Source organism: Streptomyces sp. NPDC059169, assembly GCF_042755225.1.
In the GTDB taxonomy this organism is placed as follows: domain Bacteria; phylum Actinomycetota; class Actinomycetes; order Streptomycetales; family Streptomycetaceae; genus Streptomyces.
Genome location: NZ_JBHZCF010000011.1, coordinates 79001 through 125628 on the forward strand (window position 1 = coordinate 79001; position 46628 = coordinate 125628).

Annotated in this window: 42 protein-coding genes, 1 tRNA gene, 1 pseudogene and 1 riboswitch; of the genes and pseudogenes, 24 read left to right on the forward strand and 20 right to left on the reverse strand. The window is 71.1% G+C overall.

The genetic code is table 11. The annotated features are described in order from the left end of the window. Positions 1-88: 88 nt before the first annotated feature. Complete coding sequence (locus ACFXOM_RS21195; RefSeq protein ID WP_384936807.1) at positions 89-754, reverse strand: DUF461 domain-containing protein; 666 nt, start codon at positions 752-754, stop codon at positions 89-91. Between the two features lie 554 nt (positions 755-1308). Here ACFXOM_RS21195 and ACFXOM_RS21200 point away from each other — a divergent pair. The 7 genes from ACFXOM_RS21200 to ACFXOM_RS21230 all read left to right on the forward strand — a co-directional run bounded on the left by ACFXOM_RS21200 (position 1309) and on the right by ACFXOM_RS21230 (position 8633). Further along, complete coding sequence (locus ACFXOM_RS21200; RefSeq protein ID WP_017945956.1) at positions 1309-1791, forward strand: CarD family transcriptional regulator; 483 nt, start codon at positions 1309-1311, stop codon at positions 1789-1791. Positions 1792-2305: 514 nt separating this feature from the next. Continuing rightward, complete coding sequence (gene ispD / locus ACFXOM_RS21205; RefSeq protein WP_384936810.1) at positions 2306-3076, forward strand: 2-C-methyl-D-erythritol 4-phosphate cytidylyltransferase; 771 nt, start codon at positions 2306-2308, stop codon at positions 3074-3076. Next, positions 3066-3563, forward strand: a complete 498-nt coding sequence (ispF, locus tag ACFXOM_RS21210; RefSeq protein ID WP_384936813.1) for a 2-C-methyl-D-erythritol 2,4-cyclodiphosphate synthase — start codon at positions 3066-3068, stop codon at positions 3561-3563. The genes ispD and ispF overlap by 11 nt, the downstream gene beginning before the upstream one ends. Before the next feature lie 93 nt (positions 3564-3656). Next, a complete protein-coding gene (locus tag ACFXOM_RS21215) occupies positions 3657-4064 on the forward strand; it encodes a PPOX class F420-dependent oxidoreductase (protein ID WP_384936816.1) in 408 nt (135 codons plus the stop codon). Positions 4065-4149: 85 nt separating this feature from the next. Continuing rightward, positions 4150-5550 carry a cysteine--tRNA ligase gene (cysS, locus tag ACFXOM_RS21220; RefSeq protein WP_384936819.1) on the forward strand — a complete coding sequence of 467 codons (1401 nt, stop codon included), beginning with the start codon at positions 4150-4152 and terminating at the stop codon, positions 5548-5550. A 132-nt stretch (positions 5551-5682) separates the two neighbouring features. Beyond that, a complete protein-coding gene (gene rlmB, locus ACFXOM_RS21225; protein ID WP_384936822.1) occupies positions 5683-6633 on the forward strand; it encodes a 23S rRNA (guanosine(2251)-2'-O)-methyltransferase RlmB in 951 nt (316 codons plus the stop codon). 284 nt (positions 6634-6917) lie between these two features. Next, positions 6918-8633, forward strand: a complete 1716-nt coding sequence (locus tag ACFXOM_RS21230) for a DoxX family protein (RefSeq protein WP_384936825.1) — start codon at positions 6918-6920, stop codon at positions 8631-8633. A 456-nt stretch (positions 8634-9089) separates the two neighbouring features. On the opposite strand, the gene ACFXOM_RS21235 is transcribed toward ACFXOM_RS21230, so the two are convergent. The 3 genes from ACFXOM_RS21235 to ACFXOM_RS21245 all read right to left on the reverse strand — a co-directional run bounded on the left by ACFXOM_RS21235 (position 9090) and on the right by ACFXOM_RS21245 (position 11658). Continuing rightward, positions 9090-9806 (reverse strand): NDP-sugar synthase, encoded by a 717-nt coding sequence (locus ACFXOM_RS21235; protein WP_384936828.1) that lies wholly within the window; start codon positions 9804-9806, stop codon positions 9090-9092. A 78-nt stretch (positions 9807-9884) separates the two neighbouring features. After that, a complete protein-coding gene (locus ACFXOM_RS21240) occupies positions 9885-10307 on the reverse strand; it encodes a hypothetical protein (RefSeq protein WP_384936831.1) in 423 nt (140 codons plus the stop codon). Between the two features lie 214 nt (positions 10308-10521). After that, on the reverse strand, positions 10522-11658 hold the full coding sequence (locus ACFXOM_RS21245) for an ABC transporter ATP-binding protein (protein WP_384936833.1): 1137 nt from the start codon (positions 11656-11658) through the stop codon (positions 10522-10524). 220 nt (positions 11659-11878) lie between these two features. Here ACFXOM_RS21245 and ACFXOM_RS21250 point away from each other — a divergent pair. After that, a tRNA-Thr gene (locus ACFXOM_RS21250) sits at positions 11879-11952 on the forward strand. Between the two features lie 92 nt (positions 11953-12044). On the opposite strand, the pseudogene ACFXOM_RS21255 reads toward ACFXOM_RS21250, so the two are convergent. Together ACFXOM_RS21255 and ACFXOM_RS21260 are read right to left on the reverse strand one after the other, a co-directional pair. Then, positions 12045-12819: pseudogene (locus ACFXOM_RS21255) on the reverse strand (integrase); the annotation flags it as partial. A 311-nt stretch (positions 12820-13130) separates the two neighbouring features. Further along, positions 13131-13436: a hypothetical protein gene (locus ACFXOM_RS21260; RefSeq protein WP_384936839.1), complete on the reverse strand. Its 306-nt coding sequence runs from the start codon at positions 13434-13436 to the stop codon at positions 13131-13133. A 409-nt stretch (positions 13437-13845) separates the two neighbouring features. Between ACFXOM_RS21260 and ACFXOM_RS21265 the strand changes: the two genes are divergently transcribed. The 3 genes from ACFXOM_RS21265 (at position 13846) to ACFXOM_RS21275 (ending at position 18010) form a co-directional block, all read left to right on the forward strand. Continuing rightward, positions 13846-14586, forward strand: coding sequence for a hypothetical protein (locus tag ACFXOM_RS21265; RefSeq protein WP_384936841.1), 741 nt, complete (start codon positions 13846-13848; stop codon positions 14584-14586). 276 nt (positions 14587-14862) lie between these two features. Next, entirely contained in the window at positions 14863-16548 is a 1686-nt protein-coding gene (locus ACFXOM_RS21270; protein ID WP_384936844.1) for a TROVE domain-containing protein, read from the forward strand. Between the two features lie 610 nt (positions 16549-17158). After that, positions 17159-18010 carry a serine hydrolase gene (locus ACFXOM_RS21275; RefSeq protein WP_384936846.1) on the forward strand — a complete coding sequence of 284 codons (852 nt, stop codon included), beginning with the start codon at positions 17159-17161 and terminating at the stop codon, positions 18008-18010. A 68-nt stretch (positions 18011-18078) separates the two neighbouring features. Here ACFXOM_RS21275 and ACFXOM_RS21280 read toward each other — a convergent pair whose 3' ends face one another. From ACFXOM_RS21280 to ACFXOM_RS21290, 3 genes are all read right to left on the reverse strand, one after another. After that, entirely contained in the window at positions 18079-19473 is a 1395-nt protein-coding gene (locus ACFXOM_RS21280; RefSeq protein WP_384936849.1) for an NAD(P)/FAD-dependent oxidoreductase, read from the reverse strand. A 195-nt stretch (positions 19474-19668) separates the two neighbouring features. After that, entirely contained in the window at positions 19669-20664 is a 996-nt protein-coding gene (locus ACFXOM_RS21285; protein ID WP_384936852.1) for a zinc-binding dehydrogenase, read from the reverse strand. A 41-nt stretch (positions 20665-20705) separates the two neighbouring features. Then, positions 20706-21875 (reverse strand): FAD-dependent oxidoreductase, encoded by a 1170-nt coding sequence (locus ACFXOM_RS21290; RefSeq protein WP_385038785.1) that lies wholly within the window; start codon positions 21873-21875, stop codon positions 20706-20708. Positions 21876-22002: 127 nt separating this feature from the next. On the opposite strand from ACFXOM_RS21290, the gene ACFXOM_RS21295 reads away from it, so the two are divergent. Then, positions 22003-22695 (forward strand): pentapeptide repeat-containing protein, encoded by a 693-nt coding sequence (locus tag ACFXOM_RS21295; RefSeq protein ID WP_384936857.1) that lies wholly within the window; start codon positions 22003-22005, stop codon positions 22693-22695. Positions 22696-22718: 23 nt separating this feature from the next. Here the strand turns inward: ACFXOM_RS21295 and ACFXOM_RS21300 are convergent, their stop codons facing one another. Beyond that, positions 22719-23219: a hypothetical protein gene (locus ACFXOM_RS21300; protein ID WP_384936860.1), complete on the reverse strand. Its 501-nt coding sequence runs from the start codon at positions 23217-23219 to the stop codon at positions 22719-22721. A gap of 334 nt (positions 23220-23553) precedes the next feature. Then, entirely contained in the window at positions 23554-24123 is a 570-nt protein-coding gene (locus tag ACFXOM_RS21305) for a PadR family transcriptional regulator (protein ID WP_384936863.1), read from the reverse strand. Between the two features lie 70 nt (positions 24124-24193). Here ACFXOM_RS21305 and ACFXOM_RS21310 point away from each other — a divergent pair, with 70 nt between their 5' ends. Beyond that, a complete protein-coding gene (locus ACFXOM_RS21310; protein ID WP_384936992.1) occupies positions 24194-24589 on the forward strand; it encodes a nuclear transport factor 2 family protein in 396 nt (131 codons plus the stop codon). Positions 24590-24670: 81 nt separating this feature from the next. Then, complete coding sequence (locus ACFXOM_RS21315; protein ID WP_384936866.1) at positions 24671-26083, forward strand: M1 family metallopeptidase; 1413 nt, start codon at positions 24671-24673, stop codon at positions 26081-26083. Between the two features lie 107 nt (positions 26084-26190). Here ACFXOM_RS21315 and ACFXOM_RS21320 read toward each other — a convergent pair whose 3' ends face one another. Then, on the reverse strand, positions 26191-26766 hold the full coding sequence (locus ACFXOM_RS21320) for a TerD family protein (protein ID WP_384936869.1): 576 nt from the start codon (positions 26764-26766) through the stop codon (positions 26191-26193). Positions 26767-26962: 196 nt separating this feature from the next. Between ACFXOM_RS21320 and arfB the strand changes: the two genes are divergently transcribed. Further along, positions 26963-27397 (forward strand): alternative ribosome rescue aminoacyl-tRNA hydrolase ArfB, encoded by a 435-nt coding sequence (gene arfB, locus ACFXOM_RS21325; RefSeq protein ID WP_384936872.1) that lies wholly within the window; start codon positions 26963-26965, stop codon positions 27395-27397. Between the two features lie 100 nt (positions 27398-27497). On the opposite strand, the gene ACFXOM_RS21330 is transcribed toward arfB, so the two are convergent. Beyond that, positions 27498-28061, reverse strand: a complete 564-nt coding sequence (locus ACFXOM_RS21330; protein ID WP_384936874.1) for a flavin reductase family protein — start codon at positions 28059-28061, stop codon at positions 27498-27500. Positions 28062-28417: 356 nt separating this feature from the next. Here ACFXOM_RS21330 and cdgB point away from each other — a divergent pair, with 356 nt between their 5' ends. Beyond that, positions 28418-30112, forward strand: a complete 1695-nt coding sequence (gene cdgB, locus ACFXOM_RS21335; protein ID WP_384944486.1) for a diguanylate cyclase CdgB — start codon at positions 28418-28420, stop codon at positions 30110-30112. A 111-nt stretch (positions 30113-30223) separates the two neighbouring features. After that, entirely contained in the window at positions 30224-31183 is a 960-nt protein-coding gene (locus ACFXOM_RS21340) for a CBM35 domain-containing protein (protein ID WP_384936880.1), read from the forward strand. A 125-nt stretch (positions 31184-31308) separates the two neighbouring features. On the opposite strand, the gene ACFXOM_RS21345 is transcribed toward ACFXOM_RS21340, so the two are convergent. The 3 genes from ACFXOM_RS21345 to ACFXOM_RS21355 all read right to left on the reverse strand — a co-directional run bounded on the left by ACFXOM_RS21345 (position 31309) and on the right by ACFXOM_RS21355 (position 34494). Further along, positions 31309-32235, reverse strand: a complete 927-nt coding sequence (locus tag ACFXOM_RS21345) for a 1-phosphofructokinase family hexose kinase (protein ID WP_384936995.1) — start codon at positions 32233-32235, stop codon at positions 31309-31311. A 115-nt stretch (positions 32236-32350) separates the two neighbouring features. Continuing rightward, a complete protein-coding gene (gene nagA / locus ACFXOM_RS21350) occupies positions 32351-33487 on the reverse strand; it encodes an N-acetylglucosamine-6-phosphate deacetylase (RefSeq protein WP_384936883.1) in 1137 nt (378 codons plus the stop codon). Then, positions 33487-34494, reverse strand: a complete 1008-nt coding sequence (locus ACFXOM_RS21355) for an ROK family protein (protein ID WP_384936886.1) — start codon at positions 34492-34494, stop codon at positions 33487-33489. Before ACFXOM_RS21355 ends, nagA begins: the two co-directional genes overlap by 1 nt. Positions 34495-34657: 163 nt before the next feature. Between ACFXOM_RS21355 and ACFXOM_RS21360 the strand changes: the two genes are divergently transcribed. From ACFXOM_RS21360 to otsB, 3 genes are all read left to right on the forward strand, one after another. After that, positions 34658-35938: an extracellular solute-binding protein gene (locus ACFXOM_RS21360; protein WP_384936889.1), complete on the forward strand. Its 1281-nt coding sequence runs from the start codon at positions 34658-34660 to the stop codon at positions 35936-35938. Between the two features lie 76 nt (positions 35939-36014). Further along, a complete protein-coding gene (locus tag ACFXOM_RS21365) occupies positions 36015-36257 on the forward strand; it encodes a DUF3263 domain-containing protein (RefSeq protein WP_384936892.1) in 243 nt (80 codons plus the stop codon). 196 nt (positions 36258-36453) lie between these two features. Next, positions 36454-37305, forward strand: a complete 852-nt coding sequence (gene otsB, locus ACFXOM_RS21370) for a trehalose-phosphatase (RefSeq protein ID WP_384936895.1) — start codon at positions 36454-36456, stop codon at positions 37303-37305. Here otsB and ACFXOM_RS21375 read toward each other — a convergent pair. The 3 genes from ACFXOM_RS21375 to ACFXOM_RS21385 form a co-directional block, all read right to left on the reverse strand. Beyond that, positions 37270-38760 carry a trehalose-6-phosphate synthase gene (locus tag ACFXOM_RS21375; RefSeq protein ID WP_384936897.1) on the reverse strand — a complete coding sequence of 497 codons (1491 nt, stop codon included), beginning with the start codon at positions 38758-38760 and terminating at the stop codon, positions 37270-37272. The two genes, otsB and ACFXOM_RS21375, sit on opposite strands and share 36 nt — an antisense overlap. A gap of 82 nt (positions 38761-38842) precedes the next feature. Next, positions 38843-39427, reverse strand: a complete 585-nt coding sequence (locus tag ACFXOM_RS21380) for a hypothetical protein (protein ID WP_384936900.1) — start codon at positions 39425-39427, stop codon at positions 38843-38845. Positions 39428-39511: 84 nt separating this feature from the next. After that, positions 39512-40453, reverse strand: coding sequence for a glucosyl-3-phosphoglycerate synthase (locus tag ACFXOM_RS21385; protein WP_384936902.1), 942 nt, complete (start codon positions 40451-40453; stop codon positions 39512-39514). Positions 40454-40572: 119 nt separating this feature from the next. Continuing rightward, positions 40573-40727, forward strand: a riboswitch (SAM riboswitch). A 17-nt stretch (positions 40728-40744) separates the two neighbouring features. Between ACFXOM_RS21385 and thrC the strand changes: the two genes are divergently transcribed. The 4 genes from thrC to groL all read left to right on the forward strand — a co-directional run bounded on the left by thrC (position 40745) and on the right by groL (position 45005). After that, complete coding sequence (gene thrC, locus ACFXOM_RS21390) at positions 40745-42034, forward strand: threonine synthase (protein ID WP_384936905.1); 1290 nt, start codon at positions 40745-40747, stop codon at positions 42032-42034. Continuing rightward, positions 42031-42309 carry a MoaD/ThiS family protein gene (locus ACFXOM_RS21395; protein WP_384936908.1) on the forward strand — a complete coding sequence of 93 codons (279 nt, stop codon included), beginning with the start codon at positions 42031-42033 and terminating at the stop codon, positions 42307-42309. Before thrC ends, ACFXOM_RS21395 begins: the two co-directional genes overlap by 4 nt. Before the next feature lie 407 nt (positions 42310-42716). Then, positions 42717-42920, forward strand: coding sequence for a cold-shock protein (locus ACFXOM_RS21400; protein WP_003986833.1), 204 nt, complete (start codon positions 42717-42719; stop codon positions 42918-42920). Between the two features lie 462 nt (positions 42921-43382). After that, positions 43383-45005: a chaperonin GroEL gene (gene groL, locus ACFXOM_RS21405; protein WP_384936912.1), complete on the forward strand. Its 1623-nt coding sequence runs from the start codon at positions 43383-43385 to the stop codon at positions 45003-45005. Between the two features lie 399 nt (positions 45006-45404). On the opposite strand, the gene ACFXOM_RS21410 is transcribed toward groL, so the two are convergent. Further along, the coding region (locus tag ACFXOM_RS21410) for a SpoIIE family protein phosphatase (RefSeq protein ID WP_385038788.1) at positions 45405-46628 on the reverse strand (1224 nt) is incomplete at its 5' end.

The following is a 46628-nucleotide window of genomic DNA, read 5'->3' on the forward strand; positions in this document are numbered from 1 at the left end:
GATCACTTCCGGTGGGGCGCCGCCGTACGCACGGTCCGCCGATCGGCCGGGTCGGTGTCCCGTCCCCGGCCGGTACCGCGTGCTCGGGTCAGTGGCCCGCGTTCTCGGAGGCCGAAGCGGCGTCCGAGGGGCTCGACGAGGCGTTGTCGCCGCCCTGCACGCCCTCCGCGGGCGCCGACGGGCTGCCGCTGGGGGTGCCCGACGGAGCGGCGGCCGACGGCGTGGCGGAAGCCTGGGGCGCCTCCGACGGGCCGTAGTCCTTGAAGTAGCTGGCGGCCGGGACCACGAAGGCGTTGATGGCGACCTCGCCGGTCTGGCTGAACCGGAAGACGACCTTCTGAGAGTCGCCGTTCTTCGCGGCTTCGCGGCCCTTGTCGATGACGGCGGACGCATTGCCCTTGCCGCCGAGGACGAGGGAGCCGCCCGCCGGAACCGTCAACGGTCCCGAGCCGGTGGCCGGGCTGAGCTTCACGGGCGCGCTGGAGCCCGCCAGCGTGATCGACTCGATGGTCTGCTGCTCGGTGCCGTTGTTGAACAGCGTCGCCGTGACGACGGCCGGACCCTCTGCGGTCGGCTCGGGCTGAGTGATCACCGACGCGTTCTGGATCTTGACGTCGCCCACGGACGTGGCGGCGTTGTCCGGCTTGACCTGGAGCGTCTGCGCATCGTTGCCCGCAGCGCATGCGGAGAGCGAGGCGATCGAGATCACAAGGGCAGAGGCGGCGAGGGTGCCGCGTCGAAGGCTGCTGCTCACGGCGGCGGCATCTCCTAAGACGTACGGAGGGGCTAAGGGTCTGTCAGCGGGCTTAGGTTACCGACCGCCCGTCGGGGGCCCGCACCCGACCCGCCCCCGGGGCTCCCCGACTCGGCCGGTGCCGGACCGGGGCACTCCCCGCCGTATGGATTTCGTCTGCCGTTCACATAACCCGGATGATCAATTCCGCAGACCATCGCGCATTCGCCCAGGAAATCCGACGCGCGCCATCGAAGATCAATTCCAGAAATTTTCCGGACGTACCTCCGGATGGGTGAGCGAGCCTCGAACGGAGTACGGGAAGTACACTGCCTGGAATCGGGCAAATCGGGACTTTCGTGCGCTTGAGCAGGGGCTGTGGTGCGTGTAACGTGCGCGTTTCTGTGCGTACGCTTAGCCGCTCCCACCTGCGAATACCCCCCTCCGGAAGGCGCCCGCAGCACGTCCATGTTGCTGTTGTCAAGCCCCGAGATATGCCCTGACCTGCGAAAACGCCATTCAGAAGACGCGGTTCTCGTGTTACCCTGGATAGCCACGGAAGGGGTACCTGTCACATGACGTTCAAGGTTGGCGACACCGTGGTCTATCCCCATCACGGGGCCGCGCTGATCGAGGCCATCGAAACTCGCCAGATCAAAGGCGTGGACAAGACCTACTTGGTGCTCAAGGTCGCCCAGGGCGACTTGACGGTTCGTGTGCCGGCGGACAATGCGGATCTCGTTGGCGTGCGCGATGTGGTCGGTCAGGACGGGCTGGACCGGGTCTTCGACGTGCTGCGTGCGCCGTACGCCGAGGAGCCGACGAACTGGTCCCGTCGCTACAAGGCAAATCTCGAGAAGCTCGCCTCCGGCGATGTCATCAAGGTCGCCGAAGTGGTGCGTGACCTGTGGCGTCGCGAGCGCGAGCGCGGTCTCTCCGCAGGGGAGAAGCGCATGCTGGCCAAGGCTCGCCAGATCCTGGTGAGCGAGCTGGCTCTCGCGGAGAACACCAACGAGGACAAGGCCGAGGCCCTGCTCGACGAGGTCCTCGCGTCCTGACGCACGGTCCTGGTGCATGGCCTGACGCCAGGCAAGCGTCCACGGTGCAGAACTGAATGCCGCGGTGCCCGCTGACCAGCTAGAAGTTGTGTCGCCGGGCACTGCGGCATGTTCACCGGACCCGGAAGGCGCCTCGTATCACGGGGCCGTGCATGACAAGGCCGTGCATCACAAGGCCGTGCATGACAAAGGCCGTGCATCACATGACCGTGCGCCATACGACTGCGCCACACGACCGATGGCGCACGATCCACGCAGGTCCCCGTCCCCCACGACCCCCGTTCTCCCCGCAGGCGTTCTCCCTGAATACCGGGCCCGGGCAGCTGGCTCGACCAGTCGTCACGGAAGGGTCCGGTCAAGGCGGCGCGCCCGGCACCCCCCAACCGTCGGTTGGGGTACGCCCAGGCCATACCCATGTCGGCCGAGGGAACAAACCTGGCCATGCCAAGTCACCCCCGTCGCGCCCCGGTGGGCGGGCCGTGACTCCCCGACTCGATCCCCCGGAGTGGAACCGATGTCAGACCACACGCGCACCGGCCGCACCGCCGTGGTGATCCCCGCGGCAGGCCGGGGCGTACGGCTCGGCCCGGGTGCCCCCAAGGCGCTGCGCACGCTCAACGGCACCCCCATGCTGATCCACGCCGTCCGCGCCATGGCCGCGTCCAGAGCCGTGTCACTCGTCGTGGTGGTCGCCCCGCCCGACGGCGCCCTCGAGGTCAAGAACCTGCTCGACGAGTACGGGCTGCCCGGAGGCACCCCCAGCGGGAGCTGGGGGCGGACCGACTACCTCGTGGTGCCCGGTGGCGAGACCCGCCAGGATTCCGTGCGCCTCGGCCTCGCGGCGCTCCCCGAGACGATCGACATCGTCCTCGTGCACGACGCCGCCCGCCCCCTCGTCCCCGTCGACACCGTCGACGCCGTCGTCGAGGCCGTACGGGACGGCGCCCCTGCCGTCGTGCCCGCCCTGCCGCTCGCCGACACCGTCAAGCAGGTCGAGCCGCGGGAGAAGGGCGAGCCCGAGCCCGTCGTCGCCACCCCCGAGCGGGCCAGGCTGCGAGCCGTCCAGACCCCGCAGGGCTTCGACCGCGCCACGCTCGTGCGCGCCCACGAGACCGTGGCCGTCGCAGGGGACGGCGCCACCGACGACGCCGGAATGGTCGAGCAGCTCGGCGTACCCGTCGTGGTCGTCCCCGGCCACGAAGAGGCGTTCAAGGTCACCCGTCCGCTGGACCTCGTGCTCGCCGAGGCCGTACTCGCCCGCAGGAGGGCCAACGATGGCTTCTGACACCCCCGTGACCGCCATGCCCCGCGTGGGCATCGGCACCGACGTGCACGCCTTCGAGCAGGGCCGGGACCTGTGGTGCGCCGGCCTGCTGTGGCCCGGCGAGGACGGCCTCGCCGGGCACTCCGACGGGGACGTGGCCGCGCACGCGGCCTGCGACGCACTGTTCTCCGCCGCGGGTCTCGGCGACCTCGGGGCCCACTTCGGCACCGACCGACCCGAGTGGTCCGGTGCCTCCGGCGTCACCTTGCTCGCGGAGGCCGCGCGGATCGTCCGCGAGGAGGGCTTCGAGATCGGCAACGTCGCGATCCAGGTCATCGGCGTCCGGCCGAAGGTCGGTCGGCGCCGCGCCGAAGCCCAGAAGGTGCTCGGTGAGGCGGCCGGTGCGCCGGTCTCCGTCTCCGGCACCACCACGGACGGCCTCGGGCTCACCGGCAGGGCCGAAGGGCTGGCAGCGATCGCCACCGCATTGGTATTCCGCGCGTCCTGACCGCACAGGTGCGCCCGCGTGGGGTAGACGCCATGGTGACGCAAGGGGATGATCCCTGCGCACCGCGTGCACCGAGTTCAGGAGGACAGCACCGTGACCGCCTCGCTCAGCGACGAGCTCAAGGAACTGCTCGACAGGCCCGTGTTCGTGAACCTCGCCACCATCCAGCCCGACGGGAGCCCCCAGGTCTCTCCCGTCTGGGTCATGCGGGACGGCGACGACGTCCTGATCTCGACGACCCTCGGCCGCCGGAAGGAACGGAACCTCCGGCGCGACCCGCGGGCCACCGTGCTGGTGCAGCCCTTCGACGCGCCGTACACGTACGGCGAGATCCGCGGCACCGCCAGCCTCACCACCGAGGGGGGGCAGGAGTTGATCGACGAGTTGTCCGTGAAGTACACCGGCAAGCGGTACGCCGAGTTCAACCCGGCGGCCGGTGAGGACGCACCGCGCGTGGTCGTCCGGATCACTCCGCGCAAGGTCGTCGGCGCGCTCGCCTGAGCGGATCAAGCTCCCTGGTCACGATCCCGCCCCGCGTTCCCGGAACGGGCGCGGGGCACTGCCCGGGGCCCACTACTCTTGAGTGGTGACTATTCGGCTGTACGACACCAACGCCCGGCAGATCCGCGACTTCGTCCCGCTTGCGCCGGGCTGTGTCTCGATCTACCTGTGTGGCGCGACCGTGCAGTCCGCCCCGCACATCGGGCACATCAGGTCCGGACTCAACTTCGACATCATGCGCCGCTGGTTCGCCTACCGCGGCTACGACGTCACGTTCGTGCGGAACGTGACGGACATCGACGACAAGATCATCGCCAAGGCCGCCAGCCAGAACCGGCCCTGGTGGGCCATCGGATTCGACAACGAGCGCGCCTTCAACGCCGGCTATGACGCGCTCGGTTGCCTGCCGCCCACCGTCGAACCACGGGCCACCGGACACGTCACGGAGATGGTCGAGATGATGCGCGGCCTCATCGAGCGGGGCCACGCGTACGCGGCCGACGGCAACGTCTACTTCGACGTCCGCTCGTTCCCCGGCTACCTGGAGCTGTCCAACCAGGACCTCGACGACCTGCGGCAGCCGTCCGGCGAGGGCGAGACCGGCAAGCGCGATCCGCGGGACTTCGCCATGTGGAAGGCCGCCAAGCCCGGCGAGCCGTCCTGGGAGACCCCGTGGGGGCGTGGGCGCCCCGGCTGGCATCTGGAGTGCTCGGCGATGGCCCACAAGTACCTGGGCAGCGCCTTCGACATCCACGGCGGCGGAATCGACCTGATCTTCCCGCACCACGAGAACGAGATCGCACAGGCCAAGGCATTCGGTGACGACTTCGCGTCGTACTGGGTGCACAACGCCTGGGTGACCTTGAGTGGCGAGAAGATGTCGAAGTCGCTCGGCAACTCGGTGCTCGTCTCCGAGATGGTCAAGCAGTGGCGTCCCGTCGTGCTGCGCTACTACCTCGGTTCCCCGCACTACCGCTCGATGATCGAGTACAGCGAGGAGGCCTTGCGCGAGGCCGAGTCGGCGTTCGCGCGGATCGAGGGCTTCGTGCAGCGGGTGGTCGAGAAGGCCGGCGGCGTCGTCGAGCCGGCGGCCGAGGTGCCGCCCGGGTTCGCCGAAGCCATGGACGACGACCTGGGGGTGCCGCAGGCGCTCGCGATCGTCCACACCACGGTCCGGCAGGGCAACTCCGCTCTGGCCGCCGACGACAAGGAAGAGGCCGTCGCCCGCCTCGCCGAGGTGCGGGCCATGCTCGGCGTCCTCGGCCTGGACCCGCTCGATCCGCACTGGGCAGGCGAGGCCGACCGCGGCGAGGACCTGTACGGCGTCGTCGACACCCTGGTGCGCATGGTCCTGCAGCAGCGGGAGTCCGCACGGTCCCGCAAGGACTGGGCCACGGCGGACGCCATCCGCGACCAGCTCAACCAGTCCGGCCTCGTCATCGAGGACGGCCCGGACGGCCCCCGCTGGACGCTGGGACCGAGCTGACCCGCGACGCGTGCCGCCCGGCCGCCCGGGCGGCACGTTTTCGCCGGTGCCGCGGCACACTTTGATACAGACACCCGCGTGTGACGCACGCACGCGACCGCAGACTCGGAAGATTCAGGGAAACCGATAGCCATGGCCGGGAACAGCCAGCGCAGGAACCGCCGTACGTCCAACAAGAAGGGCGCGACGGTCGGCAGCGGTGGCAAGCGGCGCCGCAGCCTCGAGGGCAAGGGCCCGACGCCGCCCGCCTCCGCGCGCAAGGGCCATGTGAAGAACCGCATCGCCAACGCCAAGGCCAAGCAGGCACAGCGGCGGCCCGTCGCCCGCCGGGGCGGCAAGGGCTCGTCCGAGATGGTCGTCGGCCGCAACCCGGTCTTCGAGGCGCTGCGCGACGGCGTGCCCGCGACGACGCTCTACGTGCAGCAGTTCATCGACAACGACGAGCGGGTCCGCGAGGCGCTCCAGCTCGCGGGGCAGCGCGGCAACATCAACCTGATGGAGGCCCCGCGAGCCGAACTCGACCGGATGACGAACGGGCTGAACCACCAGGGGCTCGTCCTGCAGGTGCCGCCGTACGAGTACGCGCACCCCGAGGACCTCGCGGCCGCGGCTTTCGACGACGGTGAGGACCCGCTGATCGTCGCCCTCGACGGGGTCACCGACCCGCGCAACCTCGGTGCGGTCGTGCGTTCGGTCGCGGCCTTCGGCGGCCACGGAGTCGTGGTGCCCGAGCGCCGCGCCGCGGGCATGACCGCCGGCGCCTGGAAGACCTCGGCGGGCACTGCGGCCCGCACCCCGGTCGCCCGCGCCACCAATCTGACCCGTGCCCTCGAGGCGTACCAGAAGGCGGGCATCACGGTCGTCGGTCTCGCCGCTGACGGCGAGGTCGAGGTCGGCGAGCTCGAGGCGCTGGACGGCCCGGTCGTCATCGTCGTCGGCAGCGAGGGCAAGGGCCTGTCCCGACTGGTCGGCGAGACCTGTGACTTCCGGGTCCGCATCCCGATGCCCGGCGGTGCCGAGTCGTTGAACGCGGGTGTGGCCGCGGGGGTCGTGCTCTACGAGGCGGCGCGTCGCCGGGGCTGAACCGCAAGGGCCGTGCCCTGTGCCCGCATGCCCGGCACGGCCCGCTTCCTCACCGGGGCCCGTGTCCCCCTGCACCGCGGGCCCCTCCGGGCACGGGAGCCGGCGTCCGGTCGCACGGGTCCCCAGCACGGTGCCGGGCGGTCCTGCACCCGTACTCGGGCGAGCGAGGCACGGTGGTTTCGGCAGGGGGCGGTGAGGCGGCGCGCACACCGTAACGATCTTGACGGGTCTCGGACATTTCGGGGCCGTCAAGGCAGTGTCCTAACGACAAGTCACTCGGTTAGATGAGTGTGGACACCAGAACGCCCCGCCCCGGGTTCGACGAGCACCCTGCCCTGAGCACGGTCAAGGTGAACTGCGATCCCGCGCAGGTCATCGTGAACCACGCCAGCTTCCGGGTGAAGCTCGCCCCGTCCCCGAGCCCGCACACCGCCTGGGCCATGGCGGACACCGCCAGGATCCCGGCCTTCAGCGGCGCCCGCGTGGCGACGCGCCGCCGTGCACCCGTTGTGTGGAGCGGGAAGTCCGCTCCGGGGGACCCGGGGGCGACGGGTCTGCTGCAGGCCGTGCGCAACAGCGGGTCGGTCCGGCACACCGGTGGTTACGACGGCGTGGGCTACGCCGGGGGCGGTCTCGACACCGGCGGCTACGGCGGACACCACGGCGGGGCGGGCGCAGTCCGCCAGGATGCGGGCGCAACCCAGGTCATCCCGCACATCGACCTCACCCCCGACACCCCCGACACCCTGCCCACCCCCGTCGTCAGCCGCCGGCGTCCCCCGCTGCTGCCGCAGATGCGCCAGGCGGAGGGCGCGTACGACGCGTACGAGCCGTACGGGCGGGAGGCCGAGGAGGCGACGGACTTCACGCCCGGGGGCCGCATCGGGGGCCGTGCCGGCGCACGCGCCGCGCGCGCTTCTGCCGTGTCCGGCAACCCGTCCGCCGGAGTGCGGCACGCCTACTACCCGGGCCGCCGCATGAACCTCGGCGTCGTCCTCCTCCCGCTCCGGGTCTTCCTCGGCCTCATCTCCGTGTACGCCGGCATGGGCAAGCTCTGCGATCCCGTCTACTTCGACGGCGGCGAGCGCGGATCCATGGTGAAGTGGCTGACGAAGCTCGATCCGTGGGCCATTGCCGAGCCGCTGCGCGACTTCGCAGTGTCGCACCCGGTCGGTGCCGGCCTCACCGTGGCGTTCCTCGAGGTGGTCGTGGGCGTGCTCACCTGCCTCGGGCTCTGGCAGCGGGTCGCCGCCGTCGTAGGGGCCCTGCTCTCCGCCGCCCTGATCATGACCGTCAGCTGGCGGACCGTCCCGGTGTACGACGCACCCGACATCATGAACCTCGCCGCCTGGTCCCCGTTGATCATCGCCGGTGCTCCGGTCTACTCCGTGGACGCGCGGCTCGCGGGCGAGGCTTGGCGGAAGCTCGGCCCGCGCTCGGAGCTGTGGGAGCTGCGCCGCCGCGTGCTGCGGCGCGGCGGCATCATGGCCGCCGTCGTGGTGGGTCTGACGCTGCTGATCGGTTCCGTCCTCGGTGCCGCCGTGCGCTCCACGGACCTCGTGACCGTACCGGGACCGGACGTGGCGCCGACCAACAACCTCCCGGGCGCTCCGCTGCCCAGCGAGTCCGGCGGGCGCAGCGCGTACCGGGAGCACCAGCGGCGGGCCGACCCGTCCGAGAGCGGCTCCAGCAGCCCTTCTGCGACGCGGACCGGGCCGTCGGAGAAGCCCGGCGGGTCCGAGCGCGTCGGTGGGGCGGGGACGCCCAGTGAGTCCCGGGGCACCGGGCAGCAACCGCGCAGGCAGGAGCCGGCGAACCCGCCGACCGACAGCTCCGGCCCGTCCTCCAACGGCGGTTCCGACGGCGGTGCCTGGGGCGGCGGTACGAGCGGCGGCGGCCGCACGGGTGGCGCCGGTGACGGCGGCTCCAACAGCAGCGGGGGCGGCTCCGGGAGCTCGGGCGGTGGCAACCGCAACCCGATCGGGGGCCTGCTGGGCTGACGCCGTCCCACTCCGGTCCCACGCCCCCGCGGACAGCGGGGGCGTGGACATGTGCGGCAGCGCGGTGCGTTCCAAGCCGGGCTACGGCGCGCCGCATCGGGACGAGGTGACGCCTGGCCTTCGGGGCGCGTTGCGCGGGGATCGAGGGGTTTGGGGTGGCGCTCATGCGTCGTGGCTGGCGGGGAGATGCGGCGCCGGGATCTTCATCGGGCGGGCAACGAGCAGCCCGGACGCATCGGAACGGAGTTCGCCGCGAGCGTGGGGTCCGCGAGGGCAGCGGGAAGGCCCGCACCGGGCGAGGGCGACTTCTCGTCGAGGGCGGCTTCCAGGGGCCGCTTCGACCAGGGGCGGAGGCGGTGGGGCGGTCGCCGCCGGAACTCGCGACGGATCCGGGCCCGTCCCTCACGGGCGATCGCTCACGGCGCGGGACCGTCCCTCACGGTGCGGGGCGATCGCTCACGGCGCCGGGGTGGTGAGCTCCCTCGCCGCCTCGGTGAGGTCCTTCGCCGTGTCGATCGCCCGCCAGTACGCCCCCTGGGGCAACGGGAATCCGGCCAAGGCCCGCTCACGGGCAAGCTTCGGGAACGTGGTGCGCTCGTGGTCGCCGCGGTCGGGCAGTAGGCCCCGGAACGCCGCGGAGAAGACGTACACGCCCGCGTTGATGAGGTAGGGGGACGGCGGCGACTCGATGAAGTCGAGGACGTGGCCGAACTCGTCGGTCTCCACGGCACCCCACGGAATCCGCGGTCGAGCCAGTGCGAGGGTCGCGACGGCGTCGCGTTCCGCGTGGAACTCGGCCATCTCGCGCAGTGAGAAACGCGTCCAGATGTCGCCGTTGGTGGCGTACCAGGGCAGCTCCGGGTCGGGGAGGCTCGCCGCGGCGTACTTGAGGCCACCGCCCCGCCCCAGCGGCTCCGACTCGACGACGGTGGTGACCCGGAGCGGCAGATCGGCGGTCGCCAGCCAGTCCTGCAGCACCTCGGCGAGGTGGCCACAGGAAACCACGGCATCGGTCACGCCCTCGGCGGCCAGCCAGGCGAGCTGATGGCCGATGATCGGGGTCCCGGTTCCGGGGATCTCGACCATCGGCTTGGGGCGGTTGTCGGTGTACGGGCGCAGCCGCGAGCCCTGGCCGCCCGCCAGGACCACGGCCTGCGTCGGATGCATGTGCATACGGGCACGATAAGGGCAGCCCCGTGGGACCCCGCTGCCCGGTCGTCCTACGGTCCTGCGGGTCCGTGTGCGGCTGGATCAGCTGCCCTGAGCCTGCTGGGAGACGCCAGCGGCGAAGGAGGTGTCGCAAACGGGCCGGGAGTACGACTGGGCGCGCGTCGGGCCGTACCTGGCCACCGCGGCGCGGCCGAGGTCCCTCGCGATCGACATGCAGTGCTGGGCGAGCGAGGGGCGGGCCTCGACCTCGCGCTGGAGACGGGTGAGCGCGACGCCGGGGTCCTTCTGCTGCAGCTCGGTGAGCAGCTTCTCGCGCAGAACCTCGTGCGGTGCACGGGACTTCGCACGAACCGAAACGTTCTGCGAGGACGCGGTGAGGATCTGGGACTCGGAGGTGCGCCCTGCCCACGGGACACTGGTGACCGCGAGCGTTCCGGACAGCACCAGGACGACGGGCAGGACGAGAGCGAGGGATCGGCCGATTCGGCGGGCTGAGTGGGTCACGCAGGCGAGCGTAGCGTTCAGTAGTTATACGGCGACATTTGGTCACTCTCGCGGGGGATGGTTCGAGTGAACTTTTCGAATCGACCGTTGACAGCCATGGGTGAATTGCCCGATCTGCCGGGGTATTTATCCCGCGTGTCCGGAGGCCCCCGCGCAAACCTCAGATGCGAGGGGGCCGTTCTCGGGCGTCAGGCCTTCAGGGTCGCGGCGGGACTCAGTCGCTGAGCCGCTCGCCCGTCGAGGTCGAGAAGACGTGCGTCTCGCCCGGACGCGGCACCACGTGCACCTCGGCGCCCTTCTGGGGGACGTTGCGCCCGTTGACCCGGACCACCAGGTCCTTGAGCTCGCCACCGACGTGGGCACTGCCGTAGACGTAGCCGTCCGCACCCAGCTCCTCGACGACGTTGACCGTCACGGCCAGGCCGGCGGGTGCGTCCGTCGCGTCCTTCGAGAGCGAACGCGCCGAAGACCCGTCCAACTCCACCACGTCGAAGTGCTCGGGACGGACGCCGACGGTCACGGTCCTGTCGCCCCGGTCGGCGGCGGCGGACAACGCCTCGCGCGACACCGGCACGACGCTGTTCCCGAACTTCACGCCGCCGTCGGTGATCGGCACCTCGACCAGGTTCATGGCCGGGGAGCCGATGAAGCCGGCCACGAAGAGGTTCGCCGGGCGGTCGTACATGTTGCGCGGGGAGTCGACCTGCTGCAGCAGGCCGTCCTTCAGCACGGCGACCCGGTCGCCCATCGTCATGGCCTCGACCTGGTCGTGGGTCACGTACACCGTGGTGATGCCGAGGCGGCGCTGGAGGCTCGCGATCTGAGTGCGGGTCGACACGCGGAGCTTGGCGTCGAGGTTCGACAGCGGCTCGTCCATCAGGAAGACCTGCGGCTCGCGCACGATGGCGCGCCCCATGGCCACGCGCTGCCGCTGACCGCCGGAGAGCGCCTTCGGCTTGCGGTCCAGGTACTCGGTGAGGTCGAGGATCTTCGCGGCCTCCTCGACCTTCTGCCGGATGGTGGCCTTGTCGACGCCGGCGATCTTGAGCGCGAAGCCCATGTTCGCGGCGACGGTCATGTGGGGGTAGAGCGCGTAGTTCTGGAACACCATGGCGATGTCCCGGTCCTTCGGCGGGAGATGGGTGACGTCGCGGTCACCGATGCGGATGGCTCCGCCGTTGACGTCCTCGAGGCCCGCGAGCATGCGCAGGGAGGTGGACTTGCCGCAGCCGGAGGGGCCGACCAGAACGAGGAATTCGCCGTCCGCGATCTCGATGTCGAGCCCGTCGACCGCGGGCTTGGTGGAGCCCGGGTAGATCCGGGTCGCCTTGTCGAAAGTGACAGTGGCCATGGGTAAGGGGTCCCTTCTACCGGCAGGAACGTGCCGGACGATCCGAGTGGAAGGAAGACATGGGTCCGGCCCATGGAAATGGGCTTCGGGTGACGGTACCCCGGGATGTCCGTTCTGTCAGCAGTGGGGGCTGCGCGGACTCGGTCGCATCTCATGGTCGGGGCAAAGTGCGGCTGTGTAGAGTGGTGAGGCCTTCGCGCACCGCGATCACGTGCGCGGCGCCTCCTTAGCTCAGCTGGCCAGAGCAACGCACTTGTAATGCGTAGGTCGTCGGTTCGAATCCGACAGGGGGCTCTGTGGAAAGGCCCAGCTCCGCATCCCTGAGCTGGGCCTTTTCGTTCAACGGATACGACGGCGACGCCGGGCGGCCGCGTGGCGGGGCCGTCCTGTGGGCAGGGCGCCGGGCCGCCGCGCGTGGAGGTCATGTGCGTCCGGCGCTCCGGCGTACAGGGCTCGAAGCGGTGCAGGCGTGCTCCGCAGGCATGTGGGTCGGTGCAGTGTGCCGCCAGGCGAGGCGCTGGAGCTTCCAGTGCGGATGGAAGCTCTGCGTCCAGGTCCACGTCTTCCACCGCAGCCCCGAGTGCCTCATCCTGCCGGAATCCCATGCCGACACCGATCAGCACCGCATGAGGACGGGGTGCTTCGCCGCGGCGAGCGAGAACGCCTTGGCCTCCTCCGTCGTGAACTTCGCCTCGGTCCCGTCCATGGTCGGCGGGTCCACCAGCGTGGCGACGTTCTCCACGGTCATCCGGAGCCGGTGGGCGATCTTCAGAGCGAGGGACAGCACCCGGTGCACCTTCGCGGGACGGGATCCGGTGCAGCTTGAGGACGTGGGACGGGCCGTGCCCTCCGGGAGCGCGTCGGTCGGCGTACAGCCGCTCCAGGAGTTCGGGCGCGAGCCCGCCGAGGCGGTGTTCCCCGAGCCCGGGAACGATGCCGTTGCGAGCCTTGGACCAGTAGTCGTCCAGCGAGCGCGGCTTGAGCTTCAGGCTGGCGATCGTGGTGAGGCACCGTCGTCCACGCTTTCACCGTCGGCTTGGCGCGGGCAACGGAGCGCTCCTCGCCGCGTTGCTGCTCCAGCTCCTTGATCTTCGCCCGTCGTGGTGCGGACGTATCGCCAGCCCTCGCCGTGGGGTACGTCTCGAAGATCGGGTCCCGGATCGGGCTATTGCGGGCGCATGCGGTTCGTGCTGAGCCTCATCGAGCCTCGCTGCACCGCCGGTCAGGATCGACGGTGCAGCGAGGTGAAGCAGTACGGGCTGATCGCCCGCCAACCATAGGCAACGGATTCCGGTATGGCCCCGATGGGAATTCAGGTCAGGTAGTTCACCTGAATCTGATGCCCGTACCCGTTGCCGAACTCCGGTGACGCGCCGTCAAGGAAAACCACGCGTGCAAACGAGTAACCGGAATCGACGCTCATGTGATCCGGCCGGGTCCCGAGCGGGCCCGCGCCGAGCGCTCCCGGGCTGTCAGCCCAGGAGCCAGCCCAGTCCGAGCAGTCCACCGTGGTGGCCAGAAGCTCCCCAGACGCCACCCGCACTGCTCTGTGTCCGGGAGCTCATGGCCCCGCCAGGGCCCGCCATGGACTCGCCGGCGGAGTAGTAGCTCCCGCCGCCGACCGTCGTTCCGGTGGAAACGTAGCCGGTAGAAGCGCCACCCGGGCCCACACTCGTCATGCGCTGGTCGTACGAGTCGGCACTGGCCCCACCGGCCGTGAGCAGCACTACCGGAGCAACTACCGCAGCAACGGCCGCACCGCGCAGAAACATGCGCATAGGAAATTCTCCAATCCTCGTTCTGCCTCTGCGGGCCCGGTCCGGGCCCGCAATCGTGATTCGACGCCCGCGGCATCCCGGATTGGCAACTTTCCGAACCTCCGTAACTGTTCGAGACAAATGCGCAGACCCGAAGGGGCGAATCGAAAATTACTTCCACCTTTCTGGAGTAGCCGTCCGCATTACTTGGCCGCGACACGACCCACCGGGGACCGACGATCAGTGTGGCGACCCTCGTCGCGGTCCACTTCCGGTCCTCCGCGCTCAGGAGCGTGCCCCGGTCCTCGGTTGGAGAGGCGGCGACGCGTCGGTGTTCTGCCGGGTCTGCGGCGACGGTGGAGCGACATCCTGCGGGGGCGGGCCATATCCTGGACGGAGGTACCGGGCGGCGCCTCGCGAGGTGATCGAGATGCTCGACCTGTCCTCCGAGCTGTCGGACGTCCCCCCGCTCCGGGGGCGGGCACCCTGGGCCGACCACGAGTACGTCAAGGGGTGGGGCGTCTTCGGGCTCCCGTTCGACTCCGGCCATGTGCTCGCCCTGCGCGTCTTCCCGGAGAACTCCTTCGGGCCCTACCGCACCGTGTGGCACCGCGACCCGCTGGGCAACTGGACCATCCACGTCGACGGGGCGCGACTCGACACGGCCTGTCCCCGGTACTACGGCGCCGCGTGTGCCCGCACGGGTCCCGCGCGTATCGAGGTCACGTGGACGGGCCCCGCGTCGCTGCGCGTCACGATGGATGCTCCCCCGCTGGACTGGACCCTCACTGCCTCCTCGACCCCTCTCCTCGGGTTCCTCAACGGCATCGGTGCGGCGCTGCCGCTCGGGACATGGCGTTGCCGTTCGCTGGTGCGGGCGCGGGAGCTGGCCGCCCGCGCGCTGGGGATGGGCCGCCTGCAGATGACCGGGGTGATGCCGAGCGGGCACACCGGCACGCTCATGCCCCGGCGGATGTACTACGTCGACGCGTCAAGGGCCGTGCTCGACGGGGCCGACCTCGGCCGCCCGGTGCGGTTGCGGGAGAACCCGCGCATCGGAGACGTCCCGTTGCCCGCCCGAGGCGTCCTCGCCGTCGGCCAGGCCGTCTGGGAGATCCGGGACCGGGCCGAGTACGACCGCGTCCGTGCCGCTGCCGCGGGTCCCTTCTGACGTCGGGAGGAGCGGTGTGCGCCGGGCGACGACGCCGTTCCGGGGCCCTCGTCAGACGCGTCCGAACAATGCGGATGCGTGTCCGGAGCCGGCCCGGTAGCGTCCGTACGGACGTCTTCCGATGCGCGCGAGCCCCGGTTACTTCCTGACGACATCCCACCGGTGCCCATTTCTGATCTCGGGAGGCGTCTGCTTCCGTGTGCGCCGAGTGGCGCCTCGACCGCGTGTCGACGACCGCGTGACCCTCCCACCGCTACCCGCCAGGGGGACCTCTGCATGACCCAGTTCAACCGCCAGCGGGTCAAGGCCGAAGCCAGGAACGAGATCCAGGCCGAAATACCGGGCCTTACCGCAGGCGGAGCAACGTCCCCCCTTTCCACCCACGGGCGTTGGATCGTCACACCGTCACGAGCGGTACGGCCGAGGGTGGTTGTCCCGTCCCACGGCGGCGTACACCGGGGGACCGCCGGATACCGGCGGAGCCCGAAGTCCGAGCTCTTCCTGCTCGCCGCCGCCAACATGGTCGGACAGTCCACCTTCTACGAGGGCGCGCGTGACCGCGACGACCGCTACGCCCAGTTGATCCGCATGCTCGCGGTCGGCGACCCCGAGTGGACCCTGGGGCTGTTGCGCTGGCTCCGCACCGAAGCCAACATGCGGACGGCGTCGCTGGTGGGAGCGGCCGAGTTCGTCCGTGCCCGGTTGGACGCCCGGGCCGCCGGGTTCTCGCGGCAGGCCGTGGACGCTGTGCTGCAACGTGCCGACGAGCCGGGCCAGTTGCTGGCGTACTGGACCTCCCGGTACGGGCGGCGCCTGCCGCAGCCGGTCAAGCGCGGGATCGCGGACGCGGTGCGCCGGCTCTACACCGGCCGTGCGTTGGTGAAGTACGACACCGGGGCGCGGGGGTTCCGCTTCGGGGACGTCCTGGAGCTGACCCACCCGGCTCCGGCTCCCGACAGGCCGTGGCAGGGCGCGCTGTTCCGGTACGCGGTGGACCGCTGCCACCGCCGGGACAGGGCCGTACCGCCTGCGGGCGAGCCGCTGCTCACCGCCCACCGCACGCTGATGTCGGTTCCCGTCGGGGAGCGGTACGCACGGGTCACCGAACCGGGCGGCGCCGAGCGGCTGGCGGCGGCGGGGATGACCTGGGAGGTGTTGGCGGGCTGGCTGCAGGGCCCGCTGGACGCCGCGGTGTGGGAGGCCGTGATCCCGTCGATGGGAGTGATGGCGCTCGTCCGCAACCTGCGCAACTTCGACCGCGCGGGGGTCGGCGACCGGACGGCTGCCGACGTGGCGCGCCGGATATCCGATCCGGCCGGGGTGCAGCGCTCGCGGCAGTTTCCGTTCCGCTTCCTGGCCGCCCACCGCAACGTGTCGTCATCGCGGTGGGAGCAGCCACTGGAAGCGGCCCTCGGGCACTCGCTCGCGCACGTTCCGGCACTGCCCGGACGGACCCTGGTCCTGGTCGACCGGTCGGCCTCGATGTTCGACGCGGCCGGTGGGCACACCGAGCTCAACCGGGCGGACTCCGCGGCCGTCTTCGGTACCGCGCTGGCGATGCGCGCGGAGCGGGCCGACCTCGTCGAGTTCGGCACCGGCAGCCGGACCGTCGAGCTGGAGCCGGGCGGGACCGTCCTCGAGGCGCTGGGCCGGTTCCACGACCTCGGGGGCACCAACACCGCCGCGGCCGTGAGCCGGCACTACTGCGCACACGACAGGGTGGTCGTCGTCACCGACGAGCAGGCGTACCTGGCCCCCTACGTCGACACGTTCGCCGCCGTCCCCCGAAAAGTCCCCGTCTACACGTGGAACCTGGCCGGCTACGCCACGGGCCACGCGAGTACGGGTCCGCACCGTCACACGTTCGGCGGCCTCAGCGACGCGGCGTTCCGGCTGATCCCGCTCCTGGAATCGGGCCGAACGGCCGAGTGGCCCTGGGAGTGTGCCACGGACGCGCGGTGACCCCCGTTCGTCGTGGGGCCCGCGTCCCGGGCGCGCATCGCCCGGTGGACCGGGCGCGGGCCACGGCGTCTCCAGGTCGTCGTTGCGTTGTGACGGGCCCCACCATCCAAACCGTCCTCCCCGTGCGGCAGTAGCCGGTCGTCGGACCGGGCTCGCGTGGCTGGAACGGACCGTGCACGGTGCGCCGGCAGCTGCGGACGACGTCCCTGCCCCGACCGTCGTCCGGACCGCCGCGTGACGTCCGGTGTGATGTCCGGTGTGGTGTCCTCCTCACCTCATCGGCCGTCAGGGCATCCGTGCCGATACGCCTATCGGATGCACCGGCGGGCCGGGTCCACACCCGGCTTGTAGCGTCGAACCGCGAGCGCTCGCCACACCTGAATTCACCGGGGCCGCTCGTCGTCGAATCGTGCGGCGCGCTCGCGTCGGGACGGAAATGCCGCGGCGCCCGACAGCACGGACCGGGAGACGTAGAGAGGGGAGAGCATTGGCACTCACCAACGTGGCATCGAAGGCGGCTTGGGGATTGGTTCTCGCTGCGGTCTGCCTCTGGCCGGTGGTGCCCGTTCCCACGAAGACCGGTGCTGGTGACGGCGGGAGCACGAAGCTCATGTCGCAGCGGCTTGAAGGCGGGCCGGTCGAGTGCACGTCCGAGAGGCCCGAACTCGCCTATTCGCTCACCCGGGGCATTGCGAATTCGCTGGAGGAGCGTGCCAGTCGGGCTTCGGTGGTGCTGTACGACAGGGTCACGCACACCTACTGCACCTACGGCGCGGACCGGCACTACGACGCGGCGAGCACGGTCAAGCCGATAGTCCTGGGGGCGCTGCTCATGACGAGGGGCGCCCATCTGGCACAGAGGGAGCGTGACCTGGCCAGGAAGATGATCGTGAGTTCGGACAACGAGGCGACGTACGACCTGTGGGACACGGTGGGGCCCACGTCGATCCGGCGGTTCCTGGACCGCGCGGGGATGAAGGACACCACCCTGGACGAGTCGGGTCTCATGGGCCTCACGCAGGTGACGGCGAGGGACCAGGCACGGCTCCTCGAGCTGCTCACCGGTGACGACGACTCGGTCCTGGACGCCGAGGAGCGCTCCTACGTCCTGGGCCTCATGCACGACGTGCGGTCGGACCAGCGGTGGGGCACGCCGGCCGGGGCTCCGCTGGACGCCGCCGTCCAGGTCAAGAACGGCTGGCTCCAACGCTCCTCGACCGAGCTCATGAACCCTTGGGACCGCGGGGATTGGAAGGTCAACAGCATGGGGGCGTTCACCGGCCGCTCCTACGACTACGGCCTCGTGGTCCTCACGGAGAACAACCGGGTGCCTGAAGGGGCGTCGCCCGACGTCGGGTGGGACTACGGCATGGACACGATCGAAGAGGTGGCGAAGGTCGTCCACCGCGATCTGCACCCGGACCGGATGGCGCCCGTCTACCATCCGGCGCGCCCCCTCTGACGGCGTGACCCGGCGCCAGCCCGGCCGGACACCGTGCGGCACACCGGTTCCGGCCCGTGGTGCTTCCCTCAGTGCCGTCCGGAGATCCGGTCCGCGAGTGCGGCGATGCGGTCGGTGTCCGTCGTGGTGGCGGCGAGTTCGCGGTGGTCCGCGGACCGGTAGGCGGCATAGAGGGTGTGCACGCCGAACCAGCGCAGCGGTTCGGGCTCCCACTTGCGGACCTTGTGGTTGACCCACGGCAGGGAGGTGAGGTCGGTGGGTCCCGACTGGCCGGAGTCCTGCTGGACGAGGTCGCGCAGGGTGCGGGCGGCGAGGTTGGTGGTGGCGACCCCGGAGCCGACGTAGCCGCCGGCCCAGCCGAGGCCGGTGGAGCGGTCGAGGGTGACGGTGGCGCACCAGTCGCGGGGCACGCCGAGGACGCCGGACCAGGCGTGGTCGATCCCGGCCCCGGCGAGCTGCGGGAAGAAGCGGACGAGGAGCTCCCGGAGGGCCTCGACGGTGGCCTGCTGGGTGTGCCCGTCGTTGTCGGTGCGCGAGCCGTAGCGGTAGGGGATGCCGCGGCCGCCGATGGCGATGCGGTCGTCGGCGGTGCGCTGGGCGTACATGTACGCGTGGGCCATGTCGCCGAGGGTCTCGCGGCCTTCCCAGCCGATCTCGGTCCAGATGTCCTCGGGGAGGCGTTCCGTGACGATCATGGAGGAGTTCATCGGGAGCCAGGTGCGCTTCTGGCCCTTGAGCGTGGCGGTGAAACCCTCGGTGCAGCGCAGGACGTACGGGGCGCGGACGGTTCCGTAGGGGGTGACGGCGTGCTTGGGCCGGATCTCCGACACCGGGGTGGACTCGTGGATGGTGACGCCCAGTGCCTCGACGGTCGCTGCGAGCCCCTTGAGCAGCTTGACGGGGTGGAGCCGTGCGCCGTGCGGGGTCCAGCTCGAACCGACGGCCCCGGCGACGCGTATGCGGTCCGCGGTTTCGCGCGCGCCGTACAGCTCGCGGTCCTTCTCGCCGAAGGCGATCTCGGCGGCGTGGAGGTTCTTCAGACGGGCGAGCTGCGCCGGGGTGTAGGCGACCTGGAGGACGCCGCCCCGGTGGATGTCGGCGTCGATGTCCTCCTCCGCGGCGATGCGGACGACCTCGTCGACGGTGTCGTTCATGGCCTGCTGGAGGCGTACCGCGGCGTCATGGCCGTGAAGCCGTGCGTAGCGGTCCCGGCCGGCGATCCCGTTGTAGAGCCAGCCTCCGTTGCGTCCCGAGGCGCCGTACCCGCAGAACTTGGCTTCGAGGACGGTGATGTTGAGGAAGGGGACGGCCTTCTTCAGGTAGTACGCCGTCCACAGCCCGGTGTATCCGCCGCCGACGATGCAGACGTCGGCGGCTGCGTCGCCGGGCAGGGGTTCCCGGGGCGCCGGGATGCCGTCGTCCGCGTACCAGAAGGAGATGCCGCCGTTGATCGTGCTGCTCATGAGGCTGTTCGTACACCTGTGGTCATCGGCCTGTCCAGGGCGTTGGCGCAACGGGGGCGGTGGGCCCGGTGCAGCATCGGCATTACGGACGATCCGCCCGCGGTGCGGGCCGGAACGGGGGACCGTGCGCACGACCGTGGTCGGCGGACGCCCGGAACACCGGTGGCCACCGTGCCGCCGTCCCCCGTACGCCCGTCAGGGAACCAGGACGACCTTGCCCATCGTCGCCCGGGTCTCCAGGGCGCGGTGGGCGGCCTCGGCCTCGGCGAGGGAGAAGCGCTGGACGGCAGGTCGGAGGCGACCGGCGGCGGCTTCCGCGAGGGCCCGGACCTCCAGGGTGCGCATACCGCCGGCCTTCGCGAGCATGACGGGACCGAGGACCCGCACGGACGTGATGCCGCGGGAGGCGAGTTCCTCCTCGGTGAAGGCGGGTGCGGAGTCGCCGCCCATACCCTCGCCAGACGAGCCGAAGACGAGGTGCTGGCCGCCCTTGCCGAGGAGGGCGAGGGCGGAGCGGGCGAACTCTCCGCCGACCGAGTCGAACAGGACGGTGGCCCGGCGGTCGCCGAGGTGGGCGCGGATGCGGTCCGGCCAGTCGGGAAGGGTGTAGTCGACCGCCAGGTCGGCGCCGTTCTCCCGGACGCGGGCGACCTTCGCGGGGCCGCCTGCGAGGCCGATGACGGTGGCGCCCTTGTCCTTGGCGTACTGGACGAGCAAGGTGCCGATGCCGCCGGCAGCGGCGGGCACCAGGGCCACCGACTCGGGCCCGAGGTCGGTGAACTGCAGGATCCCCATGGTGGTGCGGCCGGTTCCGATCATGGCGACGGCCTCGGCCTCGTCGAGCGCCCCGTCGATCTCGTGGAGTCCGTCGGCGTCGGCGACGGCGAGTTCGGCGTAGCCGCCGGGGGCCGTTCCGAGGTGGACGACGACGCGTTTGCCGAGCCACCGTCCGGCGGTGCCTTCGCCGAGCCGGTCGACGGTGCCGGCGACTTCGCGGCCGGGGACGGTGGGGAGCTGGGCGGGGGCGGGGAACGGCCCGGGCAGGCCTTCGCGCAGGGCGGTGTCGAGGAGGTGCACGCCTGCCGCGGCGACGGCGATCCGCACCTGGCCGGGGCCGGGCACGGGGTCGTCGACCCTTTCGTAGCTGAGGTTCTCCGCGGGACCGAAGCGGTGCAGGCGGATGGCGTGCATGGTGGGCTCCTTCGCGTCGGGGTCGCCCCCACTCTTCAACCTCAAGCGCACTTGGGGTCAAGCTTGAGGGCCCGGACGGCGAGCGTCGCCGCCTCGAGGGCGCTCGTGAAGGACACCTCCGACAGCACGCCCGGCGCCGCGACCTGGTCGCCCGCCAGGTAGACGCCGTTGCCGCGGTCGATGCGGGGCCGGTCGCGCCAGGTGGTGCCGGGTCGGTCCACCGCTCCCGTGCGCCCGTTGGAGAGGGAGTCGCGCCGCCAGGTGGTCCGCTCGCGCCACCCCGGGAAGCCCAGGTCGAGAAGGTGTTCCGCCCGGGCGGTTCCCTCGGCCCTGGACTGCGCCGGGGACAGGGGGAAGTGGCCCTGGAGGAGCTGTTCTCCAGCGGGGGCGAGCGTCGGATCCTGCGCCGTGAAGCGTTCGATCCGGCCGGGCGCGTCGAGGTCGGATACGGCGAAGGCGTCTCCCCTGCGGGTGCGCAGGGCCAGGTCGAACAGGGCGGTGCGCCCGCACTCCGCGTGCAGGGTGAGGTCGTCGAGCAGGCGGCGGGCGCTGCTCAGCGAGGTGGCGACGATGACCGGGCCGTCCTCGGGAAGGGTGTCGACGCGTGCGCCGGTCTCGATGCGTACGCCGAGGTCCCAGGCGCGTGCGACCATCCGCTCGATCATGGCGCCCCAGCCGCCGCGTACGTGGTGGACCTCGGGAGGGAACGCGGCGGCGCGGCGCAGCCGCTGGTGGACGAAGGCGGCCGAGAGCGAGCCGGGATCGTGGTGGAAGAGCGCGACGGCTGAGTAGTGGGCAGCGGCGCGTGCGCCGGTCTCGCCCACGTGGCCGGCAGCCCAGGTGAGGAAGTCGGTGTCGACCGGTGCGTCGGCGGGCTTGCGGGACAACAGCCGGAGCAGTGCCAGCGGCGGGGTGCGGCGCAGGACGCCGCCGCGGTGGAAGCGCAGCCGGGCCGCTTCGTGGGGCGGGAACGGGGCGAGCGGACCGATGAGGTCGCGCTGGGTCAGCCACGTCCAGTGGGGACCGCTGCTGTAGAGCGCGTGCGGGCCCTGGTTGGTGCGGTACGGGCCGTTCGCGGTGCGGGCGTTGCCGCCGGGGGTGAGGCGGGACTCGAAGACGGTCACCCGGCTGCCGCACTCGGCGGCGGTGATGGCCGCGGTGAGACCGGCGATGCCGGCGCCGATGACGCTGATGCGGGGCTGGATCGACACTGCGTACTCCGGTTCGGCTCGGTGGTTCCGGGCGCTGCGTGCGCCGCCAGGAACGAGACGCGGCGGACCGGGCGTTTGTGACAGGCACGCCGGGTGCGCTGTCAGTGGTGTGCGTCACGATGGGGCCATGGTGCACAGAGCAGGGAAAGCAGGGAAAGCGGGGAAGAAGGCGGGGCCGCAGGCGGCGAGGCGCCCGGAGGTGCGGCTGCCGGACCTGAGCCCGTACGGGGGCGGGCTGGAGCCCGACGGGGATTACGACGGGCTGGAGCTGGCCGGGCTGGATCTGAAGGGCGGGGACGGTCCGGGGGCACGGTTCATGGACTGTGCGCTGCGGGACTGCCTGCTGGACGAGGCGTCACTGGTGAATGCGCGGTTCATCGACTCCGTCCTGTCCGGGGTGCGGGGCGTGGGCACGGATCTGGCGGGGGCGTCGCTGCGGGACGTGGAAGTGGTGGACGCGCGCATGGGCGGTGTCCAATTGCACGGGGCGGTGCTGGAGCGGGTCCTGGTCAGTGGCGGGAAGATCGACTATCTGAATCTGCGCACGGCCCGACTGACCGACGTGGTTTTCGAGGGGTGCGTGCTGTCCGAGCCGGACTTCGGGGGCGCCGAGTTGGTGCGGGTGGAGTTCCGGGACTGCGTGCTGCGCGGTGCGGACTTCACCGGTGCGCGGATGCAGGACGTCGATCTGCGGCGGGTGACCGAGCTGGAGATCGTGCGGGGGGTGGAGCGGCTGTCGGGTGCGGTGATCACCACCGCGCAACTACTGGATCTGGCACCGGCCTTCGCGGCGCAGTTCGGTGTGCGCGTGGAGGGCTGAAGCAGCCCGGGCGGGCCGGTGGATCAGGGGATGCGCGGGAAGCGGGACTGCAGGTCCCAGACGGCGGGGTTGTCGGCGAGCCCGTCGTGCATGTCGGTGAGGTCGGCGATCACGTCGTGCAGGAAGTCGCGTGCCTCACGGCGCAGTTCGGCATGGTTGAAGGTGAGCGGGGGCTCGTCCCCCGGCATCCAGTCCGCCTCGACGTCGACCCAGCCGAAACGCCGCGCGAAGAGCATGCGGTCGGTGGACTCGGTGAAGTCGATCTCGGCGTACTGGGGCTCGGCGGCCCGGCTGCCGCGTGGGTCGCGATCGAGCTGCTCGACGATGTCGCAGAGCGCCCACGCGAAGTCGAGCACCGGCACCCATCCCCAGGCTGTGGACAACTCGCGGTCCGCCTTGGCGTCCGCGAGGTACACGTCACCGCAGAACAGGTCGTGGCGCAGGGCCCGCACGTCCGCGCGCCGGTAGTCGGTCTGCGGAGGGTCGGGGAAACGGCGGGAGAGGGAGTAGCCGATGTCGAGCACGGGTCGATGGTGTCATGCGCGGTCGTCGTGTTCGGTGCCGGTGCCGGCACCGGAGCCCGTGCGGGTGTGCGGTCGCGCGGCCGGCGCCGTCAGGGTGGCCGGCCTCCCCGCGGCGGTGGCCGAGTCGCTTCGCCCCGGGCTGTCGACGTCTTCCGTCGCGCGGCGGAGGGGAGCCTCCGGCCCCGCTGCACGCGCCTTCCCACGGGCGCCCGTGGGAAGGCGGTGGTGGCGCGGATGGGCCCTGCGGTCGTCCGCTCCGGCGGGCTTCCCCGGTTCCAGGACGTCGAACGGGGTCCGGGCGCGGGTGGCGCGAGTCGCCGCGGACGGGAGCGGATCAGGTCTGCCCGGCGGCCGTCCTGCGCCGTGCCAGGACCACCAGGACCTGCTCGCACCAACGGACGTTCTCCTCTTCGAACGCCCGGCCGCGCATGAGGGTCAGATAGGGCCCGAGGCGATCCGACGCGCGCAGGAACTCCTCTTCGCTCCGGCCCGCGAGGAGCCGGTCGCGCACCCGCTCGTACCGGGCGAGCTTGGCGCGCGCCCACTCACGTCGCTCTTCGACGAGCGCGTACACCTCGTCGGGGTCACCATCGTCGCTGGCCTGGATCTTGATCAGGAGTTCGTCCCGGATGGCCGTGGGCCGCGGCGGGGCGGCGGTGAAGGCGCGGAGCTCCTCGCGCCCCGCCTCGGTGAGGGTGAACATCCGCTTGTTGGGACGGCGTTCCTGCTGCACCACGCGGGCGCTGATCAGGCCGTCCTGCGCCAGCCGCTCGAGCTCGCGGTACAGCTGTTGTGGCGTCGCGGCCCAGAAGTCGGCCACGGCCACGTCGAAGTGCTTGGCGAGGTCGTAACCCGAGGCCTCGCCCTCCAGGAGGGCGGCGAGGGCGGCGTACTTGAGGGACACCTGGACACGTTAACACCAAAGTGATTACTCTCACTCACACTTATTCAACAAAGTGACTATGGAGGTTGCCGTGCACCCCTTCCGCAAGGCCGTCGAGGCCGGCGACTTCGACGCCGTCCCCGCGCTGCTCGCCGAGGACGTCGTGTTCACCAGCCCCGTCGTCTTCCGGCCGTACCACGGCAAGGCGCTCACCGCCGCCATCCTGCGCGCTGCCTCCCGGGTGTTCGAGGACTTCCGCTACGTACGCGAGATCACCGGTACCGACGGACGCGACCACGCGCTGGTCTTCAGCGCACGGGTCGGTGATCTGGAGGTCAACGGCTGCGACTTCCTGCACACCGACGAGAACGGACTGATCGACGACTTCACGGTCATGGTCCGTCCGCTGTCGGCCGCCCAGGCGCTCTCGCAAGCCATGGGGGCCCAGTTCGAGCGCATCCGGCAGGAGGTTGCGGCGGAGGGGTGAGGCCTCGCGCCTCGTGCCCCGGGCCCGTCGCTTGCGCCCGGCGCACGGCGGTAGCGGGCGTTCCGTGCCTAGGATCGTTGCGTGGACCCGCGATCCCTGTTGCGCACTCTGGCGCCCGCCGTCGTCCTGATCGTCCTCACCGGCTCGGCCTGCACGGATGGCGACGGTCCCGGCGTCCACGGCACCCCAGGGGCTGCGGGGCTGCGTGACCCCTACTTCCCCAAGCTCGGCAACGGTGGGTACGACGTCACGCACTACGACCTCGTGCTCCGCTACGACCCGAAGGCGGGCACCCTCGCCGGGGCCGCCACCATCACCGCCCGGGCCACCCAGGACCTCAGCGCCTTCAACCTCGACCTCCACGGGCTGACCGTCGAGGGCGTGACCGTCGACGGCACCCCTGCGGCCGCCAACCGGGCGGGCAACGAGCTGACGATCCGGCCGCGCCGGGACCTCGACGAGGGCAGCACGTTCCGGACCGTCGTCCGCTACGCCGGTACCCCGCAAGCCATCACGGACCCGGACGGCTCCCGGGAGGGCTGGCTGAGGACCGCGGACGGTGCGGTCGCCCTCGGAGAGCCCGCGGGGTCCATGGCGTGGTTCCCCGGCAACCACCACCCCAGCGACAAGGCGACCTACGACATCACCGTGACCGTCCCCGAGGGAGTCGCGGCCGTCTCCAACGGCGAGCTGCGGTCGCAGCGGCCCGCGGCCGACGGCGGCACCATCTACGCCTGGCACTCCGGCGAGCCGATGGCGAGCTACCTGGCGACCCTCGCCGTCGGCCCGTTCGACATCAGGACCTCCCGTCCCGCACGGGCCGGGGTGCCCGTCATCACCGCCGTGGACAAGAGCCTCGTCGACGCGAGCGAAGAACTCCGGGCACGCATTCCCGAGGTGCAGGCGTGGGCCCAGCGGACGTTCGGCCCGTACCCGTTCTCCTCCACCGGGGCGGTCGTCACCCGCGACCCGTTCGCGTCGGCAGAAGGGGCCTACGCGCTGGAGACGCAGACCCGCCCGTTCTTCCCGGAGGGCGATTTCGAGGAGACGACCCTGGTCCACGAGCTCGCCCACCAGTGGTACGGCAACTCCGTCTCGCCGAAGACCTGGGGGGACATGTGGCTCAACGAGGGTTTCGCGACCTACGCGGAGTGGCTCTACGACGCGGAGTTCGAAGGGAAGCCGGTGCAGCAGAGCTTCGACGACGCCTTCGAGGACGAGGGCGCCTGGGCCTTCCCGCCCGCCGAGCCCCCGGTCGAGGACCTGTCGGGCGCCCCCGTGTACCTGCGGGGGGCGATGGTCCTCCACGAGGTGCGCCGAGCGGTGGGCGACGAGACCTTCTTCGCACTCCTGAAGGAGTGGCCCCAGAGCCACCGCCACGGCAACGCGTCCACCGAGGACTTCACCGCGTTCGTCGAGGAGAGGTCGGGCAAGGACCTCACGGAGCTGTGGGACGCCTGGTTGTACGGCGACGGCCGGCCGGAGGGGGTCTGACCTCTCCTCGCCGCACGGAACGTTTCTCGACGCAATCCGGCGTGCGTGCCGAGGGCCCCGGCCAGGACGGTGGCCGGGGCCCTCGGACGATGCGGAGGCGTACGCCGTCAGACGTTCACGCCGAAGTCCTGCGCGATGCCCACCAGGCCCGAGGCGTAACCCTGGCCGACCGCACGGAACTTCCACTCCGCGCCGTTGCGGTACAGCTCACCGAAGACCATGGCGGTCTCGGTGGCGGCGTCCTCGCTCAGGTCGTAGCGGGCGATCTCGGATCCGCCAGCCTGGTTGACGATGCGGATGTAGGCGTTGCGCACCTGGCCGAAGTTCTGGCCACGGGACTGCGCGTCGTAGATGGAGACCGGGAAGACGATCTTCTCGACGTCACCGGGCAGGCCCTGCAGGTTGACGTTGATCTGCTCGTCGTCGCCGCCGCCTTCGCCCGTGCGGTTGTCGCCCGTGTGGACGATGGTCTGGTCCGGCGTGGACTTGTTGTTGAAGAAGACGAAGTGGCCGTCGGAGACGACCGTGCCGCCGGCGTTGACCGCGATCGCGGAGGCGTCGAGGTCGAAGTCGGTGCCGGTGGTGGTACGGACGTCCCAGCCGAGGCCCACCGTGACGGCGGTCAGGCCCGGTGCCTCCTTGGTGAGCGAGACGTTGCCGCCCTTGGACAGGCTTACAGCCATGGGGAGGTCCCTTTCCTCGTCGAGTGCAGTGCGGTCTGGCTTCGTGCGTCCCCGAAGCTACCGTCACCCTCCATAACGCGGGCGGGGGGCGACGGGTTCCACGCGTCTTTACTCTCTTTACCGAACCGCTCGCCCCTCACGCGGGGGTGGGACGGTGGGGAAAAGGAGATGACGCGGCCCGGTCACGGGCGGGACCATGGGAGGCATGTCCGGGCCCTACGTCATCCGCGGCTCCGTCTCCCTCCCGGAGGCCGAGCTCATGTGGCGTTTCTCGCGGTCGTCGGGACCGGGCGGCCAGCACGTCAACACCAGTGACTCGCAGGTGGACCTCCGCTTCGACCTCGCGGCGACACAGGCGTTGCCTCCGGTGTGGAAGCAGCGCGCCCTGGATCGCCTCGCGTCCCGGTTGACCGACGGCGTCATCACCGTGCGGGCCTCCGAGCACCGGTCCCAGTGGCGCAACCGCGAGGCCGCGGCGGTCCGTTTGGCGGCGTTGCTCGCCGAGGCCACGGCCCCGCCGCCGCGTCCGCGCCGCCCCACGAAGATTCCGCGCGGTATCAACGAGCGCCGTCTGCGCGAGAAGAAGATGCGCGCGGAGCGCAAGCGCGGTCGCAGCGGCCGCGACTGGTGACCCGCGGCGGGCGCGGACGGGGGGCACGGGCCGGGGCCCCTGCCCCGGAGCCGTCCCGCCGGCCGGGACGCCCGCTCCCGCAACCGGGCTTCCCGTGGTGTCAGCCCAAGTGGCGGTAGCGGCCCCGGAAGTAGGTCAGCGGGCCGGCGTCCCCGCCCGGCAGGCCCACCTTCAGGACGCGGCCGACGACCAGAGTGTGGTCGCCCGCCTCGACGCGCTGTTCGGTACGGCACTCCATGACCGCGAGTGCCCCTCCGATCAGCGGCGCGCCGCAGATCTCTCCGCGGGTGTACGGGACGTCCTCGAACAGGAGCCGGTCGCTGATGCGGCCCTTCATCGCGAAGCGGCCGGCGACGTGCCGCTGGCTCTCGGAGAGCAGGGAGGCGCCCCACACCGGCTGCTCGGCCAGCAGGTCGTCCATCCGCGAGCCGTTGCGCAGGCTCACCAGGACGAGCGGCGGGTCCAGGGAGACCGAGAGGAATGCGGTGGCGGTCATGCCGACGTCCTCGCCGCGCGGCCCGTCCTCGCTCAAGGGCGGCTCGTGCGCGGTCACCAGCACCACGCCCGCAGCGAGCCGGGACATCGCGGCGCGGAAGTCGTCGTTGCTCACCCCCTCAGCATGGGGGATGGTCTCGGTGGGCGGGGTGGGGGTCGTCGACAGCACGACGGGAACGCTAATCTCGTGCCCGCTCCGCCCGCATCGGGCCAGGGGACCAGCTCGGTCCTAGGACCCGGGACCCGGTAGCCCCGTTGCCCGTCCGTCCCCCGTCCCCCGCCCCCCCGCCTGATATAAATTCGCGCGATTCGCGTTCAAGAAGCACCGGAAGGCGTCTACGGCCCGCGGAGCCCCGTTCCTCATCTGTTGTGACTTGAGTCACAGAGCGCACTATTTGTTGACCCTGTGTACCGGGTGGACAGCTCGCTGTGATTCAGTGGCGGGGACACTGCACCGAGAGGTGCTCCCACAGAGCCGATGAGGAACCTGGAGTCAGCTGTTCGAGGTCTCGGGGAGAGCGAGCAATGGAGACCGAGTCGGAGCCGTACGTCCGTCTTGCGACCCTGCGGCAGCTGCATCAGGTCGTAGCCGACCTCAACACGGCCCGCAGCCTGGCGGACACGCTGCAGACCGTCGCCAACGGCATCGTCGCCGGGCTCGGCTACGAGCTGGCGTGCGTCAACCTCGTACGCCCCGACGGGGACCTCGTCGTCGCCGCCTTCGCCGGTAACAGTGCGGCGGAAGCCCTGATCACGGGCCGGGTCGGCTCCCGCCCCTCGTGGGAACGACGCCTCACCATGGGCGAGGCCTGGGGTGAGCTGCGCTTCATACCCCACACCGAGGGCTGGGTGCTCCTGGAGGACGATGTCCCGCAGTGGTACACGGAGGGGCCCGAGCCCCGGTTCGAGGACGAATGGCACCCCCAGGACCGCCTCTACGCCCCCATGTACACCTCGGGCGGCGGGCGGGAACTCCTCGGTGTCATATCGGTCGACAAGCCGCGCAACGGCCGTCGCCCCGGCGCCTGGGGCCAGGAAGCGCTGCAGATGTACGCCTCCCAGTCCGCGATTGCGATAAGCAACGCCCGGCTCCGAGCAAACATGCAACGTGCCCTCGTCCGCCTGGAGCGCGAGCAGCAGGCGCTGCGGGCCAGTGAAGAGTCGTTCCGGCAGGCCTTCGAGTACGCTCCGAGCGGCATGGCCATCGCCGAGATGGGCGGCGACCAGCACGGCCGGCTGTTGCGCACCAATGACGCCCTGTGCCGGCTGCTCGGTCGGCCCGCCGCCGCGATGCGCCGCTACTCCTTCGCCGACCTCGTCCACCCCGAGGACATCGGCACCCTGCTCCGCACGTCCGCCGAGGGCGGCCGGGCGGAGCTGCGGCTGGGCCGAAGGGACGGCACGTACGTGTGGGTCTCGCTGCGGAACTCCGTCGTCGCGGACACTGCCGACGGGCCCCGGTTCCTGCTCACCCACGTCGAGGACATAGAGGAGCGCAAGCGCCACGAGTTGCAGCTCGCCCACCGGGCCAGCCACGACTCGCTGACCGGCCTGCCCAACAGCGCGGAGCTGAGGGCGCGGTTGAGCGCCCGGCTCTGCGAGCGCCCCCAGGGGTCGCGCCAGAGCGCGCCCGGGACGCTGGAGTACCAGCGCACGTACGAGGAGGGGAACGGCTACCCGCCCGGGTACGAAGGCACTGGTACCGACGAGCCCGGTTTCCGCACCGACGGCTTCGACTTCGACGCCCCGGCCGCCGCCGGCGCGTACGACCATCACGTGCACGCCGTCGCCCCGGCCACGGACGGAGACGTCGACGACGGCACCAAGGGCCTCGCCGTGCTCTTCTGCGACCTCGACGGCTTCAAGTCGATCAACGACCGTTTCGGTCACAACACGGGCGACGCCGTACTCATCGAGGTCGCCCGCAGGCTCACCACCGGCGTACGGGACGGGGACACCGTCGCGCGGCTCGGAGGTGACGAATTCGTCGTCCTCGCGGACGGCCTCGGTGCGGCGGACGCCGCCGACCTGGCCGTACGCCTGCGGAACGCGATCATTCCGCCGATCCGGGTGGACGGCAGGACGGTCCGCGTCGGGGCGAGCTTCGGCATCGGCTGGGCCGTCTGCGGAATGTCCGTGGAAGAGGTGCTGCAATCCGCCGACCAGCGGATGTACGTCGAGAAGCGGTCCCGGGCGAAGGTCCACCGGCGGGCTGGCTGACATGTACCCGGGAACCGGAGCCGGGGTGATCACCGTCCTTGGGATTGTTCAGACGGGGTAGGCTCGGCCGGTCGGCGACGGCTGGCGAGCATGGATAGGAGTGACCCAGGGATGACGGCCGGGAACAACGGCGCGAGCACGCCCGAGGACGACGATCCGTTCGGCTACCTGTACGCGGACGGACAGCAGTCGGGCGCCACACCTCCCGGGCAGGGCGGCTACGGCTACCCGGGTCCGGCCGCCCAGCCCGGTGTGCCCAGAACCTCTTACAACCAGGTCAGGACGGTCGGACAGCGCACGTACGGGCAGCCCCAGGCCGCGCAGCAGCAGTACGGACAGGTCCCGCACCAGCAGCAGTACGGCCAGCCGAACCCGCAGTACGCGGCACCGGAAACCTACCCCGGTGGTGCTCCCACCAGCCAGGTGCCGACGGGCCAGGGCGGCGGCCGCGGTCACGGCCCCAACACCAAGGGCCTCCTCATCGGGGCGATCGCCGTGGTCGCGGTCGTCGTCGTCGGCATCGGTGCGGCCTTGGTGACCAGCGGCGACGACGAGAAGGACAGCCCGCAGGCGGGCCAGCGGAGCAGCGCCCCCGCGGACCAGGCGAAGCCCAGCGACGAGGCGTCCAAGGACGCCGGCGACAAGCCCGCGGCCGAGCTGCCCCAGCAGGACGCCGCGACGCTCAAGCTCGGCCCGCCGGCCCAGCTGGCACGGGACATCAAGGGCGCGAAGGGTGCGGACGGCGCCTACGTGACCGGCTTCAACTCCGTCGGCGCTTCCGTGACCTGGAAGGCCAAGGTCGAGCAGGCGGGCGACTACCGGTTGTACGTCCGGTACGCCATCCCGGCCAAGGACGCCAACGCGACGCTCACGGTCAACGGCAAGGCGAACAGCAATCCCATCGGGCTGAAGAACTTCATCCACTCGTCGGACCCGGACATGGAGAAGAACTGGCAGACCACCTGGGCGCCGGTCAGCCTGCAGGAGGGCGAGAACGAGATCAAGCTCTCCTGCGAGGAGGGCAACCAGTGCGACGCCATCCTCGACTACCTCGAGGTCAAGCGCGCCTGACGGCACGACCGCACGACCCGCGCCCCCGGGGGACCCCAGGGCGCGGGTCGTCTTGCATGCGGAGACGGACGCCGGCTCCCGGGGCGGTCAAGGGGCCGGCCGCCGCGCCGAGCGGAACGCGGGGCTCACGCCGCAGGCGTGTCCTCCGTCACGGTGACGCGGGGGAGCAACTGCTCGTACGACGCCCGATCGATGTCGCCGGCGGCCGGGGCGAGGACCGTCGCCGTCGCCAGGGCGACCGCGCGGGACAGGCGTTCCGGCCAGGGAAGGGCTTCGACCAGGCCGGACAGGACGCCCGCGACGGCCGAGTCGCCGGCGCCCGTCGGATTGCCGCGGACCTTGTCCGGGGGAGTGGCCCGCCAGGTGCCGTCGGGGGTGGCGGCGAGGATGCCGTCGGCACCGAGCGAGGAGACCACGGTTCGGGCGCCGCGCCGGCGGGCGTCGCGGGTGGCGCGCAGCGGTTCGCGGGAGCCGGTGAGCTGGGCGAGCTCGGTCGCGTTGGGCTTGACCAGGTCGGGGCGGGCGGCGATGCCGCGACGGAGGGGTTCGCCGCTGGTGTCCAGCAGGGCGGGGACGCCCGCGGCCCTGGCGCGTCTGATCAGCTCCGCGTAGGCGCCGACGTGGATCCCGGGCGGGAGGCTGCCGCAGAGGGCGACGGCGTCCGCCTCGTGCAGCAGGGCCTCGTACGTGCCGAGGAAGGCGGCCCATTCGTCCGGAGCGACGTGCGGGCCCGGCTCGTTGAACTGGGTGGTGTCTCCGGTCGCCGCGTCGACCACGGCGATGGTGCGGCGGGTGTTCGCGGAGACGGGGACGAGCGCGTCCCGCACGGGCAGCCCGGCCAGCATCGAGCGCACGACCTCGCCCGTGGTCCCGCCCGCGAAACCGGTCACGACGGCTTCGTGCCCCAGTGTGGAGAGCACCCTCGCCACGTTCAGGCCCTTGCCGCCGGGGCGTTCGATGACCTCGGTCACGCGGTGGGAGGTGTGCGGGACGAGTGCGGGGACCCGGTAGGTCAGGTCGAGGGCGGTGTTCAGCGTGACCGTCAGGATCACTCCTGGCACCCCCGGAACTGCGCTTGCCATCGTTCGGACGGGTCCTGATCATGCCAAAAAGAAGGCGGTTGGCCCAGACCCCCGTCGGCCAACCGCCGCGAACCACCTGGGTGCCCTACGGTTCGACCACCCAGGCGCCCTTGCGCATCACGCCTCTCAGCCCGAACTCTCCGTCGAGCACTACCAGATCGGCGTCCTTGCCCTCCTCCAGCGAGCCGACCCTGTCGTACACGCCGAGCAGCCGTGCCGGATTGGCGGAGATGGCCCGGACGACGTCCTCGACGGGCAGCCGGTCCACTGCGGCCGCCCGCCGGAACGCGGTGTCCAGGGTGAGGGTGGAACCGGCGATGGAACCGCCCTGCGCCAACCGGGCGACCCCGTCCTTGACCTCGACCTCCAGCGGCCCGAGGTGGTAGATCCCGTCGCCGAAGCCCGCCGCGTCCATGGCGTCGGTGATGAAGGCGACCCGGTCCGCCCCGGCACGGTGGAAGGCCAGCTCCAGCGCTGCCGGGTGCAGATGGGTGCCGTCGTTGATCAGCTCGACGGTGACCCGTTCGTCCTCCAGCAGCGCGGCGATCGGGCCGGGGGCCCGGTGGCCGAGGGCGGGCATGGCGTTGAAGAGGTGGGTGGCGACGGTGGCACCGGCGTCGATGGCCTCGACGGTCTGCTCGTAGGTGGCGTCGGTGTGACCGATGGCGGCGATCACGCCGCGCTCGGTGAGGAGTCGTACGGAGTCGATGCCGCCGGGCAGTTCGGTGGCGAGGGTGACCATCTTCGCCGTGCCGCGGGCGGCGTCGACCAGCTTGCGCACCTCCGAGGGGTCGGGGTGGAGCAGCAGCCCCTCGCTGTGGGCGCCCTTGCGGCAGGGGGAGATGAACGGGCCTTCGAAGTGGATCCCGGCAAGGTCGCCCTGTTCGACCAGTTCGGAGAGGAAGCCGGCGCGGTGGGTGAGGAAGTCCATGTCGCCGGTGACCGTGGAGGCCACGAGCGTGGTCGTGCCGTGCTCGTGGTGGGTGCGTACGCCCGTGAGCACCTCCTCGGCGGTCCCCGAGGTGAAGGAGGCCCCGCCGCCGCCGTGGTTGTGCATGTCCACGAAGCCGGGGACGATCCAGTGGCCGGTCAGGTCGACTGCGGGGGCGTCGGCCGGGGCGTGCCCGGCGATCCGGGTCCCTTCGACGATCACCCGTCCGTTCTCGGCGATCCCGGTGGGCAGCACCACCCTTGCGCCCGTGAGAACCATGCGGTCGGCCATCAGGCGGTTACCTCCGTGTCGGCTGGTGCGGGCGAGTCGGTCGGTGCTGATGCGTTGAGCGGGTGGGTTGCGGATGGTCCTGACCGGTCTCCGTCGAGCAGGTCCCAGGCCAGTAGCCCGGCGCCCAGGCAACCCGCGGTGTCGCCGAGGGCCGCCGGGACGATGGCGGGCGGTCTCTGGAAGGTCACGCGTGCTTCCACCGCGGCCCTCAGCGGTGTGAACAAGGTTTCCCCCGCCTCGGCGAGACCGCCACCGATGATCAGCGTGCGCGGGTCCAGCAGGGTGAGCGCGGTGACGAGCCCGTCGGCGAGCGCGTCAACGGCGTCCTGCCAGACCCGTGCGGCGGCTGCGTCGCCGGAGGCGACGGCTTCGGCGCAGTCCGCGGCGTCCGCGTCCGCGTTTCCGCTCGCCCGTGCCCAGGCTCGGGAGACGGCGGACGCGGAGGCGAGGGTCTCCAGACAGCCGCGCTGTCCGCAGCCGCACGCGGGGCCGGCGGGACGCACCACGATGTGGCCGATCTCGCCGGCGCAGCCGTGCGCACCGGCTTCGATGGTGCCGTCGATGCCGATGGCTCCCGCGATCCCGGTGCCGAGCGGCACGAACAGGAACCGGTCGGCACCGCGGCCCGCGCCGAGGCGGCCCTCGGCGAGGCCGCCGGTGCGGACGTCGTGGCCGAGGGCGACGGGTACGTCGCCCAGGGGTGCCCCGAGCAGTGCGCGCAGTGGGACGTCGCGCCAGCCGAGGTTGGCCGCGTACACCGCGGTTCCGGTCTTCTCGTCGACGATGCCCGGAACGGCCACGCCGGCGGCCGCGGCACTCTCGCCGTACCGCTGTTCGCCGTACGCGCGGAGCTCGGCGGCGAAACCGACGATGGTGTCGACGACGGCCCGCGGGCCGCGCTCCCGCCCGGTCGCGCGGCGGGCTTCGTGCAGCAGTGCGCCGTCCGCTCCGATCAGAGCGGCTTTCATCCCGGTGCCGCCCACATCGAGGGCGATGACGTGTCTCACGCGTACAGTCTCGCGCCTGGACCCGAAGAGGTCTAGTCCACTACTCCGGATTGTTGTGCGTGCATACAAAGCATGTGACCGGTCTCGTTTCGCATTTCACCACCATGTGGTGTAGACCTCTACTCCTAGTGATCGGCGGCTCGAGGGTGGGGGAGACGAGGGCGTGCAGCGGCGCTTCTTCGGTCTGGTGGCAGCGGTGGCCGCCTGTGCGGTGACGGTGGTCCTGGGGGGCTGCGGGACCTCCGGAGGGTCCGGGGACGTCACCCTCAAGCTCGTCGCCGCCGACTACGGCCACGGTCCCGCCGACTCGTCCCGGGAGTACTGGGACGACGTCGCGCGCGAGTTCGAGTCGAAGAACCAGGGGATCAAGGTCGACGTCGAGGTCTACTCGTGGAAGGACGTCGACCGGAAGGTCTCCGAGATGGTGGCGTCCGGCGACGCGCCGGACATCGCCCAGATCGGCGCGTACGCCGACTATGCCGACCAGGACAAGCTCTACCGCGTGGACGAACTGGTCCTCATCCCCACGCAGGCGAACTTCCTGCCGATGCTCAGCGAGGCCGGTCAGGCCCACAGGGTCCAGTACGGGTTGCCGTTCGCGGCGAGCACCCGCCTGCTGTTCTTCAACGAGGAGCTCTTCACGGACGCGGGCGTCAAGCCGCCGGGCAACTGGGACGAGATCCGCGACGCGGCCCGGAAGTTGAAGGCCCGCGGGGTGACGTACCCGTACGCGCTGCCGCTCGGTTCCGAGGAGTCCCAGGCCGAGACGATGATCTGGATGCTCAGCGGGGGCGGCGGCTACCGCGACCGCATCGGCGGTTCCTACGCCATCGACTCCCGGGAGAACGTCAGGACCTTCACCTGGCTGAGGGACGACCTCGTCGGCGCGGGGCTGACCGGCCCCGTGCCGCCCGGGAAGCTGGACCGCGCGCAAGCCTTCGAGGCGTTCACGCGGGGGGAGGTCGGCATGCTCAGCGGCCATCCGACGCTGATGCAACAGGCGGAGGCGAAGGGCGTGAAGGTCGGCATGGTGCCGATGCCCGGCAAGGACGGCAAGGCCAGGGCCTCGATGGGGGTGGCCGACTGGATGATGGCCTTCAAGCAACACGGTCACCGCAAGGAGATCGGTCGCTTCCTCGACTTCGCGTACAGCGACAAGAACGTGCTGGCCTTCTGCGACCGCTACGACATCCTCCCCGTCACGGTCAGCGCCAGCGAGGCGATGGCGGCCGACGACAAACACAAGAACCTGCGCCAGTTCCTGGAAGCACTGCCCGCCTCGGAGCTGTACCCCTCGGGCGAGACGTCCTGGGCGAACGTCAGCTCCAGCGTGAAGCGGAACATCGGCAAGGCCGTCGAGCCGGGCGGTGACCCGGAGGCCGTGCTCGGCCGGATCGCCGACGACGCGACCAAGGCAGAGTCGGAAGCGGACGCCAGGCACTAGGCGTGCCCCGTCGAGGCGCCCCGCACCGGTCCGCCCGGGGGGCGTCGCTGTCCGGGCGGACCATTATGTTGCTCATATGACCGACCTGACCGGCGACGAGCTCTCCGACCGGGACCGCGCCGTGCTCGCCGTCGAGCGTGCCTCCTGGCCGGGGCCCGGCGCGAAGGAGCGGGCGATACGGGAGGACCTGGGCGTCTCCCCGACCCGCTACTACCAGCTGCTGAACGCCCTCCTGGACGACCCGCGGGCGCTGGCCCACGACCCCGTTACGGTGAACCGTCTCCGCCGGGTGCGCGAGGCCCGGCGGGGGCGCCGCTGAGGCCCCGGCCGGTCACCGCGAGGACGTGCGGGGCGCCGGCACCCCGGCTGCGGCACGAGCCCGCGGCCCCCGGGGCCCGTGCCGCCGGGGCCCGGGCCGCCCACGCCCCCGGCTCCGCGCTGCGGGAGGGGCGGCCGGGCGCGTGCTCCGGGTCTGCGCCGTAGCTGTGGGGGGTCGGCGTCGCTAGGGTCGGGGTATGGGCAGCTACTCCGATTCACTGCCGGAGCCGACCACCGCCGCCGGGAGGGAAGGGCTCGCAGCAGTCCTCGAACGGCCGCAGGACACCCTGGTCGGCCTGGACTTCGACGGGACCCTCGCCGAGATCGTGCCGGATCCGGAGCAGGCCAGGGCGCACTCGGGGGCAGTCCCCGCGCTGGGTGCGCTCGCGCCGAGCGTGAGGTCCGTCGCCGTCGTGACGGGCAGGCCCGCCGGCGTCGCCGTGCGGTACGGCGGATTCGCCGGGGTCGACGGCCTCGAACACCTGGTGGTGCTCGGGCACTACGGAGCCGAGCGCTGGGACGCTGTTTCCGGAACCGTGCAGGCGTCCGCCGAGCACCCGGGAGTGGCGGCCGTGCGGGCCGAGCTGCCGGGACTCCTCGACGAGCTGGGGGTCTGGGAGGGCACCTGGATCGAGGAGAAGGGGCGCGCGGTCGCCGTGCACACCCGGCGCGCGGTCGACCCGCAGGGCGCGTTCGAGGCGCTGCGGGGCCCGATCGCCGACCTCGCCGCGCGCCACGGGCTGATCGTGGAGCCGGGCCGGCTGGTCCTGGAAGTGCGCCCGCCCGGTGTCGACAAGGGCATCGCGCTGGAGGAGTACGCCCGGGAGATCGGCGCGGGTGCCGTCGTCTACGCGGGGGACGACCTCGGTGACCTCGCCGCGTTCGCCGCGGTCGAGAAGCTCCGTTCGGACGGCGTTCCCGGCCTGCTGGTGTGCAGCGGCAGTACCGAAGTGCCCGAGCTGGCCGAACGCGCCGACCTCGTGCTGCACGGACCGGGCGAGGTCGTCGGCTTCCTAGCTGCGCTCGCCGAGCGCATCAAGCGCGTGTAGCTGGTCCAGGAACCACTGCTGCGGTGGGAGTGCGGTCGCCGCGGCGGCCAGTCGCTTGCTGCGCTCGGCCCGTTGCCCGTCCGGCATCGTCAGTGCCTTGTGCAGGGCGTCGGCGGTGCCCACGACGTCGTACGGGTTCACCGACAGCGCTTCCTCGCCCAGCTCCTCGTGCGCCCCGGCCTCCCGTGACAGCACGAGCGCGCACCCTGTGTCCGAGACGACCGGCACTTCCTTGGCGACGAGGTTCATCCCGTCCCGGATGGGGTTGACCAGGGCGACGTCCGCCATCCGGTAGGCGGCCAGCGAGCGCGCGAAGTCGTCCTGGACGTGCAGGACGACCGGTGTCCAGTCGGCCGTGCCGTACCGGGCGTTGATCTCCTCGGCGACCCGGGCGACCTCGGCGGTGTAGTCGCGGTAGACGGCGAGGTCCTGGCGCGAGGGGTAGGCGAAGGCGAGGTGCACGACCCGGCCGCGCCATTCGGGGTGCTCGTCGAGCAGGGCCCGGTAGGCCAGCAGTCCCCGCACGATGTTCTTGGACAGCTCGGTCCGGTCCACCCGGACGATCGTCTTGCGGCTGCCGTCCCCACCGATCTGTTCGCCCAGGGCGGCGATGCGTTCGTCGACGTCGGCCCGGCGCGAGCGCTCCCGCAGGAAGTCCGCGTCCGCGCCGAGCCCGTGCACGCCGAGCAGGGTCCGCCGGCGCGGGTGGCCGGCCACCCTGTACTCGAGGCTCGGATCGTCGTCCTTCGGCCAGTACGCGGCGATGTCGTGGCCGGTGAGCACCGACTGGCAGCACTGTTGGAAGGCGTTCAACCAGCGGTGGGTCAGGAAGCCCAGGCGGTTCGCGCCGAGCATGCCGAGCAGCAACTGCTCCGCGATGTCGTCGGGAAGCATCCGGAAGTACTCCGGCGGGGCCCACGGGGTGTGCGAGAAATGGCCGATCCGCAGGTCCGGGCGGAGGCCGCGCAGCATCCCCGGGGTCAGCGCCAGGTGGTAGTCCTGCACGAGGACGACCGCGTCCGGGGCGGCCGACTCCGCCAGGGCCTGTGCGAAGGCGAGGTTGTACGCCTCGTAGGCGATCCACTGGCGTCGGAATTCCGCGTCGAAGACCGGTTCGAGCGGCGTCTGGTACAGCATGTGGTGGACGAACCACAGCACCGAGTTGGCGATGCCGTTGTAGGCGTCGGCGTGCACGGCGGCGTCGATGTCCAGCATCTTGACGCCCGGTTCGCCGATGCCGCGCCGTACCGCCTCCCGGTCGCCGTCGCCGAGGGCCGAGCACACCCAGAGGGCGTCCGCCTCGGGACCGATCGCGGACAGCCCGGAGACCAGGCCGCCGCCGCCGCGTCGGGCGTCCAGCGTGCCGTCCTCACGGAAGGCGTACGAGACGGGTCCGCGGTTGGACGCGACGAGAACCCGGGCTGCGTGCTCGGAGGCTGAGGGCTCGGAGACCATGTCGCGAAACCTAGCCCGTCCCCGAACCACTCAAACGTGCGGCCGGGCTCCGTCGGCGGAGTCCGGCCACACGCTCACTCGATCAGTGGTGGTTGCGTCGGTCCCGGGTCGCGACGACCGCGATGATCCCGGCTGCGGTGAGGGCCACGGCGACGCCGCCGAGCAGCCAGAGGCGTTCCTCGCGGCGACCGGACCCGGCGAGCGTGCCGCGGTTCGTCCCGTCGGCGGTGGGAGCGTCGGGATGCACAGCGGTGGAGGGTGTTCCGCGGTCGTCGGGCCGGGTGCTGGCACCCGCGGCCACCGGGCCGGTGCCCGCCAGGTTCCCGGGGGCCGGACTTGCGTCCGGCGTCGGGCGGCTCCCCGCATCCGGACGGACGTCGTGGGCGATCGGGTTCCCTGGCCCCGCGGGGTTGCCGGGGTTCGCCGGGGGGCCGGCGTTCCCGCGGGCGGACTGTTCCGCGGAACCGTCGTGGTCGGCCGGGGCCACCCCCGCGTGGTCACCCGGGGAGGCAGCGGAGGCCCTGCCCCCCGGGGGCCCGAGGACCACTGCCGCCGTGACGACGTCGGCCGCGGTGTGCGCCTGACCCGGAGCCGCCGCCACGGCCAGGGCCGACGGGCTCGCCGTGGCTGCCGCGGCGATCCCCAGCGCCCCGAGAGAGCGGGACAATCTCCTCGATGGGCGAAGAGAAGCAACAGATTTCGCATTCCTCATAAATGCGAAACTTAGACAATTCAGTGGGATTATCCGGTGCTATGCCGCACGGCGCGTCGCGTACTCCGCGATCTCCAGCATCGGGGGCCGCTCCTCGGTGTCCACCGGGTGGGTGCGAGGGATGAAGCCGCCCTCCCGCCGCTCGAACTGGGTCAGCGCCGGACGCACCAAATGCCCTCGGGACAGTCGCAGCTGAGCCGTTCGGTAGATGGCCGCAGCCATCCGCCCCAGCGCCTGCCCGTCCTGGTGGCGGTGCTGGCGCACCCCGATGTCGACCTGCGCCAGCGCATCCAGGCCCACGGTGTGCAGGGAGTCCACCAGCAGGCCGAGCTCCACCCCGTACCCGACCGGGAACGGCAGCCGTTCCAGCAGTGAGCGGCGCGCCGCGTACTCACCGCCGAGCGGCTGTACGAAGCCCGCCAACTGCGGCCAGTGCAGGTTGAGCAACGGCCGGGCCACCAGTTCGGTCACCCTGCCGCCCTGACCCGGCACAACGCCCAGCGGCCGGTCGTACATGCCCTTGACGAACTGCACGTCCGGTTCGGTCAGCAGCGGGCCGACGATCCCTGAGACGAACTCCGCGGAGAACTCCTTCAGGTCCGCGTCCACGAAGCACACGACGTCGCCACCGGTCACCAGCAGTGACCGCCACAGCACCTCTCCCTTGCCCGGCACGGCCGGGACGCGCGGCAGGACGGCGTCGCGGTGCACCACGCGCGCGCCGGCGTCCGCGGCCACCTTCGCGGTACCGTCCGTGGACCCCGAGTCGACGACCACCAGCTCGTCGACGAGCGGCACCGCCCGGGACATCAGCTCGCGGCGGATCACGGCGACGATCTCCCCGACCGTCTCCTCCTCGTTCAGGGCGGGGAGCACCACGCTGACCGTGGTGCCCTGCTTGGCGGCGAGCAGCCGGTCCAGTGGACGGTCCGCCACCGACCAGGACCGCCGGGCCAGCCAGCGCTCCACCTCATCCAGCACGTGATCTCCATCTCGCGGATCGGACGGCCATCTCAAGCGTCCGGGGGTTCGGTTACAGTCTTGAACAACGCGGACGACCGTCGCATGCCGGGGGTCCTCACGCGGACACAATCGAATACCGCTCATCCAGAGGGGCAGAGGGACACGGCCCGTTGAAGCCCCGGCAACCCTCCAGCCGGTTCTCGTCGCACGTACACGTTCTGCGCGCGGGGCCACGGCTAGGGAAGGTGCCAATTCCGTCTCGTGGCGAGGTGCGCCACGAGGAAGATGAGGAGAAAGGGCCTCGCCTCCATGGCTGTGCAGACCGTTGCCACCACCGATTCCATCGATCTCGGCCCCGCCTCCGGGCTCTCCTGTCGCGAGTGCGGCGAGCGGTTCGACCTCGGCCCGATCTTCGCCTGTGAGCTCTGTTTCGGGCCGCTCGAAGTCGCGTACGACCTGCCGAGCGGCAGCCCCGAAGAGGCCGAAGCGCTGCGCAAGCGGATCGAGAACGGCCCGGAGAACATCTGGCGCTACGCGCCGCTGCTCCCCGTGCCCGCCGACGTGGCGGACAAGCCGAACCTGAACCCGGGCTGGACCAAGCTGGTCAAGGCCGACAACCTCGCTCGTGAGCTGGGCGTCACCGGCGGCCTGTACGTGAAGGACGACTCGGGCAACCCGACGCACTCCTTCAAGGACCGCGTCGTCGCCCAGGCGCTGGAGGCGGCCCGCGCCTTCGGCTTCACCACGCTCTCCTGTTCCTCCACGGGCAACCTGGCGGGCGCGGTCGGTGCGGCCGCGGCGCGTGCGGGCTTCCGCTCCTGCGTGTTCATCCCGCACGACCTGGAGCAGGGCAAGGTCGTGATGGCCGCGGTGTACGGCGGCCAGCTCGTCGGCATCGAGGGCAACTACGACGACGTCAACCGCTTCTGCTCCGAACTCATCGGCGACCCGGTCGGCGAGGGATGGGGTTTCGTCAACGTCAACCTGCGGCCGTACTACGCCGAGGGGTCCAAGACGCTGGCGTACGAGATCTGCGAGCAGCTCGGCTGGCGCCTGCCCGACCAGATCGTCATCCCCATCGCCTCCGGATCCCAGCTCACCAAGATCGACAAGGGGCTACAGGAGCTGATCAAGCTGGGGCTCGTCGAGGACAGGCCCTACAAGATCTTCGGCGCCCAGGCCGAGGGCTGCTCCCCGGTGTCGGTGGCCTTCAAGGCCGGGCACGACGTGGTCAAGCCGCAGAAGCCCGACACCATCGCCAAGTCGCTCGCGATCGGCAACCCGGCTGACGGACCGTACGTCCTGGACATCTGCCGCCGCACCGGCGGTGCCGTCGAGGACGTCACCGACGAGCAGATCGTGGACGCGATCAAGCAGCTGGCCCGCACCGAGGGCATCTTCACGGAGACCGCGGGCGGCACGACCCTCGGCGTGGCGAAGAAGCTCATCGAGGCCGGTGTGATCGACCCGTCGCTCACCACCGTCGTCGTCAACACGGGTGACGGCCTGAAGACCCTCGACGCGGTGGCCCCCACCACGGGTATGTCCGCAGTCATCCGCCCCAACCTGGACTCCTTCCGAGAGGCTGGCCTCGCATGAGCGTCAACGTCCGCATCCCGACCATCCTCCGCACCTACACCGACGGTCGGGCCGAGGTGCCCGCCGAGGGCTCCACTCTCGGTGAGGTCATCGCCGACCTGGAGAAGAACCACACGGGCATCGCGGCCCGTGTCCTGGACGACCAGGGCAAGCTGCGTCGCTTCGTCAACGTGTACGTCAACGATGATGACGTGCGCTTCGAGCAGGGCCTGGAGACGGCGACCCCGGACGGCGCGGGAGTGTCGATCATCCCCGCCGTGGCCGGCGGCTGCTGACTGCGCAGCGTTATGCGAATTGCCCCCTCCGCAAGAGAAGCGGAGGGGGTAATTCCGTGGTGTCGGCCGCGGTAGAGTTGGGAAGTCCCCTTCACCGCGTGTGCCAGCCGCATATGAGAATGCGTCCCGACACGGCGAGAAGCAGCCAAAGTGTTCGAGCCTGATGCGCGTTAAGTGCGGTTTGCCCGGCCCGACTTGCCCGGGAATGCTCGCAATTTGGCCTGTTTCTTCTTTCGGCCCTGCCCAGAATTCTCGTCCGATTGACCTGTTGCAGACCGCGGTTGGACAGATACATTCAGCCGCGGTCGACGCGTTCCGGCGCACGCTCACACCTGTCAGTGGGCGAGGTCTGACCCGGGTCCGCGAAGTGCGGTCCTGTGCAAGGGCCAGTAATAGGGGAGTTAGGCATGGCTCAGGGCACCGTCAAGTGGTTCAACGCGGAGAAGGGGTATGGCTTCATCGCGGTCGACGGTGGTGCGGATGTATTCGTCCACTACAGCGCGATCCAGATGGACGGCTACCGCACCCTGGAGGAGGGCCAGCGAGTCGAGTTCGAGATCTCGCAGGGTCAGAAGGGGCCGCAGGCGGACATGGTCCGCGTAGCCGGCTGAGCGCCGACTGACTGCAGCAACGTGCGGAGGGCCCGCACCCATGCGTGGGTGCGGGCCCTCCGGCGTGTCCGGGACGGGACGGGGCGGGGTCCGCGGTCAGGCGGTCAGGCGGCCGGGCGGACGTCCTGCTGCGGCGTGGGCGCCGCAGCCGTGCGCGGTGCTTCCCGGTCCCCGGAAGCGCCCAGGGCCCGTGGGTGGGCGGCCGGGCGGACGTCCCGCTGCGGCGCGGGGTCGGGCGAAGCCGCTTGCACTCTCCGGGTCCGAGTGCTAATCATTGGCGTTAGCACTCTACGAGTGAGAGTGACAACGAAGGACCGGGTCGGTGAGGCCCGCACGCCGGGTGGGGCAGGGATCCACAAGGCAGGCAGGCCGTCCGTCGCGGGCGCCAGCGCGGTCCGGAGCAATCCTCCCCCGTGGCCTGCGGCGCGGGGGGAGACCCCAAGTCCGGGAGGACCACTTCACATGGCCAAGATCATCGCGTTCGACGAGGAGGCACGGCGCGGTCTCGAGCGCGGGATGAACCAGCTCGCCGACGCCGTCAAGGTCACCCTTGGCCCCAAGGGCCGGAACGTCGTCCTCGAGAAGAAGTGGGGCGCCCCCACGATCACCAACGACGGTGTCTCCATCGCCAAGGAGATCGAGCTCGAGGACCCGTACGAGAAGATCGGCGCCGAGCTGGTCAAGGAAGTCGCCAAGAAGACGGACGACGTCGCCGGTGACGGTACGACCACCGCGACCGTCCTCGCCCAGGCGCTCGTCCGCGAGGGTCTGCGCAACGTGGCGGCCGGCGCCAACCCGATGGCTCTGAAGCGCGGCATCGAGAAGGCCGTCGAGGCCGTCTCCGGCGCCCTGCTCGAGCAGGCCAAGGACGTGGAGACGAAGGAGCAGATCGCTTCCACCGCCTCCATCTCTGCCGCCGACACCCAGATCGGCGAGCTCATCGCCGAGGCGATGGACAAGGTCGGCAAGGAAGGCGTCATCACCGTCGAGGAGTCCCAGACCTTCGGTCTGGAGCTGGAGCTCACCGAGGGCATGCGCTTCGACAAGGGCTACATCTCGGCGTACTTCGCCACCGACATGGAGCGTATGGAGGCGTCCCTCGACGACCCGTACATCCTGATCGTCAACTCCAAGATCGGCTCGGTCAAGGACCTGCTGCCGCTCCTGGAGAAGGTCATGCAGTCCGGCAAGCCGCTGCTGATCATCGCCGAGGACGTCGAGGGCGAGGCCCTGTCGACCCTGGTGGTCAACAAGATCCGCGGCACCTTCAAGTCCGTCGCCGTCAAGGCCCCGGGCTTCGGCGACCGCCGCAAGGCCATGCTGCAGGACATCGCCATCCTCACCGGTGGCACGGTCATCTCCGAGGAGGTCGGCCTCAAGCTGGAGAACGCGGGCCTGGACCTGCTGGGCCGCGCCCGCAAGGTCGTCATCACCAAGGACGAGACCACGATCGTCGACGGTGCCGGTGACAGCGACCAGGTTGCCGGTCGCGTGAACCAGATCCGCGCCGAGATCGAGAACTCCGACTCGGACTACGACCGCGAGAAGCTCCAGGAGCGCCTCGCGAAGCTGGCCGGCGGCGTGGCCGTCATCAAGGCCGGTGCCGCGACCGAGGTCGAGCTCAAGGAGCGCAAGCACCGCATCGAGGACGCCGTCCGCAACGCGAAGGCGGCCGTCGAGGAGGGCATCGTCGCCGGTGGTGGCGTGGCCCTGCTGCAGGCCTCCCAGGTCTTCGAGAAGCTGGAGCTCGAGGGCGACGAGGCCACCGGTGCCCAGGCCGTGAAGCTGGCCCTGGAGGCCCCGCTCAAGCAGATCGCCGTCAACGCCGGCCTCGAGGGCGGTGTCGTGGTGGAGAAGGTGCGCAACCTGACCCCGGGCCACGGCCTGAACGCCGCGACCGGTGAGTACGTCGACCTGGTCGCCGAGGGCATCATCGACCCGGCGAAGGTGACCCGTTCCGCTCTGCAGAACGCGGCCTCCATCGCTGCGCTGTTCCTCACCACCGAGGCCGTCATCGCCGACAAGCCGGAGAAGGCCGCTGCGGCTGCTCCGGGCGGCATGCCGGGCGGTGACATGGACTTCTGATCGACCCACGTTGGTTGATCGACCGTCCTGAAGCCGAGGGCGGCACCCCACTCCCAGGGGGTGCCGCCCTCGGGCGTTCTCCCCGTACGGCCTCCGCCGGCGGCGCGCACGCGTGCGCGATCGGAAGGACAGCCCCTTCGCGTGCGGGATTCGGCAACCGCCGTCGTCGAACGTGGCGCTCCGTGGCCGATTGCGCCGGTGCCATGGTCGAACGTGCCGACCGAGGTGTCGTGACCGCCCGACGGAACCACACGGAAGAAGCACCGGGTCCGTGGGACCGGTCCGGTGGTTCGGCGGTTCGGGGCGAGGCCGGTGGAGTGGAAGCGGCCGGTCCGGCGGGTGCGGCGACCGGCGTCCACGTGCGAGCGGGGCCGTGGCCTGCGGCTGTTGATCCGCAGGCTAGTCGTGCTCCAAGTGCATGGTGAACCAGGTCGTCTTTCCCTCGTCCGAGGGACGCACGCCCCAGCTGCTGGCCAGGGTGTCGACGAGGATGAGTCCCCGACCCGACTCCTCGTCGTCGGCGGCCATGCGCGGCTGGGGGAGATGGTGACCCTGGTCGCTCACTTCGACGGTGAGTTCGCTGCTGTTCCGCCGCATGTGCAGCCGCACCGGCCCCCGCCCATGCTGGATCGCGTTCGTGACCACCTCGGACACGAGTAGTTGTGCTTCGTCGGCGACCTCGTAGCAGCCCCACGAGAAGAGCGCCTTGGCCAGGAAGGCACGGGCTTCGGAGACCGACTCCGGGCGGGATGCCAGGTCCGTGACGATGGTGGCCAGCGGGGCGTCGGGAAGCTGGGCGAGCAGGAGCGTCACGTCGTCGTGATGGTCCTCGGTGGCCGGGAGCACGCGCGACAGCACCCCGTCCACGACGGCTTCGAGCCCGGCCTCGTCCCGGAGGGACTCGTCGAGCGCGTCGATGAGCGCGGCGAGTTGTTCCTCGATGTCGCCTTGCGGCGTTTCTATGAGTCCGTCGGTGAAGAGGATCAGACTGGATCCGGGCGCGACGGCGAGGGCCGTCTGCTGGTGGAGGTGGTCCCCGACGCCGAGCGGGACGCTGACGGGCGCGTTCAGCGGCCGGACCGGTTGGCCGGGTGCGGCGACCAGGGCGGGCAGGTGCCCGGCGGAGCACACGGTCACCTCCCCCGCGTCCGGGGCGACGATCAGGTAGCAACAGGTGACCAGTTGATCGGGGCCGTCGAGCTCCGCCACGATCGCGTCGAGCGACTGCATCAGGTGGCGCGGCTGCATGCCCGTCTTGGCGAGGGCGTGGGCGGCCGACCGCAGTTGCCCCATGATCGCGGCGGCTTCCAGGCCCCGCCCCATGACGTCCCCGATGAGGATGCCGACTCGACCGGCGCCCAGCGGGATGAGGTCGAACCAGTCCCCTCCGACCCCCGCGCCCTGGGTCGCGGGCAGGTAGCGGCTGGCCGTGGTCAGCCCGGGGACCGCCGGCGGCGTGCCCATCAGACTGCGCTGCAGCGTGAGGGCGACGTGCCGCTGCTGCTCGTAGAGTGCGGTGAGCTGTGCCTCGGCGGCTTTGCGTTCGCTGACGTCGCGTACGGCGGCGGAGACGAGGAGTCCGTCGGTGGTTTCGAGGGGGCTGAGGCTTATTTCGACGGGGAA

Bases quoted from the DNA above. Each gene is read 5' to 3' on its own strand.
- ACFXOM_RS21340 (WP_384936880.1), top strand. From the start codon at position 30,224: ATGACGGCCGGGAACAACGGCGCGAGCACGCCCGAGGACGACGATCCG.
- ACFXOM_RS21400 (WP_003986833.1), top strand. From the start codon at position 42,717: ATGGCTCAGGGCACCGTCAAGTGGTTCAACGCGGAGAAGGGGTATGGC.
- ACFXOM_RS21200 (WP_017945956.1), top strand. From the start codon at position 1,309: ATGACGTTCAAGGTTGGCGACACCGTGGTCTATCCCCATCACGGGGCC.
- ACFXOM_RS21375 (WP_384936897.1), bottom strand. From the start codon at position 38,760: ATGGTCTCCGAGCCCTCAGCCTCCGAGCACGCAGCCCGGGTTCTCGTC.
- ACFXOM_RS21320 (WP_384936869.1), bottom strand. From the start codon at position 26,766: ATGGCTGTAAGCCTGTCCAAGGGCGGCAACGTCTCGCTCACCAAGGAG.
- ACFXOM_RS21365 (WP_384936892.1), top strand. From the start codon at position 36,015: ATGACCGACCTGACCGGCGACGAGCTCTCCGACCGGGACCGCGCCGTG.
- ispF (WP_384936813.1), top strand. From the start codon at position 3,066: ATGGCTTCTGACACCCCCGTGACCGCCATGCCCCGCGTGGGCATCGGC.
- ACFXOM_RS21230 (WP_384936825.1), top strand. From the start codon at position 6,918: ATGAGTGTGGACACCAGAACGCCCCGCCCCGGGTTCGACGAGCACCCT.
- groL (WP_384936912.1), top strand. From the start codon at position 43,383: ATGGCCAAGATCATCGCGTTCGACGAGGAGGCACGGCGCGGTCTCGAG.
- thrC (WP_384936905.1), top strand. From the start codon at position 40,745: ATGGCTGTGCAGACCGTTGCCACCACCGATTCCATCGATCTCGGCCCC.
- ACFXOM_RS21395 (WP_384936908.1), top strand. From the start codon at position 42,031: ATGAGCGTCAACGTCCGCATCCCGACCATCCTCCGCACCTACACCGAC.
- ACFXOM_RS21260 (WP_384936839.1), bottom strand. From the start codon at position 13,436: ATGCGCATGTTTCTGCGCGGTGCGGCCGTTGCTGCGGTAGTTGCTCCG.
- ispD (WP_384936810.1), top strand. From the start codon at position 2,306: ATGTCAGACCACACGCGCACCGGCCGCACCGCCGTGGTGATCCCCGCG.
- ACFXOM_RS21280 (WP_384936849.1), bottom strand. From the start codon at position 19,473: ATGAGCAGCACGATCAACGGCGGCATCTCCTTCTGGTACGCGGACGAC.
- ACFXOM_RS21295 (WP_384936857.1), top strand. From the start codon at position 22,003: ATGGTGCACAGAGCAGGGAAAGCAGGGAAAGCGGGGAAGAAGGCGGGG.
- arfB (WP_384936872.1), top strand. From the start codon at position 26,963: ATGGGAGGCATGTCCGGGCCCTACGTCATCCGCGGCTCCGTCTCCCTC.
- ACFXOM_RS21265 (WP_384936841.1), top strand. From the start codon at position 13,846: ATGCTCGACCTGTCCTCCGAGCTGTCGGACGTCCCCCCGCTCCGGGGG.
- nagA (WP_384936883.1), bottom strand. From the start codon at position 33,487: ATGGCCGACCGCATGGTTCTCACGGGCGCAAGGGTGGTGCTGCCCACC.
- ACFXOM_RS21270 (WP_384936844.1), top strand. From the start codon at position 14,863: ATGACCCAGTTCAACCGCCAGCGGGTCAAGGCCGAAGCCAGGAACGAG.
- ACFXOM_RS21235 (WP_384936828.1), bottom strand. From the start codon at position 9,806: ATGCACATGCATCCGACGCAGGCCGTGGTCCTGGCGGGCGGCCAGGGC.
- cdgB (WP_384944486.1), top strand. From the start codon at position 28,418: ATGGAGACCGAGTCGGAGCCGTACGTCCGTCTTGCGACCCTGCGGCAG.
- ACFXOM_RS21245 (WP_384936833.1), bottom strand. From the start codon at position 11,658: ATGGCCACTGTCACTTTCGACAAGGCGACCCGGATCTACCCGGGCTCC.
- rlmB (WP_384936822.1), top strand. From the start codon at position 5,683: ATGGCCGGGAACAGCCAGCGCAGGAACCGCCGTACGTCCAACAAGAAG.
- ACFXOM_RS21275 (WP_384936846.1), top strand. From the start codon at position 17,159: ATGTCGCAGCGGCTTGAAGGCGGGCCGGTCGAGTGCACGTCCGAGAGG.
- otsB (WP_384936895.1), top strand. From the start codon at position 36,454: ATGGGCAGCTACTCCGATTCACTGCCGGAGCCGACCACCGCCGCCGGG.
- ACFXOM_RS21285 (WP_384936852.1), bottom strand. From the start codon at position 20,664: ATGCACGCCATCCGCCTGCACCGCTTCGGTCCCGCGGAGAACCTCAGC.